The following is a 57,671-nucleotide window of genomic DNA, read 5'->3' as shown; positions in this document are numbered from 1 at the left end:
TAAGAAGGATCAGTGTGATTGTCACTTCCCACGAGATAGCCAGCGCACTTGGCCGAGTACTCAAGCCGTAGAACCTCCGCAGATGATCCCAATCGTCAGTGGTTTTAGGGAGTTTTGGAACAGCAAGGAAGGACAATTGGCGGTCACTTTCTTGCCTTTACCAGGCACTTTGATTGCAAAAGTATTAACCAAGTTGAACTTTCTTGTCCGCCCAGGAGCCGGGAAAGCGGTTGTTGAGATTGTCGGTGATGTGAAAGACGCGAAAGTGTTGTTTGATGAACTTCGTGGTGCGAACACCGCCACTCAAGTGGCACCCGGTGTGTTTACTGCAAAACCTTACACTGGTCCTGGAACTCTTACATTCAGAGCCACTTCACAATCTGGTCCCCCTACAGTAGACGTTCACGGTATGGGAGACTGGGCAAAGATCAAATTTGTTCCTAAATAGCCATTCCATAGTCGTAGTTTGATAAGGGAGATATATGCTGACAAAGGCTACTGATATCGCAAAAATGAGGGAAGCTTTCTATGCCTCCTTTTGCTCGCGGAATCCTTTTGAACCTTCTGGCAATCTCGATATGCCTCATCGAATAATTCTATATCCGACTTATGGTTATCATCTTGCAGAAAATCAGTTTCAAGCAGTAGTTGAGGCCTCATTAGCTTGCGGTGAGGAAAGCTTTTTGATCTCAGAGGTAGAATATCAACCCGATCCTTTTGTAACGGGGCAGCACTGGGTGTGCAAAGGTCTAACATTTGATGAGTACTTAAATCTGCCTCTGAGCGTAGAAAATGCGCTTTACTCGCTTAATGGGGAATGGGGGATTTTAGTTTCTCACGAAGATCATGCGCTACTTGTCTCTCGTTTCTCGTTTTGGGAACACTTTCAGAGAAAGTATCCTCAGTGGAAAGATGATCACGAAAAATTTATAGAGTTTTGGCGGCAAAACGTGAGGGAATATGGATCGGACGTTGGTTGGTTAAAAATTTTTCTTGCCCATCTTTCTGCATAGCTGGGAAACTCAAAGTTTCTGTCAACAAGGAAACGGAAACGGGAGGCCCAGTTGACAACCACCCATTTTGACCGGCTTTCAGACCAAGCCGACGATAGTCAAAATGGGCTTATAGCTATACTGTTTTTACCTTCCGAAGCCAGCGGAACAATGCTTGAATCAAGCTAACAAGAAGTGATCTGTCACGGAATTTTCTCGCGCGACAGCCCGCATTGCTGCTGCGCCGGGGCATAGTGTGTCCAAACTACGGAGAGTAAACCAATGAAGACCAATTCCAGCTTTCACTTTCGCGCCATTATTCATTGCCTAAAGGCGCGCCAGTTGTTTTGGACGCTGCCTGTACTGGTTGGCGTGTTGCTGGCGGCAATGTTGATTTCTGCCCGGCGCACCAAGGCGAGCCCGTCGCCAGCAATAACCCCAGCGCAAAGCAAACTCACGCCCTGGGTGCTGGCAAACACTGACAACAGCCAAACTGCCGAGTTTTTCGTCTTGCTTGCCGATCAAGCCGACCTGTCAGAATTATCCACCGTGCTCGACCGCGACACGCGCGCCAAAGCCGTCGCCACGCGTTTGCGCGAGCATGCCCAACGCACACAAGCGCCGCTGCTCGCGTGGTTGCGCGCCAATGGCTTGTCACATCAAACGTTCTATCTGGTCAACGCCGTGCTGGTGACGGGCACGCGCGCTGTGGCCGAAGCGCTGGCCGCGCGCGCCGATGTCGCCCGCATCGAAGGCAATCCCGCCATCCACAATCCAGCCATTGCCCGCCCATCGGCTGAGGAGTTGGCGCAACTGGCCGAACGCGCCGCCGCGCCGCAAGCCATCGAACCGGGCCTCACGGTGATACACGCGCCCGAAGTCTGGAATCTGGGTTACAAGGGCAACGGCATTGTGATTGGCAGCGTGGATTCGGGCGTGGAATGGACGCATCCTGCGTTGCGGAACCGGTATCGCGGCACGGTGGAAGGCTTCGACTATAACTGGTGTGATACGACTGGCGGCGTGACATGCAAGGCGAACTCCGAACCGATTGACGACCACGGGCACGGCACGCACACCATCGGCACGGCGCTGGGCTATGACGGCGGCAGCAATCAAATCGGCGTCGCGCCCGAAGCGAAATTCATGGCTTGCCGCGCGATGGACGCCAACCTGATCGGCACGCCGAATTCCTACCTTAAATGCCTGGAATGGATGCTCAAACCTTATCCCATTGGCGGTGACCCGGTGACGCAGGGTGACATCAACAAACGGCCCGACATTGTGTTGGCAGCCTGGACGTGCCCGCCCAGCGAAGGTTGCGCGTTCGGCGCGTTATCAACGGCGGTGTCGAATTTGCGCAATGCAGGCATCCCGGTGGTGACGATGGCGGGCAGCAATGGGCCGGCGTGTTCAACGGTGTTCGATCCGCCGGGGATTTACAGCACGGCCTATACGGTGGGCGCGGTCAATTCGCTCAGCCCCACCACTATCGTCCCTGCCACCTTTAGCAGTCGCGGGCCGGTGACGGTAGATGGCAGCAATCGGATGAAGCCGGACTTGGCTGCGCCGGGTGTGGGCGTGCGTTCGGCGCGTGCGGGAAGCGGATATGTGGAATACAGCGGGACTTCGATGGCGGCGGCGCACGTGGCAGGGGCCATCGCGTTGCTGTGGTCGGCGCGGCCCGTGTTGCGCGGGAATCTCACGCAGACCCAAAACTATCTCAGTTCCGGCGCGGTGAGCATGCCTACGACCGAATGCAACGGCAACAATACCGCGCCAAATAATGTGACGGGCTTCGGGTTGTTGAACATTAAGCAGACAGTTGATAACGCGGTGAATGCAGGCACTCTACGGGCGGTCAAGGCCGATTTTGACGGTGATCGCCGAACCGATCTGAGTGTTTTTAGGCCCAGTGTAGTGGCCCCTACGCCAAACTGGTTTGTGATCAATAGTGGCAATAACGCGACGATTACAATGCAATGGGGCGCGGGCTATGCGCCTTACAATGATGTGATCGTACCTGGTGATTACGATGGCGATGGCAAGGCCGATCACGCCATCTGGCGCGGCGCGGATTCGCTCTGGTATATCCGGCCCAGCGCAACGCCCAATAGTCCGATAGTGCAACTGTGGGGTGCAAACTATGCGCCATACTTCGATATTCCGACGCCGGGTGATTATGACGGCGATGGCAAGACCGACGTCGCCGTCTTCCGGCGCAGTGGTACCTGGTTCGTCAAACGCAGTTCGGATGGCATGTCCCTGATCCAGACGCACGGGCAGCAGGACGACATTCCGGTGCCCGCCGATTACGACGGCGATGGCAAGACAGACCTTGCAGTGTTTCGTCCCTTGGCGGTGGCACCGGCGCCAAACTGGCTGATCTTACAAAGCACAACGAATACAGTAATCAGCATTCAATGGGGCGCGGGCTATGCGCCATACAACGACCAACCTGTTCCGGCGGATTATGACGGCGATGGCAAGACGGACTTGGCGATTTGGCGCGGGGCGGATGAAATCTGGTACATCCGTAAGAGCAGTGATGGACAATTCATACTGCAATTGTGGGGGACGAGCAATTCGCCGTACTTTGATATTCCAACACCAGGCGACTATGACGGTGACGGCAAGGCGGACATTGCGGTGTGGCGACCTTCGACAGCGGAGTGGTACATCAAACGCAGTAGCAATGGCTCAAACTTGATACAGGCACACGGGCAATCCGGAGATGTTCCCTGTCCATCAACCGGTATCCGCTGACAACTCAAGGGCGTTGAAAGCCGCGCTCGATCTCGCGCATCGTCATCGCAAAATGATCGGGCGGACAGGCGGCGGGGTACTGCGCGCCTTGAACAGGTGTCGCTGTGGTATTTGTGGCTTTGTTGAAGCCGGGCCGAAATGGCGTCGGTTGAGTGCCTATTCTTTAGGGCTGTAAAACTGTTGCAACTTGCCCGTGCTGTTGCGCACGGCGATTTCGATGTTGAGCGTGCGCAGGTCGAGCATGAAGCGGCGCACTTCGGCCAGCGCGAAGGCGATGAATTCGTCCTCGCTGGCAAAGCGCTGGCGTTCATTCAACAAACACTTCATCAGTTCGCCGGGGCCAGTTGGTTGTTCGCTTGTCGCACTCATGGACTTTCCCTTTTGACGTTGCTTCGCCCAAGCAAAATGGGTGTCAAGCAGCACCTGCCACCTGACACCCAATCGCTGTGAAACGTGAGTTCCCACTACACCAGGAAAAGCATCTCGCGGTATTTGGGCAAGGGCCATAGACCGTCATCCACGACGCCTTCCAGTTTGTCGCAAACCTCGCGCACGGCCAGCATCGCCTCGGAAACGGCGCTTGCAAAGGCCACGGCTTTTTTCTCGACGTTGTCGTGCTCGGCTTTTTCGACCGTGTGATCGAGCGCGGCCACGGCGCCGTTAAGATCGGCGATCAATTGCGCCAGGGCCGCGACATCAGCCTTTTGGCTGGCCAGCGCTGCTTCCGCCACACCGACGGCGGCGAGGGCGGCGACAGAACCGGCGACCTGCGCTTGGTAGGTATAGGCCGCTGGCAAGACCGCCGTCAGCGCCAGTTCGCGCAAGGCGGCGACTTCGATTTCGAGGTCTTTGATGTAACGCTCGATTTCGAGGTGATAGCGCGATTCGAGTTCGTCGGGTTTGTAAACGCCCGAATTTTTGAAGAGCGCTTTGACCTCTTTGGTCTTGAGTTGCAGCAAGGCTTCGGGCGTCTTGGCCAGATTGAGCAACCCGCGCTTGGCTGCTTCGTCGCGCCATTCGTCGGCGTAGTTGTTGCCCTCGAAACGAATCGCCTTGGTCTCGGCCACGAATTCCTTGATGACATCAATCACAGCCTTGTCGAAATCCTTCGTCTTCTTCAACGAAGCTTCCAGCCGCGCGGCCATCTCGGCCAACGCCTCGCCCACCGCCGAATTCAGCGTCGCCATCGGCGTGGCCGTCGAGGAGGAAGACGCCACCGCGCGGAACTCGAATTTGTTGCCCGTGAAAGCGAACGGCGAAGTACGGTTGCGGTCGGTGTTGTCCTTGGCGATTTCGGGCAGCTTGGATATGCCTAGCGCGATGACCTGTTTTTCCGAAGTCGCGCCTTTTAGCTTGCCGGCTTCGATAGCGTCCAGAATCTTGGTCAGCGCGTCGCCCAGGAAGACCGAAATGATCGCGGGCGGCGCTTCATTCGCGCCCAGCCGGTGATCATTGCCCGAACTGGCGATGGCCGCGCGCAAGGCGCCTTGATGTTTGTAAACGCCCTTCATGGTGGCCAGCAGGAAGCAGAGAAATTGCAGGTTCTTTTCCGGCGTATCGCCCGGTTCCAACAGGTTCTCACCGTTGTCGGTCGCCATTGACCAGTTGTTGTGCTTGCCGCTGCCGTTGATCCCGGCAAAGGGTTTCTCGTGAATGAGGAAGGCCAGATTGTGGCGTTTGGCGACCTGGCGCAGCATTTCCATCGTCAACTGGTTGTGATCGGTGGCGACGCTGACCGACTCAAACAGCGGCGCGCTCTCGTATTGGGACGGCGCGACTTCGTTGTGGCGCGTCTTGACCGGAATGCCCAGCTTAAAGAGTTCGTGCTCGAATTCCTGCATAAACGCCAGAATGCGCGCCTTGATCGAACCGAAGTATTGATCTTCCAGTTCCTGCCCTTTGGGCGGCTTCGCGCCGATCAACGTGCGGCCGGTGGCGACCAGGTCGGGACGCAGCGCGTAAAAGGCCTCGTCAATCAAGAAGTATTCCTGCTCAGGCCCCAGCGTCGAAAAGACGCGCGTGGCTTTGCTGTTGAAGAGCTTCAGCACTTTTTGCGCGTTCATGTTCAGGTATTCGTCCGAACGCAAGAGCGGCGTTTTCTTATCCAGGATTTGGCCGTGATAGGAGATGAAGACGGACGGAATGCAAAGTGTCTTGCCGTTCGTGCTGTCCATAATGAAGATCGGCGTCGAGGGGTCCCAAGCCGTGTAACCGCGCGCTTCAAACGTCGCGCGCAAGCCGCCCGACGGAAAGCTGGAGGCGTCCGGCTCGCTCTGAATCAACTGCGAAGCGTCAAAACGTTCGATGGCTTGGCCCTCGCCATCAATGGTCAAGAAGGTATCGTGCTTCTCGGCGGTGATGCCGGTGTTGGGCTGGAACCAGTGTGTGTAATGCGTCGCGCCTTTTTCAATCGCCCACTCCTTGACCGCATGCGCGACTGCCGGCGCGATGGATTGATCCAGCTTGTGCCCGCCTTTGACGGTTTGCAGCAGCGATTTGTAAACGGCCTTGGGCAGCTTCTCGACCATGACTTTGGCATTGAAGGTGTTGCTGCCAAACAGATCGGACGCTTTGGCACCGTTGGCGATCACCCGCGGGGTGCGTTTGCTGACTTCGTTAATCGCCCAGAGGCGACCCTGATTTCCTGTTGTGCTCATACTGTGTTTGGTCTCTCCGATGTAGTTGGGATGTGTGGCGCGCCGTGCAGTGTCAAACGCGACCCCGCAACTGCTGCGTCCGGTAATGCATCATGCCGTGGGAGTTGGTGTGGGCTGTCTGACCAGCCGATTCCCGACGATCTTGTAGCAATTGGCTTGCCAGCACTGAGTGACAGCGGATAACCAAGGTAAACGTTGATTATGCAAGCAAAAGACATGTTTCGAGTGATGAGAGAAGAATGTAGAGAGTTGCAAAATTGTCGTGAAGAGTCGGTAATACAACAATTTTGTCTGTCGGCGCAATCTCTGGCTGTACAAAGTTAGGATAGTGGCTCAAAAAGGAGGGGTCATGCCGCAGATGAACGCAGAAAAACGCAGAGCAAGCTGCATAGACAATGGAATTGGTCTGCGTTGGTCTGCGTTGGTCTGCGTTGATCTGCGGCTTAGCTCTCCCCATTGACCCACCACCAAAGTTAGTAACCTGCTGGGCTTTGCTAAAGCCCGGTTGCCGCATACCTAACAAGATTCAGGTGTGGCCTTGTTTAACCTCTGAACCGCTTACAATCAATTCCGTACTTTTTCACTTTGTAGCCCAAAATCCGCTCGGTCGTATCCAGCATGCGCGCCGCCCGCGCCCGGTTGCCGCGCGCGGTTTTGAGCACGTCCTGAATCATCTCTTTCTCGAAGGCGCCGACGGCCTGATCCAAGCCCAGGCGCGTGCCGGTGTCGGAGCCTTCGGCGGTTTGCAGCGTGGGCGGCAGGTGATAGCCGTGAATGACGTTGCCATCTGAAACCAGCGTCGCGCGTTCGATGACGTTTTCCAATTCGCGCACATTGCCGGGCCAGTGGTAGCTGTTAAGCATGTCAATCGCAGGCGTCGAGATGCGCTTGATGCTCTTGCCGTTCTGCCGTCCGTATTTTTCCAGGAAGTGATCGGCCAGCAACAGCACGTCGGTCTTGCGTTCGCGCAGCGGCGGCAGGTAAATCGAAAAGACATTCAGCCGGTAATACAAATCCGAACGGAACTTGCCGTCCTGCACCGCCGCTTCCAAATCCACGTTGGTCGCGGTGATCACGCGCACGTTGACCTTGATGGTTTCCATCCCGCCGACGCGCTCGAATTCGCGCTCTTGCAAAACGCGCAGCAGTTTGACCTGCATCGCGGGCGAGAGGTCGCCGATCTCATCCAGAAAAAGCGTGCCGCCTTCGGCTAATTCAAAGCGCCCGCGTTTGCGTTGAATCGCGCCGGTGAACGCGCCTTTCTCGTGGCCGAAAAGCTCGGCTTCGATCAGGCTTTCGGGCAGCGCCGCGCAGTTCACTTTGACGAAGGGCTTGGCCGAACGCGGGCTGTTGTAGTGAATGGCGTGCGCGACTAATTCCTTGCCGGTGCCCGATTCGCCGCGAATCAAAACCGTGGTGTTGGAATGGGCGACCTGCGCGACTTGTTCGTAAACATCGCGCATTTCCTTGCTGGTGCCGACGATGTTGCGGAAGTCGTATTTCTGCTGCAATTCGCGTTTGAGCAGCGTGTTCTCTTCGGTCAGTTGGGCCTTTTCCTGTTCGACCATCTGGGCCAGCCGCAAGCTTTGCGCAATCATCGAAGCGATGATCGTCAGCAGCTTGACCGAATCGTCATAGCTGCGATTTTGCTTGTACGGGAAGAGAATCGAAAGCGCGCCGATAGTTTTGCGGCGGTCTTTGATCGGGACGCAGATGAAGGAATCTTCCTGGCCGCCGCCCGTGCGTTTGGTGCGGTTCAGAAAGAGCGGCTCTTTGCTGATTTGCGGCACGATCACGGGCTTGCCAGTCGTGACCACACGTCCGGTGATGCCTTCGTCCAGGCGGTACTTGCCGCGCTGAATCTCTTTCTCGCTCATGCCGTGGGCGTATTTGATCGAAAGTTCGCCGCTTTCGCCGGCCTTTTCGTTGAGCAGGGCAATCGCGCCCTGCCGCATCCCCAGTTCACGGTCTAAAATCTCCAGCGCTTTTTCCAACGCTTCGCGCAGATCAAGCGTGGAGCCTAAGGCCTGGCTTACATCGAGCAAGGCCGTCAACCGCCGAATCTGCATTGCTTGTTCATCCATAAAAATTCGACTGCCGGAAAAAATCTTCCAGTCGCTTGCCGCTCCCGTTTATCCTGTTACAAAAATGTTTGAATGATGCCGATAAGATAACATTTTTGTCGTTCAAGCCCCAGGCGGTAATTTCATGTCTCGGGTGTCACAGGCCGTTGTAACCGCTTGGCGCACTGCGAATTCATACGTGGACAGCCCGCCGGAAAATTCGTAAGATGCGGCCCGCCACTCAAGGCACCCCACACAAGTTGCAAACATCAGACCAGCAGTCCCCGCGTTCCCCACAACGCCATTCTCCCCCATCTGTCTCATCAATTTTTAACAGCGCCTATTTCTCAACGCTCGTTGGTTAGCAACTTTTGCGACCGGCTTGCGTCTTGCGCCCAAACCCGGAGGAGCACGAATGATTCGCAAAATGAACTTACTGGCAGCGTTATGTCTGTTGCTGTGTGGCGTGTGCCTGAGCATTCAGGCCGATACCCTGACGCTCAAGAATGGCGACCGCGTCAGCGGCCAGATCGTCAAATCAGACGGCAAGAAAATCACGGTCAAAACCGAATTCATGGGGACGGTTGAAATCGCCTGGGAGGCCGTAGACGTGCTGGCCAGCACCGAACCGGTTTACCTCACGCTCACCGACAACCAAACCGTCGTCGGCAAGGTCAGCGCCAGCGGCGACCAATACGAAGTCGAAACCAAAGAGACCGGCAAGGTCAAAGTCGCCAAGGCTGCGATTGCCGCGGTGCGCAACGCCGCCGAATTCAACGCCTGGAAAGCCGAAGTTGACCGGCTGAAAAATCCCGGCCTGCTTGATCTGTGGGCGGGCGCGGTGGATGTGGGCTTGAGCTTGGCGCGTGGCAACGCTGAGACGAATACCTTCACGCTGGCGGCCAACGCCGTGCGCGCCACGCCGCGCGACAAAATCACCGTCTATGCGACTTCGTTGCGGGCCAGTTCACGTCGGCGCACCGAAAAAGATTTCGCGCAGGTGGCCAATGCCATTCGCGGCGGCGGGCGTTATGACGTGAATCTGTCGTCGCGCAGCTTCGTCTTTGGCACCGGCGATCTGGAATTCGATGAGTTTCAGAATCTGGATTTGCGTATGTCGCTGGGCGGCGGCTTCGGTTATAAGCCGATCAAGAATGACCGTACCGCGCTGGATGTATTCGGCGGCGGCGCTTATACCAAGGAGTATTTTGCGGCTGGCTCGCCGCTCAAGCGCAGCCGTGGCGAAGTGTTGCTAGGCGAAGAGCTAACGCACAAACTGGCGGCCCGTTCCCTGTTGCGTGAACGGCTCGTCTTTTTCCCGAACATGAGCCAGCGCGGCGAATACCGCATGCAATTCGACACCGCGCTCTCGACCAATCTGAATCGCTGGCTGGCGTGGCAGGTCACGTACAGCAACCGCTACCTGAGCAATCCGCCGGTCATCGTGCCCGCGCTGAAAAAGAGCGATTCGCTGTTGACGACGGGGCTGCGGTTTACGTTTGCGAAATAACTGTGATGGGAGCAATGGGAGCAATTGAGAGACGCGACGATTTACACAGTTTTCCCGTCCCCTTGTTCCCCTCACCTCTCCCATCGTTCCCATCCTCACCCAGGCCGCCCCGAATAATACTCGCTCGCCACTTCGACCAGCGTCACCGCCAAGAGTGTTACGACCGGCCCCAGCACAAACCCCAAAAAACCGAAGACCGCCAAGCCGCCCATCGCGCTGAAAAAGACCAGCAGCGTGTGCAGCCGCACCTCGCCCTGCGCCAAGTACGGATAAAGAATGTTGTCAATAAAGCTCAGCACCGTCACGCCCCAAACGGCCAGAATCAGCGCCTTGATGGCCGAGCCTTTGATCCACAACAACAGCGCCGCCGGTACCCAAACCAGCGCAATGCCGATCACCGGGATCAACGAAGCCACCGCGCCCACCGCGCCCCACAACGCGGGCGAGGGTACGCCCAGCAGCCAGAACGCCAGCCCCGCCAGCAAGCCTTTGATCAAACTGATGACCACGACGCCGTTGATCGAAGCGCGCACGACATCGGCAATCATCGCGCCGATTTCATCTGCCGTCTCAGCCTCGATGGGCAAGGCGCGTTTCAAATACTCAACGATTTTTGCGCCATCGCGGAAGAAGAAAAAGAGCGTGAAGGCCACCATCACGACGTTGAACAGGAACGCAGAGATATTGGTCAGCGCGCCGCTGAAGACGCTGACCGCCACCGCGCCCGCGCGCTGCGCGGCATTGCTCAACATCTCATTAGCATCGCCCTCGAAGTCTTTGAAATGCACCTGCACCCATTGCCAGGCCGGGCCGACGTAGCGCGTCTGTGTCAACGCGGCTTCCCAGTCTTTGATATTTGCCGCGCTGGTTTTGATTTGCCCGACGCCCAGCGCCACTTCGCGCGAAATCGCCAGCACCAGCAACAGTAATGGCAACACCGCCACCAGCGTCGTCAACAACGTGCTGGCCAAGGCGCGCAGATCAGGATTTTTGATGAACTTGCCCAGCCGCGTATGCAGCGGCGCAAAAACAATCGCCAGAATGCCGGCCCAGGCGATGGCTTCCAGAAACGGCTGCGCGATCTGAAAACAGAGATACGCCAGTAGCACCGCGACAATGGCCAAAAACGTCGTGGTGGCAGTGTTGCGGCGAAGCTTGAGCTGACCCGTGTTCATCATCGGTGCGGCCTCCTGTTGAATTGTTGCTATGCGGGAAAGACTGCTTCTCTAAATGCGGCGGGATTGTAGGCGTGGCAGGCTGAACTTGGCAATTCCGAGCCAAACGGTGCAGGGAGCACGCACGCTCCCTGCACCGTACCGGTGCGTTTGTATGCACCGAAGCAAATCGAACGCAGAGGGCCGCTTACCAACCCATACGTTCACGCAACCGGGTGATATGCGCAACGTGATGCTGCCCGTGCCACTCGTACATTTGCAAGGCGACATCCAGCGACATTACGCCCGCTTCGGGATGCCGCAACTCGCGCGCAAACGCTTCCGCTGGTTGCGCGCGCAAACAGATCGTCCAACGCTCGTGAATCGCTTCCAGCAAGCGCAGCGAGGGTTCCAGGTTGGCGTTGCGCCCGTCCTCCAACTCGGCCCAACGCTTTTCATCGTAAGGCTTGACGGTAGGCACATCTTCGGTCAGCCCAAGCTTGAATCGCACGTAGGCGTTGGCGTGACTATCAGCCGTGTGGTGCACGGTTTGACGCACCGTCCAGCCCTCAGGGCGATAGGGCGTTTCGAGTTGTTCGTGCGACAGCCCGGCAATGGCGGCCCGCATACGGGCAGGCGTTTGATCCAGGCTGGTGATGAGTTCCTGTCGTTGGGCGGCGGTGATGACGGGTTGGGCGACAAAATCGCCGATGGGGTAGCTCAGATCGGACATTCTCATTTCTCCTTATGCGTTGACTTCCAAAAGAAAGACTTTCACCACGAGTAGCATTCCAGTTAGAGACAAAAGAGAGATTACGGAACAAACGGAAATAACGGAACACACGGAAGAAACCGTTAAGCCAGCCAGGCTTTTCCGTCTATTCCGTTATTTCCGTTTGTTCCGTAATCTCTCTTTCCTCGTTGATCAACTACCCGTTGTAAAGAGACGAAACAGTCGAACAGGGAAGTCTTCCTCCGTGCTCTTCGTCGCTTTGTGGTTACATTTGTTTGACGCACCCACATCATACGCAGAAATATCGAATGCAGAAAACTCATTGTTTTCATCCTTTCGATGAATTACTTTCACTCACCGAAAGCGAGACCGCCCAAATGCAACTGGACATCCGCCACCTCAAACTCATCATTGCCGTCACCGAAGAGAAAAGCGTGACCCGCGCGGGCGAACGCCTGCACCTGACGCAATCGGCGCTGAGCCATCAATTGCGCGACATCGAAGCGCGGCTCGGCACGCCGTTGTTTTTGCGCTTGAGCAAAAAGATGGTGCTGACCCAGGCGGGCGAACGCTTGTTGTATTCAGCCCGTCAGGTGCTGGAAGAACTTCGGCGGGCGGAAGATGACCTCAAACAGATGGCCGCCAGCGACCGTGGCGCGTTGCGGCTGAGCACCGAGTGTTACACCTGCTATCACTGGCTGCCGGAACTGTTGCGCGAATTCGGCGGCAAGTACCCCAATGTCGAGATGAAGATCATGGTCGAATTCACCCACGACCCGTTCCCCGCGCTGCTCAACGGCAAGCTTGATTTGGCGATTGTGTCATCCCGCTCGCGCGACAAACGGGTGCATTACAAACCGCTCTTCCGCGACGAACTCGTCGCCGTGATGGCCCCCGAACACCCGCTGGCCGCGCGCGATTATTTGCGCGCGCGCGATTTTGCCGACCAGCATTTGATCCTGTACGTCCCGCCCAAAGACAGCGATTTGTTCAACAACGTCCTGGTTCCGGCGGGCGTCAAGCCTGCGCGGTTGACGGTTATGCAACTGACCGAAGCGATCATCGAACTGGTCAAAGCCGATCTCGGCATCAGCGTGCTGGCGCGTTGGGCCGTGCAAGAACAACTCAAGGCGGGGAATCTCATCGCCCGCCCCGTCACCAAAAAGGGCCTGCACCGCCAATGGAGCGCCGCCCTCCTGCGCCACGATTTCGTGCCCGCCTATGTGAATGACTTTGTCGAATTGCTATCGCGCCCGGCCATGCCGCTCGCCAAACCCGGCATCGTCAAACTGGTTTCGGCGTAGCAGCGGAACGGTGTTCAATCCTGGGTACGCACCGCTTCCAGCGTGCGGTCTTGGCAGTGAATAGCTTGATGCGGAAGGGGGAGCCTACCGGCCTGATATGGTCTGACGCCACGTCTGCACGCTGGAAGCGGTGCGTACCCAGGTCAGCCCAACCCTTCCAGCAACAACTGCAACTCCACCACATCCCAGAAACTTAACGCCGGATCAGCCGCGAGCGCCGGGTCGCGTTCGCCACGCAAGACCGCTTGCAGCTTGTCGAGCAGCGCCGTGAACGACGCGGTAATGGCGGCTTGCGCACCTTCGGCGAGTTGCGCGGCGGCGGCGGTCAGCGCGTCCGGTGTGCCTGCCCCCAGTGCCTGCGCCACCAGCGCGTAAAGTGGTGCGGTAGGGGCCTGGCTCTCCCCGTCCGCGCGCCGGTAAGCTAGATAGGTTGTCACGGCCTGTCCGCGCGCCTCGGCGGCAGCCTGCGCGTGGCTGGTGGCTTGTTCCAGGTCGTGCAGGAACTCCCAGGTCTTCCAGGGTTTGGCGGCGTGGCCGAGAGTCTTCGAGCATTCAATCGCGCGGTGCAATTCGCGGCGGGCTTCGTCGTAGCGTTGCAGCTTGATCAGCGTATAGGCCAAATTGCTGCGGGCTGATCCTTCATGCCATTGATCTTGTAGACTAGCGTGAATTTCCACTGCCTGCCGACAGAATTTTACTGCCTCTTCCAACAATCCCATTTCAGAATAAAGAATGCCAAGTTGGCCTAAGTTAATGGCCTCATCCGCAACAAACTTATGTCGCACATTGATTGCTAGTGCTTGCCGGTAGGCATACTCCGCTTGTTCAAAATGCTCGGTTTTACTGTGGATCATACCGATTCTGTGCCATGAACGAGCAACAGTGCCCGGCTCGCCCAATCGTTCAAAAATTCCGCGTGCTTCGGAATGAGCTTCAAGTGCCTCGGTATAACGATTCTGGATCAGGCGGACTGTTCCTATTCGCTCTTTGTTGTTTGCTAGTAATCTTTGATTACCAAGTTTGGTGGCCCGTTCGCTGCAATCCTGATAACCTGCAAGTGCTTCATCTAATCGTCCTAAATCTCTCAAACAATCTGCGATATGGATGATAGCAACTGCCGTCATCTGTATAGCACTGGGTTCACCTGTATCGGCGAGGGTCTGAAAACGGCGTTGGCCTTCAGCTAGTTGCACTAGCGCCTCTTCGGCGGCCCCGCCTGTCTGCAGCACCTCCCCTATCAGGAAATACGCCATCGCGCTGTCATACGCCGCTTCGGGGTAAGCGTCGGCTCCGGCGGATTGGCAACGCGCGAGCAGTTGTTGCGCCGCCGCGAAAGCCTCGGGCATTGCGCCCTGCTCCAACAGCCGGTTAATGTTATTGCTCGCGTTCTGAACTTGGGCGTGGCTCCACGCCCCCAAACGCCGCGCCGCTGTCGCGCGCACGCTGACCGCCTGTGCCAGTGCCTGCGGACGACCCAAGGGAGTGAGCAGGTCTTCTATCCTGCCTGCCAAATCCACCACCCTTTCTGGCGGCAGCGTGTCAACCGCCACGGTGAGCAGCGCCAGCAGATTGGGCAGTTCCAGCAGCGTCAGTTGCTGCGCGAGTTGGGCATCTTGAGATCGTTGCTGATACAGAAACCCGGTCAGCGCCCGCATGCTTTCCGCCCAGCGCGCGGTCAGCGATGGCAGTTTCGCCGCGTCCATCTGCGCCAGCAGATAGTTGGGCAGCGCCGGATCAAGCCGCAAGTGGCTGTAGTCCATCATTTCGGCCAAGCCCACTTCGATCAATGCTGTCGCCAACAGATCCACAGCTTCCAGCGGTACTCCCAGCATCACCCACAACACGCCAAGGTGCGCGCCGCCGTGAAAGACGGCCAGTGCCTTCACCTGCTGGCCCAGATCGAGCGGCAGGCGACGCAGCGAGAGGGCTACGCTGGCGTAAAGCGAGTTTTCGCGCTCGCCGGGATGATCTTTTTCCAGCCGAATCATCAACCGGCGCAGATTGTCTGTGGTGGAGCGCACGCCGCTGGCCTTCACTTCGTGCGCCAGCAGGGTCAGCGCGCGGGCGTGGCGGTTGACGGCTTCGACCAGTTCGGCGATGTCGGTGGGTGTGTTGCCTTGTTCGTCGTATTCGCGCCGTTTCATGACGCGGCTGACCAGTTCGACGGCGTATTCGCGGCTCAGCCGGTCGAGCGGGATCACGCGATCCCGCCTGGCAAAGGGACGAGGCAGAAGTTCGCGGCTGGTGAACACAATCCGTGTCGCCGGATGTGCGTCGAGCAAGGCTTGGCAGAAAAGAAAAACTTCTCCCACGAAGTCACACGAAGGATCACGAAGACTGGAAGAGGGTTCAGTTGCTTTCGTTGATTCTGCGGAGGAGCCTGACGTTTCACCCGAATCATTCTCATCCCTTCGTGCCTCTTCGTGTGTCTTCGTGGGAGAAAAAAGACTCTCCACATTATCCACCACGATGATCGTCGGTTTGTCTTTTAGCTCGCGTTTGATCGGCAGCATGGCTGCGCGCCAGTCGCTGTGCCCGCCAGCCGAGTAACCAGCGCCGACCAGTTGGCGGCCAATCGTGTCCGCCATGCCTTTGGCGTCGCTGTACTGTTCCAAGCTGACGAAAGCCGTCCGGCGAAAGCGATTTGTCCGCACCAGCCACCGCGCCAGTTCCACGGCCAGCGTCGTTTTACCTTCGCCGCCTACGCCGCGAATGACGGCGTAAGGTTCGGTCAGCAGCAAGCGTTCCAGCGCCAGCAGTTCGCGGCTGCGCCCGATGAAGCGGTGTTCTGGCGCGTCAGGCAATTCGCCCAGATTGAATTTGCGACGGACGGCGACGTCTTCCAGCGCGGCTGCCGACAAACGCTGACGAACCAGCGACGGGTCCTGGCGTTCCTGATACAGCACAGGCACAAACCAGTCCTGCAAATGGAATTCGCCCGCGCCAGCGATGGCGCCTCGGCGCGTGTCGGCGTGCAGCGCCTGTTGCCCGGCCAGCATCGCGGCTCCGATGCGTGCGCCCTCGGCCAATTCGCGGTAAAACTCTTTGACGAAACGTCGAGCCGTTTCGACCAGCACGGAATGCGTCATTGCCACAACGGAAACTACGCCCTGTTCCAACAGCTTGGCCGCCACCGAAGCCGTCGGGTCATCGTCGGTTTTGGCGCTTTGGCAGGCTTCCAGAAACACCAGCGGAATGCGGTGATCGCGCATGACTGCGGCCAACCGTTCGGCGTCAATCAATTCGCTTTTGCGGTTGTGCAATTGGTCGTCCTGGTCGGGAGCTTCAAAACAGAGCTTGCCCAAACCTACGCGCGGATCGAAAACGCCGTGCCCGTCGAAATGGACTACGTCGAACTGTGCGCGCCGCAGCGCCTGCTGCAAAGCGGGAAAGGTCGGCGTCTGCAAAATCGTCAGGCTGACCGTTTCGCCCAACGTTTCGATGGCTTCGACCAGCGGTTGAGAGCTGACGCGGTGGTCAATGTATGCGGCGCTGTCGTCTTCGGGGCGAGGGCTGACCAGCAACACGCGGATCGGCAATTTGCGCTCGAAGTCTTCGAATTTGACGTTGTTCGGCAGACGGCGGCGGACACGGACAGCGTGCTTGCCATGAAATAAAAATCCGCGCTCGTCGTGCAGCAATTCCCACGGCAGCGACAGCAACAAGGTGGCGGCTTCTTTGGCAGAAGTGATGGCTTCGGGCGGCGAACCGGACGGCAGCTTGTCTGAAACTTCGACCGAAAAACGGCGCTCGGCTTTGCTGGCGCTGTCCAGCCAACCGCGCAACGCTTCCTGGGCGGATTCGGTTTCGAGCGCAGCCTGGTAAAGCAGCCGTCCCCAGTCGGGCAATTGTTTGGCGATTCGTTCGCCGCGCTCTTTGAACTGGCCAATCGGCCATTGATAAAACTTTTCCAGATACCAGCGCAGATCGTCACTTTCGATTGGCCCCAACGGCGAAGTGAAAAAGAACGGCTCGCTTTTTACCTCGCGCGCTCCGGCTTCCGGCGGCTGGAACGTCAGCGTCGCTTCAGCTTTTGCCCGCGTCTTGCCGTCGTCGGTCTCGACCTTCAGATTTCTGAGTTCCAGCAACAATTCGGCGACGGGATTTTCCGCGACGGCAGCAGGTGGCGCGGCATCCGCCGGAAGTTCTTTGCCCAGCGCGGCCAGGATTTGCGGCATGGCATCGGCGAGTCCATTCGGGCCGGGCGCGATGCTGATGCCGAGCCGTTCGTCAGGGAAGACCTTCAGCCGTTTGAGCATCGCCGCTTTGAAATCGGGCAACAGCAGCGGGATGACGTTGTAGCCTTCAGCCTTACGCGCCTGTTCGACGGCCAGCGCCTGGTTGATTTCGTCAAAGACCCAATCTGATTCAATCGCGTTTTGGCTAAGCACGACGATGAACTTGCGTGCGGTCTCGATGGCCGCACTGACTTCCGGTTTGAGTCGGTCTCCGCCGCGCAACTTGTGTGCGTCGTCCCAAACCGTGAGTTTGTGCGCGGCGAGTTTCTCGCGCAATTCCTTGACGAAGGCGTCGTCCTTGCTCGTGTGCGAAATAAAGATGTGAGCTGCCATGCGATCTCCTAAAAGCCAAAGTTGTGGTGGCGCGGGGCGGCGCGGCTGTGTCGTTGGCGTCTCTGCCGAGTTACTGCGGCGGCATCTTAGCGCAGGCTTCAAACCCGCGCGAGGAATCGTGAGCGAAAGGGAAGTGAGACGACGCGGCCAAAGTAGCGCAACCCTGCCGAGGTTGCGCGGCTTCAGCATGGACGGCATTCAGTTCGTCCATGACCTTCACGGTTTCACGGATAACGCCGCGCAACCTCGGCAGGGTTGCGCTACTGTGCTGCAAAGCTGCAAAAGGCTGGCTTGTCTTTCGCGCGGTGATTCATACAATGCCGTTTCATTTTTTGGAGCGGTTTCTTTTTATGCTTCGACAATACATGCATCGCCTCGAGCACAAGTTGCACGCGCGCGATTTCGATCAACGTGTGGTGCGGCCTTTTGAATGGGGCTTGGAATTCTTGGGTGCGCCCGGCAATGGGCATTCGCCTGTGCGCCCGCTGGATTACCTGCGGCAATTCAATGCGCAGGTGTTAGAGGCCAACGCCGAGTTTTTTGCACCTGCGCCCAGTCGCGCCGAAGACTTTCGCTTCGACGGCTTTCGGCTGAGCTTTCCCAGCAGCATCACCACGCCGTATGCCAAGAACGACACGGTGCACGCGCGCTTCTTTCCGGCGGAAACCCCCGCTGGCAAGCAAGCCCGCGCGGTGATCGTTTCGCCGCAATGGAATGCCGATGAACAGTCGCACGTGGCGTTGTGCCGGGCGCTCAATCGGCTGGGCATTGCGGCGTTGCGCTTGAGCCTGCCCTTTCACGATTGGCGGCGTCCGCCTGAATTGCAGCGCGCCGATTATCTGATTAGTTCCAACATCGGGCGCACGATTCATGCGGTGCGCCAGGCCGTGCACGACATACGGCGCGCGGCGGATTGGCTGTTTTTGCAAGGCTATCAGCACGTAGGTCTGTCGGGCACCAGCATCGGTTCCTGCGTGTCGTGGCTGGCATTCATTCACGACGAACGGCTGGAGGCGGGCGTGTTCAACCTGGTGTCGAGCTATTTTGGCGACGTGGTTTGGCGCGGCGTGACCACTGGGCACATCCGGCAAAGCCTGGAGCAGGAGTTGTCGCTCGAAACCACGCGCGAGGCTTGGTTGAGTTTGAGTCCGAGCTTTTACGCCGACAAACAGTTTCATCAGGTGCGGCGGCGGGCGCTGCTGATTTCGGCGCGCTACGATCTGACGATGGTGCCCGATTTGACCGACATCTTTGTGCGCGATTGCCGCCGTCACGCTATCCCGGTTGAAACGGTCTTTTTGCCGTGCGGGCATTACACGGTGGGCCGGTCGCCGTTTAAGTATCTGGATGCCTTTCACATCATCAATTTCTTTCGGCGCGTGTGGAAGTAGCGGTCAGGCCGTGCTGATACGCCCGGCCTTGCCTTGCCCTGACGATTATCAAGCCGTTGTTTGACCCGCTCTCACACCGCGCATAGAATCGCCGCCGTATTACCGCACTACATCAACGTGACAACACAGACATCATTTATCACCAGCGAGGAAGTGTAATGAAGAAGCAATCCCGTCGTGCGGCAGCCCGCCGCGACTTTTTGATTGGCGCAGCGCAAACCGGCGCCGCGCTGGGCTTGAGCCAGCTTTTGCCCGGCGCAGCCTTCGCGCAAGGCGCTACGTTCAAAGGCAAAGACAGCCGCTTGATCGTGCGTTCGGCGCGTCCCGAAGACTTGGAGACGCCGGTCAGTCTGCTCAACTCTTATCTCACGCCGAATGAATTGTTTTACGTGCGCCATCACGCCTATGCGGCGACCGTTAGCGAAAAGGATTGGAAGCTGACGATTGATGGCGAAGTGGACAAGCCCTACACGCTGACGCTGGATGAGTTGAAGAAATTCCCGCGCGCCACTGTCACCGTCACGCTGGAATGCGCCGGCAATGGCCGCGCCTTTTACGAGCCGCCGGTCGCGGGGATTCAATGGGAACGCGGCGCAGTTGGCACGGCGCGCTGGACAGGTGTGCGGCTGGCCGATGTGTTGAAACGCGCGGGCGTCAAGACAACCGGCAAATATGTCGCGCTGGACGGTGCGGACAAAGCCGTGGGCAAGCAACCCGAATTCATCCGCAACCTGCCGCTCGAAAAAGCCATGCACGTGGATACGATCTTGGCTTATGAAATGAACGGCCAGCCCTTGCCCGTGCTGCACGGCTTTCCGTTGCGCGCCGTGGCGTCCGGTTGGGAAGGCGCTTACGCCGTCAAATGGCTGCAACACATCGCGGTCATTCCGCAAGAGCACGAAGGCTTCTTTGTCAAGACGGCCTATCGTTATCCCAACCGGCGCGTCGCCCCTGGTGAAGCCGTCGCGCCGCAAGACATGGAGCCGGTGAAAGGTCTCTTCGTGAAATCGTTTTTGAACGCACCGCTCGATGGGACCAAACAAAAAGCTGGCCCTGTGCGCGTCAGCGGTTTTGCCTGGGCGGGCGAATCCTTCATCACCAAAGTCGAAGTCTCAATGGATAACGGCTCGACCTGGCAACTGGCCAAGCTGGGCAAGGAGCGCGAAAAGTACGCTTGGCAATCGTTCGAGCATACCTTCAACATCACCAAACCCGGTTCGTATCTGCTGATGGCACGCGCCACCGATGACAAAGGCAACATGCAACCCGTCGCCCCGCAATGGAACCCGTCCGGCTATCTCTGGAACGTGATTGATAAAGTGAGGATCAATGTCGAAGCCTAACTTATTCAAAATTGCGCTTGTGTTTCTGGCATTGGTTGCCGCCACGGGTCTGCGTTCCGTCACTGCCAAGCAAGACTTGCCTGACGGCAAAGGCGCAGACATCGCCCGCAACCGCTGCCTGCTGTGCCACGAAGCCGATGTTATCGTCGCCCAAAAACTCGCGCGCCCAGGTTGGGTGCGCGAGGTCGAGAAGATGGTGCGTTGGGGCGCAGTGGTCAGAGACGAAGAGAAAGACACGCTGGTGGATTACTTCGCCGCACGCTTTGCCCCGCGCCCGGTGGCGGCCCCGGCAGCGGCAGCATCGAATGAAGCGCGTGGCAAAGAGCTTTACGAAGCGCGCTGCTTGCTCTGCCACGAAGCTGATTTGATCGTTGTGCAACGTTTGGCGCGTCCCGGCTGGGTACGCGAAGTCGAAAAAATGGTGCGTTGGGGTGCAGTGGTCAAAGACGATGACAAAGACCCGTTGGTGGATTACCTCTTCAAAAACTATCCGGTGCGGCCTTTGAAATAGCCTGAGAGCGCGCTTGGCCCGAGCACAAAATATAACAAAGCGCGGAGCTTCCTTTTCCTGATTCACAGAAGCGTATTGCGAAAAAGGAAGCTTCGCGCTTTTATTTCCTGTATGTGGAACGCACACTCTCTCGGCGACGGGCAATGCGTTACCTGTTTCTATGAATATCCTTTCGCTCGAAAACGTCAGCAAAACCTTTGGCATCAAGCCGCTCTTTTCCGCCATCACCTTCGGCCTCGACGAAGCCGACAAGATCGGCGTGATCGGCGCGAATGGCAGCGGCAAGAGCACGCTGTTGCGCGTCATCGCGGGCGAAGAGGCCACCGACACGGGCCGCGTCGTGCTGTCGAACGAGCGGGTCATCGCCTACCTGTCGCAAAATCCGCCGTATGATCCGGCGCAAACGGTGAGCGAGGCGGTCTTCAGCGGCAACAATGCGGCCTTGCGCGAGAAGCTGGATTTGTTGCGCGATTACGAGACGGCGTGCGGCGCGTTGGCCGAAGCGGGAGGGCCAGAAAAAAGTGAGGATGAAAAGCTGCTGGCGCGCGTGTCCGAACTGGCGCACAAGCTGGACACCAGCGGCGCGTGGCAGTTGGAAACCGAGGCCAAGACGATTCTGGCGCAACTGGGCATCAGCCAGCTCAACGCTAAGATGAACACGCTGTCGGGCGGGCAGCGCAAACGTGTCGCCATCGCGCACAGCCTGATCATCAAACCCGACCTGCTGATTCTGGACGAGCCGACCAATCATCTGGATGCCGAGACGGTCGAATGGCTGGAACGGTATCTGCGTGATTTCAAAGGCGCGTTGCTGCTGGTCACGCACGACCGTTACTTTTTAGATCGCGTCACCAATCGCATTTTGGAAATCGAGCGCGGGCGCGTGCAATCGTTCTCTGGTGGTTATGCCTACTACCTGGAAAAGAAGCAGGAGCAGGAGGAACGCCAGGTCGTAGAGACGCAACGCCTGAAACAAATGGCGCGGCGCGAATTGGAATGGTTGCGGCGCGGGGCCAAGGCGCGCACGCGCAAATCGCAAGCCCGCATAGACAACGCCAACGAGGTCATTCAAAAGTCCCGCGAAGCTGCTAGTGCCATCGCCGAAAAGAAAAGCTTGGACATCGCGTTTGATGCGCAACGGCTGGGCGGCAAGATTCTGACGCTGGATGGCATCAGCAAACGTTTTGGCGACAAACAGATCGTCAGTAATTTCAGCTATCAGTTCAAACGCGGCGACCGCATCGGCGTGATCGGCGCGAATGGTTCGGGCAAGACGACGTTGCTTGAAATCATCGCGGGCCGTTTGCAACCCGACACGGGCAAGGTCGAGAAAGGCCAGACGGTGGTGATTGGCTATTACGATCAAGAGAGCCGCGATTTGCCCGGCGAGCAGCGCTTGATTGATTACGTTAAAGAAGTGGCCGAACGCATTCAGACTAGCGATGGCGATTGGATCACGGCCAGCCAGATGCTGGAACGCTTTCTGTTTGCGCCCGCGATGCAATATCAGCCGATTGCCACGCTGTCGGGCGGCGAGCGGCGGCGCTTGTATTTGCTGCGGCTGTTGATGAGAGCGCCGAACATCTTGCTGCTGGATGAAATCACCAACGATCTGGACATCGCCACGCTCATCGCGCTGGAAGATTATCTGGAAACGTTCCCCGGCTGTCTGGTCGTCGTCAGCCACGACCGTTATTTTCTGGATCGCACGATTGAGTATCTGTTTCGGTTTGAGGGAGAAGGCCGGATTCGCGAATACCCAGGCGATTATTCGACGTTTATCGAAATCCGCGACCGCGAACGTGCCGAGGCTGCATTGCAAGCCGGTGCTGTCAAAGCCGCTGCCGCCGCTGCCAAAGCGCCGGTCGAAAAGCCCGCCGCTGATGCTTCCGGCAAACGCAAGCTGACCTTCAAAGAGAGACGAGAGTTGGAAGAATTGGAAGCCCGCATCCCTGCGCAGGAAGCGCGCAAGGCCGAGATTGAACAACTTCTTGACGCCCACGCCAGCGATCACGTGCTGGTCGCGCAACTTTACGAAGAGTTGCAAACGCTGAACACCGCGTTGGATGCGGATGTAGAGCGCTGGGCGGCGTTGGCGGAGTTGGTCTAATCGTCACGGATAATTTTTCCTACAGCCTGTCATATACGCGCGCCCGCCAAACGACTAATTGCGCGACGAACACATTGCGAAACCGGACGTACTGAAGTTGATGGACAGCGCCGAATTGCGAGCCAATCTGGAACGGTACCACAGCGAATGTTACGGCTGGGCGCTGAGTTGTTGCGCGCACAAGCATGGTGAAGCCGAGAGCGTGTTGCAGGCGGTTTACTTGAAAGTGCTCGAAGGCAAGGCGCGCTATGACGGCCGGGCCGCGTTCAAGACCTGGCTGTTTGCCGTGATTCGCCGCACGGCGGCGGATGAGCGGCGGCGGCACTGGCTGCGCGGATTTGGCTTGTTGAAATACGGCGAGCGCGCGGCTCCGGTGAAATTGGCAGACAGTCCTGACGACGCGTTGTTGCGCGCGGAACAACAAACGCAGTTGCGCCATGCATTGACCGTGCTGCCGCGACGGCAGCACGAAGTCTTGCACTTGGTTTTTTATCACGAACTCAGTTTGGCCGAGGCCGCTGTGGTGATGCGCGTCTCGCTGGGCGCGGCGCGCACACATTACGAGCGCGGCAAAAAGCGGCTGCGCCAACTTTTACAGGAAGAGCAGGTCAGCGATGGAGCAACCAGACCGGCAGTTCAATGAACTGTTTCAAGCACTCAAGCAGGAAGACACGCGGCGCACGCCGTCGTTCACGCGCACGTGGGCGACCGCTGCGGCGCATAGCGCAGACAACGCCAACCAGCGGCCTGTGTGGCGCTGGGCCGTCGTGGCGCTGGCGTTGCTGGCTTGCGCTGGTGTGTGGTTCGCGCTTTTCAGACGCGCGCCGGTTGAGCGGATTGCGTTGCCGGTGACACCGCCTGCCGAGCACGCCGTACCTGCGCCGTTGCGCGAACCGCAGGAGCAGGCCATCGCCGCATCAAGCGGCAAGTCTGTCAGGCAAGCGAAACAACGGCGACACAGGCTCTCCCCGCCGTTGCCGCTGGAAACATTGGTTTCGCAATGGCGTTCACCGACGGATTTTTTACTGAAACCCCCCGGCGAGCGTTGGTTGAAAGAAGTGCCACGTTTGGGCGTGCCGCGCCTGGAAATCAAGCCGTTCGTGATTGAGCAGAACAACGAAATGGAGGAGCTATGAGTACCCCTTTGCGAAATTCAGTTAACGCCCTGAAAGGGCGCAATTTAATAGCCGGGGGCAACGCCCCCGGTGGCGGCGCGGTGAACCACGGCCCTGAAGGGGCCGCATTCAACATCAAATGCGGCCCCTTCAGGGCCGAATGTATCGGCGCTATTCCGGGGGCGTTGCCCCCGGCTATTAAATTGCGCCCTTTCAGGGCAGCGGAGCAACGTTCGAATGCGCCAGTAAGGACAACAACGCTGCTTGTATGCATGTTGCTATTACTGGCTGTGCCGGTTGCGCGGGCAGAAGATACCGACCTTTCTGAAAACCTGTTCCCGCCGGAATTGATTATGCAGAATCAGCAAGCACTCGGCTTGAGTGAAGAGCAGAAGAGTTACATCAAAGCCGAAGTCCGTAAAACACAAACCGTGCTGACCGAGTTGCAATGGAAGCTGGAGGACGGCGTCGAAAAGATTGCGGCGTTGCTCAAAGCCGATCAGATGAGCGAACAGACGATCATCGCGCAGTTGGATAAAGTGCTCGGCCTTGAGCAAGACATCAAACGCACCCAAATGGTCTTGCTCATTCGGCTCAAAAACAAACTCACGCCGGAACAGCAAACGCGGTTGCGCGAACTCAAAACCAAAGCGCAGGCCAGGTAACCATTCACGATTCGACCAGGAGGAGTTATGCAACGCTCACAAAGCGTGAAGGAATTTGTGTGTCTATTCGCCGTACTGGCGCTGGCCGTCAGCGGCCTTGGCATTGCGTCGCACGCAACCGCATTCGGGAAAACACTGGCGCAACAAATTGCCCCGGCGCGCAGTCAATGGCTGGCCGACCAGCGGTTGACCTTCGATCCGGCGGCCTCGCAACTGAGTTACAACTTCGCGTGGAGCATTGCCGCCGATGAAGCCGGGCGCGTGCACGTGGTTTGGTACGACCAGCGCGACGGCAATGCGCAGGTCTATTACAAACGTTCGACCGATGGCGGGCTGACGTGGGGGCCGGATGTGCGGTTGAGCAATGACCCGTCGCCGCGCGAACACCCGGCGATTGCGGCGGCGGGCGATCACGTTTATGTCGTGTGGCACGACGCGCGCAGCGGCGAAGGGCTGAATCTCTATCTCAAAGCTTCGCACGACGGCGGCGCGACGTGGGGTGAAGATTGGCAACTGACCTACGACAACACTTCGGCCTTCGCCTCCATCGCGGCGCAGGGCGAGCAAGTGCATGTCGTTTGGGTCAGTCATCAGGATGGACCCCAAGCCGAGATTTACACCGCGCATTCGCCCGACGCGGGCTTGTCGTGGTCAACGCCGCAGCGCCTGTCAGACTTGCCCGATGATTCGTGGGTGCCGACCATTGCCGTGGCCGGGCGACAAATCTATGCCGCCTGGGTGGACACGCGCGACGGCAACGAAGAGGAGTATTTCCGCCGTTCTACCGATGGCGGCGCGACGTGGGAACCGGCGTTGCGGCTGACTAATAACCCGGCCAATTCGTGGGCGCCTTCGTTAGCCGCCAACGGCAATGAAGTGCATCTGGTTTGGTTCGATCAGCAGGACAGCCCCTTTCAACCGCGCGAGGCCGAGGCGAAGTTGGATGAAGCCATGCGCCTGGTGGGCTTAGCCGTAGATCCCGCGCCCGCTGGCGTGACCGTTGTGCATCCCGAACTCGCCGCGCAACGCCGCACGCAAGAGAAATATCAATTGCTTCAGGCGGAAGTGCTGCGCTGGATTGCCCAAGGTGGCGATGTGCTCAAACTGCAAACCATCCTGCGCGAGTTGGAAGCATTGGGGCAGCAAAACGCTTCGTATCTCGAAAAAGAACGCAAGATTGATGAAGCCGTCAGACTGATGGGGTTGAGTTATACGCCGGGGCCGGCGGACGATTTGCCCCGCGTAGATCAATGGCAGGCGCTGCAAATCCGCGTGCAGGACAAAGTGAAACAGATTCAAACCGCCGCGCCCGCCTGGGTGCAACGCGGCGGCGACCTGGCGCAATTAGAAGCCTTGCTGCAAGAGTTTCAACGGCGGCTGGCGCTGGCTGGCAGCGAATGGGACATCTATTACCGGCGCTCGACCGATGGCGGGCGCACGTGGGAAGCGGCGCAACGCCTGACCGCTGCGCCCAGCGTTTCGGCACGGCCCAGCTTGGCGGCGGTGGGCCAGGACTTGCATCTGGTTTGGTATGACGGGCGCGCTGGCAATACCGAGGTGTATTACAAACACTCGCCGGACGCCGGCGCGAGTTGGACGCCGGATGCGCGCTTGACCGCCGCGCCGGGCGATTCGCTGCATCCGACGGTGGCGGCGACCAGTGCGGCTGTCTATGTGGTCTGGTTCGATCAGCGCGACGGCAACGCCGAGATTTATTTCAAACGCACCAAGCCCGGCGTGTTTGCGCGCGGGTTGCCGCAACGTTGAGGCGGGTTAAGTAAGGCGCAGAAAGTACGTTGACAAGGCCTTTTAACCACGAAGAAACGAAGGACACGAAGGAGGAAAGAAGAAAAGCCAAGCGAAACCTACTGCTTCTCTTTCTTCCTTCTTCGTGCTCTTCGGTTCTTCGTGGTTGTCAAAGAATTTTTGCGGCAGCACTGACTATGCCTTCAGGTTTGATACTGCGCCAGCGCCGCCCGCAACTCTTCCGGCAATTCCACTGCGCGCAGCTCGGCATAATCTACCCAGGCGTTGACGCTGCGGGCCACCGCCGCCAGCTCATCCGTGCCCGCAAAGAACATCGCGTATTGCATCGCGAAGCTGCGCCGCGTGAGAGCTTCGACACGCACGCCGACATCGAGTTGTGCCGGGTATTTGACCTCGCGTTTGAAATCGCAGGAAGTCGTGACCAGCGTCGGCCCGTGCTGGCTGCCTTCGGCGCGTCCGGTGATATTCAGGCGGCGCAGCAAGGCGATGCGCGCCGATTCGCAATAGCGGAAGTAAATCGAATTGTTGACGTGGCCCATCGCATCCATGTCGCCCCAACGGACTTCGATGGGGAACCAGAAAGGGAATTGGGCGCGGGTGATGATTGGTTTGGTCATGAGTCAGCAATCTTTTTCCACGAGGTGACGCGAAGGAGACACGAAGAAAGAGAATTCCTTTCGTGTTTCCTTCGTGTCACTTCATGGAAGAGGTGTCGAGTTCTTGTTCGTGTTGTTCGCGCAGCTTGAATTTTTGAATCTTGCCCGACGCCGTCTGCGGGAAGTCGTTGACGAAGCGCCAGTGTTTCGGAATTTTGAAGCGCGCCAGTTTATCGTGGCAAAAGGCTTTCAATTCGTCCGCCGTCACCGTTAGGCCAGGTTTCAGCCGCACCGCCGCCGCGACCTCTTCGCCAAAGAATGCGCTCTTGATGGCGTAGACATACACGTCAGACACAGCGTCGTGCTGGCGTAGGAAATCTTCGATCTCTTTGGGCGCGATGTTTTCGCCGCCGCGAATGATGATGTCTTTGATGCGCCCGGTGATGCGCACATAACCGTCCGCATCCAGCGTCGCTTGATCGCCGGTGCGCAACCAGCCATCGGTATCGAGCGCCGCCGCCGTTGCTTCGGCGTTGTTGTAATAGCCGAGCATCACGTTGTAGCCGCGCACGCACAATTCGCCGGGTTGATTCAGGCCGACACTTGCACGCGTGACGGGATCAACGATGCGCACTTCCATTTCGGGCAAGACCTGACCGACGGTTTGGGTGCGGTGTTCGAGCGTGTCGTCGCGCCGGGTTTGTGTGATGCCGGGCGAGGCTTCGGTCAGGCCGTAAATGATCGTGATCTCGCGCAGGTTCATTTCGGCGATGGCGCGCTTCATCAAGGCCTCAGGGCAGAGCGCCCCAGCCATCACGCCGGTGCGCAGCGAACTGAGATTGAACCGGGCGAATTCCGGGTCCTCCATCTCCGCCAGAAACATCGTGGGCACGCCGTAAAGCGAAGTGCAGCGTTCGCGTTCGACCGTTTCAAGCACCTTGCGCGCGTCAAACGCTTCGAGCGGGCATAAACACGCGCCGTGCGTATACGCGCCCAGCACGCCGATGACGCAACCGAAGCAATGAAAGAGCGGCACGCACAGACACAGGCGATCTTGCGGCGTGTAGCCCAAACCTTCGCCCATCCAATACCCGTTATTGACGATGTTGCGGCTCGACAGCATCACACCTTTGGGGAAGCCGGTCGTGCCCGACGTGTATTGCATGTTGATGACATCGTCCAACCCGACCTGACCTTCGCGCGCGTCGAGTTCGGCTTCGCTGACCTGCGCGGCCAGTTCGCGCAAGCTGTCATACGGCGTCAGATCCGCCGGGCACGCTTCGCCCCGGCTGAGATAAAACGCGCGCTTCAACGCGGGCAAGCGCACGTCGCCAACGGCGCCGATTTCCCGCAGTGCTGCGACGTAATCCACATCGCGGAAGCCGCCGATGGTGATGACGCTGGCGGCTTCGCTCTGGCGCAGCAGGTAATCCATTTCTTGCGCGCGCAACGAAGTATTGACCGTCACCAGCACCGCGCCGATTTTGGCCAGCGCGAATTGCAGCACGACCCATTCGGGCACGTTGGTCGCCCACAACGCCACACGTTCGCCACGCTCGACGCCGCTCGCCAGCAAGCCGCGCGCGATCAGCCGCGCTTCGGCTTCCAGTTGCGCGAAAGTCAAACGCAAGTTGCGGTCGGTGTAAACCAGCGCTTCGTTGTCAGGGATAGATGCGGCCAAACGCGTGAGCAGCGCGCCGACAGTGACATCGCGGAAGGGTGGGAATTGAGAACTCATCGGATTGTCTCGTGTGGCTTTAGCCAATGCCAATCATAAGTTGCTGAGTTGTTTGCTATTACTGACCTCGATTACGATCGCGTTGACCATTCCAGGTGCAATACTGCCGAATAGATACTTAAACTGATTGGGGTTGAGCAGTACTTTGGTTCCATCCGCTCCTGAAATACCCTCCTCGCAACGTAAAGTGAGAAGCTTTTCTTCAGCTTGATCATAAAGCTCAATTACCCTGCCAACTAAATAACTGCCATACGGCACAAATGCTCGGCCTTTGGTACCGCTCTTTTGGTATTTTACTTGGATAATTTCGCCAACTGGTTGGAACGGTGCCTCACGATCCTTGGATTTGCGCCGTAACTCTCGAACTGAAGGCACTTTCTCAATAGCTTTTTGTAATCGTTCTGTCCGTTGCTGGAGGGTTTCTTGCTGGCTGGCAGGAGGTCTGTCTGGCAACATTTCACTGAATTTCTCCACGAGAGCAGTATCAGTGAAAGGATAAAGCCCTTGGTTTTTCTTTACCCAATCAACTGCGCCAGCACGCGCGAAATCTTTAGCGAAAATCTCATTTAGTAGTTCTTCATGGGTGACTTGCTTATTTTTTACGGCCACCTCTAATTGCTTGCCGAAGAAGTTGATTTTTACATTCTCTGCATTAGGGTAGAGAAAGCGCACGGCCACCAAAGCTGTCAGCGCACCAATAGTAGTCCACACTAAGGGCTGAAATATTTTTGAAGCCAAGCTTTTACGCGAATCTGAGATTGGTTGGTTACTGGACATAGTTCCTCCATCATAGTGGTTTGGAGATCAATAACGTAATTGGCTGTAGTCGGAAGCGGGTAAAATAAATTCTTACGCTAGACTTGCCAAGTTCTTGCGATAGCTTATCCAAATTCTTCTCATGAAATTATACGAAACGTCAGATTGATGCGCGCCACAACGGGTTTGGCCGTCTTCGGAATCTGGTGTTGCCAGAAATACTGTGTCGGCCCGGCCATTACCAGCAAACTGCCGTGCGGCAAATCCAGTTCGAGCTTGGGTACGTCTTTGCGGAATTTGTGGCGCAGTTGAAAGCGCCGCACTGCGCCCAAACTGAGCGACGCGATGACGGGATTGTGCCCCAACTCCGGCTCGTTGTCCTGGTGCCAGCCGTTGCTGTCGCGTCCATCACGATAAAGATTGAGTAGGACGCTGTTGAAGTTGACGCCTGCCACCGCGTCAATTCGTGTTTTGATTTGCAAGAGCGTGGGCGTCCACGGCAACGGTTCGAGCGTCAGGCTGGAATAGCTGTAGCCTTTGCCCCCATCGCCATACCACGCGGTCAAGCGCGGTTCGGGATGAAGCTGGCCGTAGACTTTGACGTGACGTTGTGCCCAAGGCGTTTGGGAAAGGAGCTCGTCGAACAGCGCGGTAGCCGTGGCGCTGTCATAGAAGTTCGCAAAAAGTCGGACGTCGGCGTCAGGCAGCGAATCAAGCAGTGGTGCGCGCGGTGTGGCTGTTTCGACCGAAAATCCGAATCCAAGTTGTTCGCCGCTTGAGTTCGACACAAGGTTTAACTGAGCAGGCGCGCTGTTATAACTCTTCCAGCACCATTTCAAATTCTTGCGCCATGCCTGGATGGCCGTGGCGGTTGGCGGCGGCAATGCCTTGTTGATAGGTGGCGCGCGCTTCTGCGGTGCGGCCCAACCGCTCCAACGCTTGCGCCAGCTTGCCATACGCATTGCCTTGATCGTCAGTTTGGCCCAGGTACGTTTGCAATTCCTGCGCGGCTTCATCCCAACGTTCCAGCTTCAACAATTCATTGGCGAGGCCAAAGCGCACAGTCGTGTTATGCGGTTCGGCGGCGAGCATTTTGCGAAAGACTTCGATGCGGGCTTCTGACATTCGTCTGGTTACTCCTCAGGTGGATGTGATGTGTTGCGAACGCTGAGCAAATGTAACCCTACGCCAACCACTGCCGCAACCATTGCACTCAGCACGCCAAGTCGCGCTTCGCCGACTTTCGGTTCAAAGAAAAATGCCGCAATGGTCACCACTGTCGCCAGCAACAAGAAACTCGATCCGGCCAGTTGCAGCCGCTGCTGGTACCATCTCTCACTGACACGCCAATACGCGCCCAGACAAAGATGCAATAGGCCGAATAGCAAAATGTAAATGTGATTGGCGCGGATCGAATAACGCAAGACCGGGTCGGCCACCATTGCCGGGTGAATGACGTGGCGCATGTATTGGCCGGTCAGCACAAAGATCAACACAAAGAGCCAACCGGCGTAAAGATGAATTGAGCGGAATTTGGCAAGCATGATGTTCAGCTTGGTTTAGACGCGCGGCGTCCCGCGTAGATATGCATCCATGCCGCCCGGCTCTCGATCAGGGCGAATGTAAAAGTCGCCGTAACAAAGCTGGCGGAGAATGGCATCCGGGCGCAAATACCAACTGGCCCAACCGAGCGGCGAATCGCCATTCATATCCTTGGCGTCAACAATGGCGCCAGCGTCCAGCAACATTTGGATGGTGCGTGCCGAACCGAACGCCGCCGCGCGATGTAATGGCGTTTCCCCTTTGGTGCGGCAGTCACGCATAAAGCCGCCCGTTTCGACGTTTGGTTTGGTGACGCAATTTGGATCGGCCCCTTTGGCGAGCAATACCTGAATGACCAGTTCGTGCGCCGGACTGTTGGCTTTGCACAAAGCGGCGTGCAGCACCGCTTCGCCCGTGTCCGGCAACGGCTGATTCACGTCCGCGCCGTTTTCGAGCAGGAATAAGCAGAGCCGCCAGTGCCCATGAAACGCCGCGCCGTTGAGATCGAGGTTGTCGCCCAGCGCCGCCAGCGTTGCGCCTTGGGTGAGCAAGTAACGCATGGCGCTGACATCGCCGTAATACGCGCACCATTGCAGCAGCGATACGCCAGCGGCATCGGTGGCGGCGGCAGCATTGCCCGCCGCTAAATAATCAAAGACCAGATCGGTGCGTCCAGCGGTAATTTGTTCAAGCATATTGCTCCTTTGCCAAAGCTTCACACGAGTTTTGTCTGCTGTTCATCCCAACGCCACAAATGGCCCGTGGTCAGATGTACGCCGCCTAGCCACTGATCAATGCCGTTGAGGCTGACGAAATCGGCTTGGCCCGCGCGGACTTGCTGGCCGATTGCGGTGAGGTCGCACGTGACGTTGCGCCAGCCGTTTGCCTCAGCCAAGCCGGTCAATTGCAGCAACGGCGGCGGCGCAGCGGCCATGTGTTTGAGGTCGCTTTGAATTTGCGTATCGCCCAGCCCGTAAGCCGGTTCGGCGTTAAAGAACGCCGGGCATAGTTTCATGTAAGCGGTGCTACCTGCGGCGATGAGCGCGAGCAAGGTGTTTTCAGCATGGCTCAGGCCGTTGCGAACGGCAGGGAAGCGCGCCAGATGTTGCAACAATGCGCCGCGCAAAAACGGCAGCGCCGAAGTGTCTTCGTCAAGCAAAGTGATAATGGCTTGCGGATCAGGCGAGCAAAAGGCTTGCCACACCCGCTGTGCCAACTGCAATTCCATCGCGTTGACTTCGTGCCGCGAGTCAAAGAGAGATGCCATTTCCTCCGCAGTCAATTCGCCAAGCCCGTGAAAGTTGGGCTTGCCAGGAAATGCGCCAATGCAAATCAAACTGAGACGCGCGGGCGCAACGGGATGCTGGGCGAAATGATCGAGCAGGTAAATCAGATGAATCTGGCAAAACAGATCGTGCTCGAACCAGAGGATGATTTCGTCGTGTTGGTTCGCGCTGGCAAGCGTGGCAGCTTGTGCCAGCAATTCCTGTTGAATGCTCGCCACCTCTTGCGCAGCCATGCCAGCGAGGTGTTTGGCGCGCACGGCAAACCATTCGTCTTTGCTCAAGCCTTGCGGCGTCGGCCCGGTTGCTAAAGCCTCACGAAAGGCGAAATGCGTGCCCGGGAAACCCGCTTCACGTAGCGTGCTGGCAGTCGAATCGCCATTGTGAATGTGCAGCATGGTTTAGCCCTCAAAGAGAATAGTCTCTCATTCGCCGCTTTCGGCAGCTTTGCGCAAGGTTAGGAAGACTTCCTTGAGTGTTTGGCTCACGGCGGAGTCCGGTTCATTCAAAACCAGCGTTTGATAAGCATTCAGGTAATTTGCGCGTAGCCGATGAAAGAGATGCAGGAAGTGCCTCAAGAAGCCAATGCAATCAAGAATCGCAATCTCAACGCCGTCGAGCTTCTCATAAAAAGTCGCGGCGTATTCGGCTACGGACGGGTCAATGACGTCAGTTGTCACGAAAAGGTAGTTATGAATACGCGGTAGCGCGGTGGCGATCTTCGTTACGGCAGCGTCAATGTCATCGCGTGTGACACGTTTCATCTTCATCTCGTAGGCCGTCACTACTGCATCATCATCCAATAAGCAAACTTCTACGTCGCCCAACGATCCGGTTTGCAGATCGGCAGCATTGTGGGCATTCAACGGCAACGGCCTTTCTGCTAGTTGCGCGCTTGCTGCTTTATACGCCGCCGTAACAATCAGCACTGGCAAGCGGCTCGCGTTTTTGCAAGCGAGATGCTGGCTTATCAGCGTCAAGATGGCTTCTGAGGATAAAGGTAAGGCCCCTTCGGCGCGTTTGAACGTATTGAGCAGTGAATCCATGCGCGCGAGCGTCTCATCACGCATTTCCAGCAATACACGCACTGTCTCAACGAAGAGCGCCTCGGCTGTAATGCGGTTCTCGGCTACGTCTTCCAACAGTTCCAACGTCTTTTGATAGAGTTCGCGCGGTCTGCCGACCAACTGGCGGTCAGTGGTTAGCGCATGATTGATGTTGCGCAGCGTAGGCGTGAGAAAGGCCGTCGTCCGATTGATGGGTAAACGATTTTCGTTGATGAACTTGGTCAGATAGCGCTCGTCATACGTGCGTCCCGAAAAGCTGTCGTCACTGCCAATCTCAGTGTAAGGCTTGCGCGGATCTACGGCTGGCTGATGCAGCTTGCCGAGCAGACAAGCCATCAGCAAGCGCACGCCAGCGCGGTTGCTCAGACAACGACAGACGTAGTCAACGCGCTCCCGTATGGCCGCGTCAGCGACGACGGACACCTTTAACGTAGCCAGCGCACGCGCTTGAATGCCTCGCAGGATTTCATCGGGCGTCATCCAAAAAGTCCTTTTTGAATGTGCGGATCGTAATTCGTCCACAGCACTTCCTGGCGTGTGTCTTTCGTCGAGTGAATGGTTTTGTCTGAACCCAGGGTCTTGAACCAGCGCTCCGGCTTGAACCATTCGTTCATCAGCGGATGGTCGTAGCCGGACACGGCAACCATGCCAACGCAGCAATTGGCGGCTTCGGCAAATTCACGATGCTGGTTTTCGTCCATCTCGAAACCATAGGCTTTGGCATCGCCGCGCGTCACGTGCAAATAAGGCGGGTCGCAATAAAACAACGTCTGGGGGCCATCATAAAGGCGCAGTATGTCTGTGGCAGGGCGGTTTTCGATTTGTACGCGCAACAAACGCTGCGCGATTTCGTCGAGGGCTTCAACGCCACCCAGCCAGCGTGAAACAACGCCTGACATTCCGGCGCGGCTAGTGTCTTTGCAATTCGCCCAACGCCCCAACGAGGCAGTTTGCGCCAGCCCCGTGCGGGTTTGGCGCGCTTTGATATAAAAGCGACGAGCGCGCTCTACGTCGCTAACGTCTTCGGTCGCGCCATAAATGGCCCGGTGATATTCCTCACGGGAAAAAGGCGTCAGGGCGATGACGCGGATCAACTCTTCGTGGCGCTCACGCAGCATGCGAAAGAAATTCACGACCTCGCCATCAATGTCGTTATAAGTCTCAACAGGTGATGACTCCCGATTGAGCAACACCGCGCCCGAACCTGAGAACGGTTCGCAATAATGGTGACAGCGCGGCAACAATGGCAGCAGCCAATCCAGGTGCGAGAACTTGCCGCCATACCAACCGAACACGATGCGGCGGCGACCGCGCACGCGTAACTGAACGGCGCTGGTTCGCTCTACTTCAAATTGTTCATCCAGAAAGATTTGGGAAAGCGCTTTAGCTTTTTTCAACATGCAATGGTTACTCCCCACCACTGATTCTTAGCTACCTAACCGTTTTGCTGCAACCCGAACTCAAAACTTTCTACCAACGCCTCCCACGAAGCCGCAATGATGTTTTCGGCCACGCCCACCGTATTCCACGACTTCTCGCCGTTGCTGGTTTCGATGTGGACGCGGGTGCGGGCGGCGGTGGCATTTTCGCCATCGAGGATGCGCACTTTGTAATCAATCAGGTGGAAGCTTTCGATGGCCGGGTAATGCGGCAACAGGGCTTTGCGCAGCGCTTGATCAAGCGCGTGCACGGGGCCGTCACCGAGGCTGGCGGAATGCTCCTGATTGTCGCCGATTTGCATGCGCACGACGGCTTCGGGGCTGCCGGAGGAACTGACCCAGATGCGGTATTCAATCGGTTCAAAGTAACGATGCCGTTTACCCAAGGCGGATAGCGCGCGCAAATGGAACGAAGCATCGGCCTCTTCAAACGAATAGCCTTCGTGCTCGAGCTTTTTGAGTTCGCTGAGCAGGCGGCGCGCGGCTTCAGGGTTCTTGTTGAACTCTTCGCTGAGGCCATCGGCTTTGAAGCGAATGTTGCTGACGCCGGATTGGTCACTGACCAGCACGCGGGTTTCATTGCCGACGTCTTCGGGGTGAATGTGTTCGTAGGTTTCTTTGGCTTTCATCACCGCCGAAACGTGGATGCCGCCTTTGTGCGCGAAGGCCGAGCGGCCTACGAAAGCGGCGCGCTCATTGGGAACGAGGTTGGCGACTTCGTTGATATAGCGGCTGGTGTGCGTCAACAGCTTGAGCTTGCCATCGGGCAGCGTGCGGCGATTCATTTTGAGTTCGAGATTGGGGATCACCGAGCAGAGATTGGCGTTACCGCAGCGTTCGCCGTAGCCGTTCATCACGCCTTGCACGTGCGTTGCGCCCGCTTCGACGGCGGCGAGTGAATTGGCGACGGCCAGTTCGCTGTCGTTGTGGCAATGGATGCCGATGCGCACTTGCGGCAGGCGGGCTTTGACCAGCGCCACGACTTCGGCAATGCGTTCGGGCAGCGTGCCGCCATTGGTGTCGCACAAGATGATCGTTTCGGCTCCGGCCTTGGCGGCGCTGACCAGCGTGTCGAGCGCGTATTCGGCATTAGCGCGGAAGCCGTCAAAGAAATGTTCGGCGTCATAAAACACGCGGCGTCCGCAGGCTTTCAGATGGCTGACGGTGTCGGCAATCATGCGCAGGTTTTCTTCGAGCGTCGTTTTGAGCGCAATGTCTACGTGAAAGTCCCACGACTTGCCGAAGATGGTGACGATGGGCGTTTGCGCGGCCAGCAAACCTTGCACGACGGTGTCATCGCTGGCGTGACCGTTAGCGCGGCGCGTGCTGCCAAAGGCAGCGAACAGGGCGCTGTTCAAGCCGAGCGATTTGGCGCGTTCAAAAAACTCTACATCTTTGGGGTTGGCGCCGGGCCAGCCGCCTTCGATGTAGGTGACGCCGAGTTCGTCGAGCACGCGCGCGATCTTGATCTTGTCTTCAACGGTGTAGGCCAGCCCTTCGCCTTGCGCGCCATCGCGCAGTGTCGTGTCGTAAATTTCTACCCAGTTGTCTTTCATCTTCACCTTTCCTCTGCTGGTGGTTCGTGCGTTAGCCGGTTGGCATAGATCATCACGTAAGTGTTGCCAGGCTCCATCGGCAATAAGCGCATTTGCTGTTTCTGTAAATCCAGTTCAAGGCCGAGATCTTCCATCGGGATGACACCAAGCAACGGATGTTCGCCGCCTGGTAGCTCGACACATTGAAAGATTCCTTCACGCCCTTGGATAGAAACTTTCGCATCCTGGTACACGGTCGTCTTTTGATAGCCAGCCGCTGTTGAAGTCAAAACCTGTTTCAACGGAGACAAGCCAAGCTGCTGGATGATTTCTGCGGGCAAGCATAGATGCGTCGCCCCCGTATCCGCCAGCACGTTGTCGAGCGTGATGCGGCGGACTTGATCGGCAGGCAGCACACCGCGCTCAGCCATACCTTCGTCTAAACGGTTAGTAATCGTAATTTGCGTTTTAACTTGTCCCATAAGTAGTTCATCGCGTTGCCGCGCCATGCCTCCGTTTTCGGTTGGCCGCCAAGAAGTCTCAGGTGGCTTTCTTCCCAACCAGTATAAGCACTGGGTAGGCAAAATGAAAATCAGCGCCGCTGAACTGTGCGTTCAATCCCAAGCGATCTTGGCCGACATCAGCGCGGAAAAGCTGGCGAATCTTTTCGTCATCGCCGGGGTTGGGGAACGAACCTTTCAACGCCAATTCCAAATCCACCTCGAAATAGTAATGCGCAGTTTTAATTTCTTGCAGCCCAAGCGTCGCAGCCATCTGCAAAAACTCTGCTTCATTCAGCGCTCGCGTGTGCGATGGGTCGCGCAGCTTTTCGACGTGGTTGTAAGCGTTCTGCTTTTCCGGCGGCGGCGCGGCGTCCACGACCATTACGGTGCCGCCCGGCTGGCAAACGCGCAGCATCTCGGCGTAAACGGCTTGGGGATTCAGGAAGTGATGGAACGAATAGCGCGTGACGACAGTCGAAAAGGAGGCGTCGGCAAACGGCAGTGGCAAGACATCGCCAACTTGCCAGGTCAGGTTGTCGAGTTGCTGTTCGCGCTGGCGTTTCTGCGCCTGTTCGATCATCGCGGGCGTCAGGTCAATGCCGGTGACGTGTTTGGCGCGAGTAGCAAAAGCGCAGGCGACGATGCCGGGGCCACACGCGAGGTCGAGCACGGTGTCTGCGCCCGTCACGCCAGACATTTCCAACAGCAGTTCTTCGGATTGCGCGGCAATGCGGGAAAAGGGAACGGCCTGCCGGGTGAATTGATCTACGATGGACTCGTTGTGTTGCGCTTGCGCGGTGGAGTGCATGTCAGATTCCTTTCCTGGCAGGCCGTTCGCATTGCAATGGCGGCTGCCTCAGTTCTTGGCTTTGTCTACGATCTTGTTCGACGCCAGCCACGGCATTAAACCGCGCAGCTTGGCGCCAACGTCTTCGATCTGGTGTTTCTTCTCAGCTTCGACCAGCCGCGTGAAATTGGGCTTGCCGGATTCGGCCTCAGCCATCCATTCGTCAGCGAATTGGCCGGATTGAATCTCGCCGAGAATTTCCTTCATGCGCTCTTTGACTTCCGGGCCAATGACGCGTTTGCCGCGCGTCAGATCGCCGTATTCAGCCGTGTTCGAGATCGAATAGCGCATCGTCGAAATGCCGCCTTCATACATCAGGTCAACGATCAGCTTCATCTCGTGCAGGCATTCAAAATAGGCCATTTCGGGCGCGTAGCCCGCTTCAACCAGCGTTTCAAAACCGGCTTGAATCAACGCCGTCACGCCGCCGCACAGCACGGACTGTTCGCCAAACAGATCAGTTTCAGTTTCTTCTTTGAAGGTCGTTTCGATCACGCCCGCGCGCGCGCCGCCGATGGCACTGGCATACGCGAGCGCCACCTGCTTGGAATCGCCACTGGGGTCCTGGGCAACCGCGATCAAACAAGGTACGCCGCCGCCCTTTTCATATTCGCGCCGCACCAGGTGGCCGGGGCCTTTGGGCGCAACCATGAAGACATTGACGTCAGCGGGCGGCACAATCTTTTTGAAGTGAATCGAGAAACCGTGCGCGACAGCCAGGTACTTGCCCGCTTTCAAATGCGGTTCGATGTCGCGTTTATAAATGCCGGGCGTCAATTCGTCGGGCGTGAGCAGCATGATGATGTCCGCGCGTTCGGCGGCATCGGCGACAGGCAGGACTTCAAGGCCCGCGCTTTGGGCTTTCGCCACCGAGGGGCTGTCCGCGCGTAAGCCAACGATCACATCCGCGCCGCTATCTTTCAGATTGTTTGAGTGCCCGAAGCCTTGCGAGCCGTAGCCGATGATGGCGATGCGTTTGCCTTTGAGGGCGTTCGGGTCAGCGTCTTTGTCGTAATAAATGTTCATTGCAGTTGAGTGCTCCTTAGGGAAGTTCCAGGTTCCAGGTTCTGTGTTCCAGGTTCTAGGTTCTAGGTTCTAGGTTCTGGGTTTTATGGTTGAAGTTCATACCAACAAGTAGGGAGCAACCTAGAACCTGGAACACAGAACCTAGAACACAGAACTCGATTTAGACTTTTTCGTTCAGCGACAATTCCGAAAACTCTTCGTCATCGTCTTTCAGTTTTTGCGCTTTGATGTAGGCGACGCGCGTCAGCGCGACGGTGCCGGTGCGGACCATGTCGTGAACGCCGATGGGCCGCAGCAGTTCAATAAAGGCGTTGACCTTTTCGGCATTGCCGGTCAACTCGACGATAAACGTATCGTTCGAGACATCCACCACGCGGGCGCGGAAGATTTCGACGAGGCTTAAGACTTCTTGCCGTTCTTCGCCCTGATGCGCGCTGACCGTGAGCATGACCATCTCGCGTTCGACGTGCGGGTTGGCGGTCATGTCTACGACATCGAGGATGCGCACCATCTTGCGCGTCTGTTCGACGATCTGTTCGATGACGTGGTCGTTGCCGTGCGTCGTCAGCGTCAAGCGCGAGACCCCATCCTCCAACGTCGGGGCGACACTGAGCGTGTCAATCTGGTAGCCGCGTGCACTGAAGAGACCAGCCACGCGCGAGAGCATGCCGTATTCATTTTCAAGCAGAATAGAAATTGTATGTCGCATAGTCATTTAGTTGTTGCTTGGATGTCAGCGGCGTGAACTCACACCTGCCTGCTCCTTAAGCTAAGATCATGTCCTTCAACGCCGCGCCTGCCGGCACAATCGGAAACACGTTTTCCTCGCGCGCCACCTTCATCTCGATCAACACCGGGCCGGGGATGTTCAAGCCTTTTTCGAGTGTATGAGCGACCTCGCTGGCCTTGGTCGCGCGCAGAGCGGGCACGCCATAAGCTTCGGCCAGTTTGACGAAATCGGGCGAGACTTCCAGATTGACGTGCGCATAGCGGTGTTCATAGAACTGCTCTTGCCACTGGCGCACCATACCCAAATAGCCATTATTGATGATCAGAATCTTGACCGGGATGTTGTACTGCTTGACCGTCGCCAATTCGTTCATAGACATCTGGAAGCCGCCATCGCCCACGACCGCGACACAAAGTTTGTCGGGGTAAGCCACCGCCGGGCCCATTGCCGAGGGGAAGCCATAACCCATCGCGCCCAAGCCGCCGGAATTCAGCCACTGACGCGGCGAATCGAAGCCGTAAAGTTGCGCCGTCCACATCTGGTGCTGGCCCACGTCAGAAGAGACGATGGCTTGGCCCTTGGTGATGCGATGCAATTCGTGGATGACAAATTGCGGCTTGATGACATCACCTTCTTCTTTGAACCAGAATGGATGTTGTTTGCGCCATGCGGCGATCTGGGCGTGCCAGGAATCCTTCGAGGCCAGTTTTGCGCCACCTGCCAATTGCTCTTCGACCTCGGCCAGGAAGGCTTTAGTCGCGGCGCGGGCATCGCCTACGACCGGATAATCACAAGGCACATTCTTGCTGATGCAGGATGGGTCAATGTCTACGTGGATGAACTTGGCACCGCTGGCGAACTCGCTAATCTTGCCGGTCACACGGTCGTCGAAACGCGCGCCAATCGAGATCAACAGATCACAATTGTTCACGGCCATGTTCGTCCAGTAACCACCGTGCATGCCCAGCATCCCCAAACTCAGTGGATGGCTGGCCGGGAACGCGCCTAGGCCCATCAGCGTGCAGGTCGTCGGTAGGTTCAGCCGTTCAGCCAACCGGCGTACTTCTTCATACGCACCTGCCGCAACTGCGCCGCCACCCAGATACAGCACCGGGCGTTCGGCTTTGAGCATGGCTTCGACAGCTTTGCGGACTTGTTTTTGACTGGGTTGAACTTGCGGGTTGTAGCTGCGCAGTTGAATCGTTTCGGGGTAGCTGAACTCGATCTCTTGCGCGGTCATGTCCTTGGGCATGTCAATCAGTACCGGGCCGGGCCGCCCGTTGGCCGCAACGTGAAAGGCCTCTTTGATCGTCGGCGCCAGGTCTTCGACTTTTTTGACCAGGTAATTGTGCTTCGTGCATGAACGCGTGATGCCCGTCAAATCGGCTTCCTGAAAAGCGTCGTTGCCGATCAAATGCGTCGGCACTTGGCCAGTGAAAACAACCATTGGGATCGAATCCATGAACGCATTGGCGATGCCCGTGACGGCATTGGTGCCGCCAGGGCCGGAAGTGACGAGCGCTACGCCTACCTGGCCAGTCGCTTGGGCGTAACCGGCGGCGGCAAACAACGCGCCCTGTTCGTGCCGTACCAGATAATGTTTGATGCCGAGTTCCTGCTCGTGCTTGTTGAGTTCGTCATAGATGTGCAGCACTGCGCCGCCCGGATAGCCGAACACATGCTTCACGTTTTCGCATCGCAACGATTCAAGCAGAATTTGTGCGCCACGCATTTTCATATAAGTTCTCCCTCAATCCTGGGCATAACAGTACCCGTTGCTTTTGCTCCCGATACCGTGCCCGCATTTCAAAGTAAAAAACCCCGGCGAGTCGTTTGGCTCGCCGGGGTTGCTGTGCATCTTGATTGCCTGTGTTTCAGGCGGCCCAGCCGACGAGTGGTACGCGTACGAGTAGTACGCCCCCTACTACGATAATGTTAATAATCGCGACAACCAGCGCGTTCAGGCCGCGAAGTCGCACATCAGTGCCGACCGGGCTAAGCAACGTGTTTGATTGAAGGCGATCAGACATAACTGAAACTCTCGGCGAATTGGGTTGATATAAGTGCGAATGCTTGAAAAAGCAGGCGCATTATAGTCAGCACGCTAGATTCAGTCTAGTAAATAATCTCTGCCAAATGATAAATATCCGTTATGTCCGTTCAGAGACAACAAAGGACAGGCATTTCACCTGTCCTTTGGTTGGCTTAGTTGGCCGCCGCGACCTTTTGGCGAATGAGCGCGCCCATTTCACTCGTCTTGATCTGCTTGGCCTGACTCTTCAAATCCGGTGTGCCGTAGCCTTCGGCCAGCGTGTCACTGATGGCTTTTTCAACGGCAGCGGCGGCGGCTTCGAGTTTGAAGCTGTAACGCAACATCAGCGCAATCGAGGCAATCATCCCCAACGGATTGGCGATGCCTTTGCCCGCAATGTCGGGCGCGCTGCCATGCACGGGTTCGTACAGCCCGACTTTGCCGCCGATGCTGGCGGAAGGCAACATACCCAAACTGCCGGTCAAAACGGAGGCTTCATCGCTCAAGATGTCGCCGAACAGGTTCTCGGTCACGATCACGTCATACGCTGTTGGGCGCATCACCAGCGCCATCGCGCACGAATCCACGTAGCCGTGTTCGAGTGTGACATCGGGATAATCCTGCGCCACGCGAATGACGACCTTGCGCCAGAGTTGTGAGCTTTCCAGCACGTTGGCCTTGTCAATCGAATGCAGCTTCTTTTTGCGTCCACGTGCCAACTCGAATGCCACGCGCGCAATGCGTTCAACTTCGGGCGCGGTGTACGCCATCGTGTTCCAGCCACGTTCGTCATCCACGCCGCGCGGTTGGCCGAAATACGCGCCGCCCAGCAATTCACGCACGATGATCATATCGGTGCCGCGCACGATTTCCGGTTTCAGCGGCGAAGCGTCAATCAACGGATCGTGCAACAACGCGGGTCGCAGATTGGCGAAGACGCCCAAGCCATTGCGCAATGCCAGCAAGCCCGTTTCCGGTTTCAGCTTGGGCGGATTGTTGTCGTATTGCGGGCCACCGACGGCGCCGAGCAATACGGCATCGCTGGCCTGGCAATCGCGCAACGTCTCGTCGGGCAAGGGCACGCCCACGGCATCGAGCGCTGCGCCGCCGATCAGGCGCGTTTGAAATTCAAATTCCTGCCCGAAGGTTTGAGCGACGGTTTTGAGCAGTTCGACTGCTTCGTGCGCGACTTCCACGCCGATGCCGTCGCCAGGGAGCACGGTGATTCGGTAATTCATAAAGCTCTCTTCACAAAAAAATGCCTAGCGGTTTAGGGCATCCGGTAGATGAAAATCGAATTGCCGACGCGCGCTTCAGGAGCCAGCAACTTGAGTTTTTGCATGAAGCTTCCGGCGCCTGGCGCAATCTGGTCATTGAGCAAGACGCCTTGCAGCATGGTGGCACTGACGGCGACCGTCGCGCCGGATGGGACTTCATTGAAGCGCGCGGTCTTTTCCGGCTCCGCCAAAGCAATCGGGTTGAAGCCGGGCAGATACTTGGCCTGGATGCCATAGATCGCCGGATCGGCGGAACCGAAGTAGGAAAAATAAAACGGCTCTGCGGGGTGCGCCTGGCGGTATTTGGCGAGTTCCTTCAGCCCTTGCCCCCAATCCAGATTGGAATCCACCAGCCAGTTATAACCGCCCGCCGAGCCGCCCGCGATTTGATTGAAATATGTCAGAAAATGCGGATAGACGCGCACCGTTTCCACCAGGTTCCAACCTAATAGCAACAATAATGCGGCTTTCAAAAAGCGTTGTTGCGGTTCGGCGAAAGCGCGCGCGGCTTTGGCCGCAAAGACAATCAGAAAGGGATAGATCGGCAACAGGTGGCGGTTGCCGATGTTGATCTTGCTGCCCAAGGTGACAGCCCAATAAATCGCGACCGGCAATAACAAGCTTGTCTCAAGCCACCAGCCCGCGCCATAACGCCGGATGAACACCGCGCCTAAGCCAATGAGTATGAGCAGGGGCAGCGGTGTTTTGACCAAGAACGTCACTAAAAAGTAATACCACCAGCCGGTATTGGAATGCTGGCCCAGCAGGAACGCCTGGCGGCCCTTAATGGATTCCAGCATTTCGAGAAAGCCGAACAGATAACCTTCGGGCAACAATTGCGCATTTTGCGCGCTATGCATGGCTTCTCGCAGCAATCCGCCTTGTGCCCAGTGCCGATTCCAATCAAGGCGCATGGAAACGAACGGGTCAGGTGAAAGGCGATAACGAAATCCGTAATCGGCCCAGATCACCAACGTGCTAATGGCGACAATCACTGCCAGCAAGCCAGCACAGGCCCAAAGCTTTTCGCGTGGGCTGGTCAATACTTGCTCCGCGCGCCGGGGCAGCTTGAGCACTAACTTTTCCGGCGCGAATGCGAACACCAGCGCCAGCAACGCCAGCATCGGAAACACAAGCACGGCAGAAAACTTGGTCACCAGTGCCAATCCCACCAGCCCGCCGCACAGCAAAACGTTTTGCCAGTTGGCTCGCGCCAACAAGCGCACAAAAGCGTAGACGCTGAAAAAGAGAAAACAACTCACGCCCAGATCGGTGGTCACCAATTGTCCGTGCGCCAGCAAGTCAGGCAAGAGCAGGTATAAGAGCAGCGCGGTGACACCGGCTTGCCAGCCATAAAGCTGCCAAGCCCACCACCCCACGCCACAACCCAGCAAGAGCGCCAGCAAAATGATCGGGATTCTGGCCCAAAAGACCAGCCGGTCGCCCGCATTTTGCTGATACAGAAATTCGTAGCCGAAAAGCAGTTCGTCAGAATGGCGCGGCCCGATCAGTCCCTTGCCCATTTCCATCCAATAAGGAGCCACCTTGCTCATTTCCGGATTGAGCCAAAGCAAGGGCAACGCGGCGAATTGCTTGATGAAGGGCGGATGCTCCGGATTGGCGCGAAAATCCCCCCACTTCAAATAACTATATCCAGCGGGCACATGATTCGTCTCATCCGAAGTCACGCTTTGTCGCCGCGCGCTCAAAATCGAGACTGTCAGCAAAAGCAGGGCAAAGGTTGCAAAGAACGGAGCCTTCCTCATGTTGCGCCTCCTTGATTGGCTGATTACCGAGAGCCTGAGCAGGTTTCAGCTAGTACGTATTACGCCACTGCCGTCAGGCCGCACCTGCCGCTTTCTTCTGGATGTGCGGCAGCAAGCCGCCGTCCTCAATCAATTCGCGTGCAAAATCGCTGATCGGCACGAAGGTCTTTTCTGTCCCGCGTGTCAGGTTGCGCAAGCGCCCGGCCAGCAGGTCGAGTTCGACTTCATCGCCCGTCTGCGTGCCCTCACAGACATCCGCGCATTCGATGGCGAGAAAGCCGTTGTTGATCGCATTGCGGAAGAAGATGCGCGCGAAGCTGTTCGCCACGACGACCTTGATGCCCGCGCCACGTAAGGCCCAGACAGCGTGTTCGCGCGAAGAGCCGCAGCCGAAATCGTCGCCCGCGATAATGAAATCGCCCGGTTTGACGCGCTTGACGAAGTCCGGGTCAATGTCTTCCATCGCGGATTTGGCCAGCACGGCTTCCTGATGTTCGTTCAGGTAGCGTGCCGGAATGATCTCGTCGGTGTTGATGTGCGCGCGTTCGTAAACGTGCGCGGTGCCTTTCAGATTGGTTGGTAATTCAGGCATATATTTATAGCTTCCTCTTTGTTTGTATCCTAAAAGGCCTCACTGGTTTTGTAACCTCATCAAGGTCAAGCTCTTTTCTCAGCTCGTTACGTAAACTCAACAATAACAAATCAAGCGATGCTCCTTCACCTTTTGAAGCGGCTTCAGCAAATTGATGTGCCAGATCAACCTGTTCTACTGACCCAAATAACTGAACGTCCGTGATAGCTGTTTCAAAGTCTTCTTGTTTGTATGCCTTTGCTTCCGGAATCGAACCTCGTTCAATTTTTCTAAACGCTTCTATTAGGTAACTGACCCGTATCTCTCGGCGTTTATTTTGAAGATCACGAGCAGCGTTTAACCTATGTGCGATCACCCAGCCAACCACCACAGTAATGGTTGTTATGAGTAATGGCACTAAGTTTGACCAGTTGAGCATAACTAACTCGGCTAATCCAAAAACTCGCGCGGATCAGTAATCACGCCCGTGATCGCCGTCGCCGCTGCCGTTGCCGGACTCGCCAAATAAACCTTCGATTGCGGGCTGCCCATGCGTCCGACGAAATTGCGGTTAGTCGTCGAGAGACAGGTCTCATCCGCACCCAGCACACCCATGTGACCGCCCAGGCACGCGCCGCAGGTGGCTGTTGAAACGACACAACCCGCGTCGGCGAAGATTTCTAACAAGCCTTCACGCATCGCCATCTTCCAGACTTCGGTTGTCGCCGGGACGACGATGGCGCGCGTGCCGTCGGCCACCTTCTGACCTTTCAAAATCCCCGCCGCGATGCGCAGGTCTTCGATGCGCCCATTGGTGCAGGAACCGATGTAAACCTGATCCATCTTGACCTTGCCGACTTCGCCGATAAAGCGGCCATTCGAGGGTAATGAAGGCAGCGCGACGATGGGTTCAAGCTCCGAAAGATTGATCGTGTAGCGATCCGAATAGACGGCGTCATCGTCCGAACCATAAATCGTATAGGGTTCGCTCGTGCGGGCCTTGACGTATTCTTCAGCAATCTCGTCGGCGGGCATGATGCCGCTCTTGCCACCGGCTTCGATGGCCATGTTGGTGATGGTGAAACGTGCTTCCATCGTCAGCGATTTCAGCCCGTCGCCGCGATATTCCATTGCCCGGTAGCGCGCGCCGTCCACGCCGATCTTCGAGATGATGTAGAGAATGATGTCTTTGGAATAAACACCGCGCGGCAACGTGCCTTTCAATTCAAAGAGCATTGATTCGGGCACCTTGAACCACAACTCGCCCGTCGCCAGCGCCGCCGCCAAATCAGTCGAACCGACACCGGACGCAAACGTGCCGAGCGCGCCCATCGTCGTCGTGTGCGAATCGCCGCAGACGATGGTTTGCCCGGGCAGCACGTGCCCTTGTTCGGGCGCGATGGCGTGGCAGATGCCGTGGTTGCCGATTTCGTAGTAACGCTCAATGCCTTGTTCGATGCGCCATTCGCGCAGGTATTTGGAAAGCTCGGCAGACTTGATGTCCTTGTTCGGCACGAAGTGATCTGGCGTAACCAGAATCTTCGATGGGTCTTTGACCTTGTTGATGCCGAGCTTGCGCAGCATTTGCACGGCGGGCGGCGTCGTCACGTCGTGGCAAACGATCAGATCGAGCGTGGCATTGACGATCTCGCCCGGCACGACCGAATCGCGTCCGCTGTGTGCGGCGAGGATTTTTTCGGTGATTGTCATTCCCATAATCAGTCTCCAGTAAGCAGACAAGCGTGCGCAGTTGGCAGCGACCAGGCAGCTTTAACTGCCGATTGCCAACTGTTCACTACTAACTGTCTTCCTTCTTTCCTTTGCGTAAAGTGCTTTATTGACGGCGTTCAGATAAGCGCGCGCGCTGGCGTCAATGACGTCCGTGCTGGCGGCCTTGCCCGTATAAGAAGTGCCGCCGAATTCGACGTGAACAAATACTTCGCCGACTGCATCGGTGCCGCGCGTGATCGAACGCACGGTGTAATCGAGCAGCGTGCCATCTATGCCAATGACTTTGTCTATGGCCGAGTAGACGGCGTTGACCGGTCCATCGCCTGCGGCGGTCTGCGTGCGGTCTTCATCCGCCGTTGTATCGTTAAGCGTGACTAGCGCGGTGGACAGCGTTGAAGTGCCGGCGGTCGCTTGCAGGTTGCGCAGCTTGTAACGTTCGGGGATCGAGGCGATGCCGTCTTGCAAGATCGCCATCAAGTCTTCCTCGAAAATATCTTTCTTCTGATCGGCCAGCTTGGTGAACAGCTTATACGCCTTGTCGAGTTCAGGCCGCGCCAGGTTGTAACCCATCTCTTCGTATTTCGCCTTCAACGCATGACGGCCTGAATGTTTGCCTAGCACCAGGCTGTTGGTTTTCACGCCGATGGATTCGGGCGTCATGATTTCGTAGGTGGTGCGGTTTTTGAGCATGCCGTGCTGGTGAATGCCCGCTTCGTGTGCGAAAGCGTTCTTGCCGACGACGGCTTTGTTCGGCTGTACGTGCACACCTGTAATGTTCGATAGCGTCTGGCTCGAACGGTATAGCTCTTCGGTGACGACGCTGTTTTCATACGGCATCAAATCTTTGCGCACGCGCAGCGCCATCACGATTTCTTCCAGCGAAGCGTTCCCGGCGCGTTCCCCGATGCCATTAATTGTGCATTCGATTTGGCGCGCGCCGGCTGAAATCGCAGCCAGTGAATTGGCTACGCCCAAACCGAGATCGTTGTGGCAATGGACGCTGATGACGGCGCGGTCAATGTTACGCACGCGCTGTTTGAGCGCTGAGATGATGTGGCGATATTCGCTGGGAATCGTATAGCCGACCGTATCTGGAATGTTGACGACCGTTGCGCCTTCATCAATCACAGCTTCGATTACCTCGCACAAATAATCGAGATCGGTGCGCGTCGCGTCTTCGGCGGAATACTCGACATCGTCGGTAAAGCTTTTGGCCAACCGCACCGCCGCGCGCGACATTTCTAAGACTTCTTCACGAGTTTTCTGCAACTTGTATTGCAGATGAATGTCGGACGTCGCCACAAATGTATGAATGCGCGGATGCGCGGCATCCGCCAGTGCTTCCCACGCACGTTCGATGTCTTCTGGCGTCGTGCGGCAAAGCGAAGCGATGATCGGACGCCGGCATTGCTTGGCGACTTCGCGAATGGCGGCGAAATCATCGTCCGAAGCAATCGCAAAGCCGGCTTCAATGACATCCACGCCGAGCGCATCCAGTTGGCGCGCCATGCGCAATTTCTCTTCCAAATTCATGCTGCAACCGGGCGATTGCTCACCGTCGCGCAAGGTCGTATCGAAGATTGCTATTCGTTCGCTCATATAAATTTTCTCCAAAAGCGCCCGACGAGGGGCGCAGCATAGCACCGTTGATCGCGAGTGGATAATTTATTCTTTTTCCAGTTTTATAAATGATATTTATGGATGTGGCAAGCAGATTATTGTAGGATGCGAGGCGGAATTCGTATTACCTCCCACGAAGACACACGAAGAAGCACGAAGAAAAGGGTTGATCTTCGTGCTTCTTCGTGTGTCTTCGTGGGAGAGTTTTTGGAGGACGCGAGATTTGGATTTATCGCAACTGGAAATCTTCTTGAGCATCGCCGAAGAGAAAAGCTTTTCGCGTGCGGCGGAGCGTATGCACCGCACGCAGCCGGCCATCAGCATTGCCCTCAAACGGCTGGAAGAGGAATTGGGCGAATCGTTGTTTGACCGCAGCAGCAAATCGGGCACGTTGACCGAAGCGGGTCGGATTCTGTTTTCTTATGCGCAACGCATGATCAATCTGCGTGACGAAGCGCGCGAAGCCGTTGGCGAATTGCGCGGCATGTATCGGGGGCGGTTGACCATTGGCGCGAATGAGAGCACGTCGCTGTATCTGTTGCCGCCGCTCTTGCTCGAATACCGCAAGCAGAACCCGAACATCAAGATCGAGGTTTACCGCAACGTCTCTGAGCGCATTCCCAACGAAGTGCTGGAACGCAATCTGGACTTCGGCTTTCTCTCTTACGATCCGCTGAATCCGTCGCTACAATCCTTTGAGATTTACCGTGATGAATTGGTTCTGGTCGTGCCGCCGAAACATGCGCTGGCCAAACGCAAAGGCGTGACGGTGCGCGATCTGGCGGGTGAGCAATTCGTCGCCCACAACGTCAAAACGCCCGCGCGCACACGCATCTTTGAACTCTTTGCCCAAAACCGCACGCCGCTCAATATCTGTGTCGAACTCGCCACGCTCGACACGATCAAAGATTTCGTCTTGCGTGGGGTTGGTTTGGCAATTCTGCCGCGCATGTCCGTTCAGGCTGAATTAGAGGCGGGAACCCTGGTCGAAGTACCGGTCAATGGAATGAAGATCGAGAAGCCCTTGCGGTTGGTTTACCGCCGTGAGCAGAGTCTGTCGCACGCGGCGAAATCGTTTTTGGAGATCGTGAAGAATCGCAAGTAAGCCGCACCGGCCATTAAATAAACGCGGCTGGCGAGAGCTTGAAAAACTCTCCTAGTTTCTTGGCCTGCTCTTTGCTGATAGCGCGTTTGCCGTTGATAACTTCCGAGGCGATCCCTTTCGAGCCAAAGATGGGCAGCAAATCTTTCTGCTTCAGGTTGCGATTTTCCATCAATGTTTGCAGCACGCGATGGCTCGGCGCTTCCGGTATGGCGTAATGCTGTTCTTCAAAACGCTCGATTAACTGGATAAGCAGTTCCAGCAACACGCCTTCTTCCGCTGTCAGTTTGTCTTCGCCCTTGGACATCAGCCTGTCCACCACTTTTAATGCGCGTTCGTTCTCGGCCTCGCTCTGAATCGGGCGCGGCAACACTTCAGACAGCAGTGCCGCATACTTGGCTTTGTTGATTCTTTTAGCTGGCGCAGTCATTGGCGTAACCTCCCCGGTCATATTCTGCGTGCGTTAGCACGAAACGAATATAGACCATCTTCCAACGGAAATTGATTTTCGTAATGAGCCGGTATTTGTTCCCGCCGATGTTGAAGATAGTGCAATTCCCCGCCAGATCAGCGTGCGCAAAATTGCCGCGTGTTTCCGCCAGATTCGACCAGTTCGCATTTTTGGTGATGCGATACCAGTCTTCCAACGGCTGGCGAGCATCCGGCTGGCGTTCCCAAAATGCGCGCAACATCTTCCGGCTGACGATTCGCATTCAGTTACTCTCTTCAAACGGTTCCGGCGGTCAGCCAGGAGGTTCTCATTACGAGTACCTTGACGCAAGCGGTTAAGTGAACAATAGCTTTGCGCCCGCAATCAACAGCACAATCGCCAGCAGCTTTTTGATGAAGTCCGCCGAAAAATGGCGGCTACCCAAATATGCGCCGCCCGCTCCGCCTGCCAATGCCGCAATTACCAATGGCAGAGTGAACAGCGGCAATTGCCGCGTGCTGGCGATGTTGCCGAGCAATCCGGCAACGGAGTTGAGCAGGATGAACAGCGCTGAAGTCGCCGCCGCTGTTTTGGTGCGCGTCCAGCGCATAAAGATCAACACTGGCGAAAGAAAAATGCCGCCGCCCGTGCCGGTCAATCCCGATAACAAACCGATGCCCGCGCCAACCGCCAGCGCTGCCGGTTTGGCCGGTGGGTGCAAGCGCGCTTCATCATCCGCTTGCGGTTTCACCAGGAAGCGCGCGGCGGTAAAGAGCAGCACCAATCCGACCAGGATTTTGAAAAGGTGTGCGGGCAGGTTGAGGTATCCACCCAGAAACGCGCACGGCACCGCCAGCATGGCGAATGGCCAGAACAGCGGCCATTCAAAATGCCCCGCGCGCCAGAATTGCCAGGCCGCCAGACAGGCCACCAGGATGTTCAGCACGAGGGCGGCGGGCTTGATCACGCCTGCCGTCAGCCCGAACAAGGTCATCACCGCGATGTACCCCGAGGCACCCGCGTGACCGACCGAGGAATACAAGAAGGCCACCAGCGCAATCGCCAGACTGAGCAGCAACAACGTTTCAAAAGCCAGCGTCATTACAGGTAAACCAGCCGGTGATCGTGCGAGGCTAGATCAACTTCCTCATACAACCGGTCAATCAACTCGTAACCATAGCGTGCCAGGAAGTAGGTGAAATTGAGTTCGCGTTCCTGCAAGCCTTTGTTCGGATAGAGCACGGCGAAGAGGCGTTCAAGCTGTTGCAGCGCCGTTTCATCGCGTTTGCCGCGATTGTTGATGAAGCGTGTGCGTAGGTTTTGCAGTTGATAAAGAATCTTGTCGTGGCCGCCTTTCAAGGCATCGGCCAGTGTTGGATCAACCGCGACGAGCGCGGCGCGCAGCTTTTCCAATTGCGTTTCAAACAGCCGCTCGGTTTCGGCAAAGACGTCGGCAGTCGTGGCGTCCATGCCTTCTTCGATGACGCGGCGGCGCACTTCTTCCAGGCCGCTGAACAGGTCGGTGAAATTGAGGTGATATTTGTTCAGCGTCTTGGCGTGGCGTTTCTCGATCAGCGTGAAGCTGGCGCGGGGCAGCACGACGGGCGGGACGCGGCCCAGCAGCGTGTAATTCGGACGCAGTTGCGCGAAGTAGGCGATCTCCGCCGGGCCGCCGATGTAAGCAACCGTGGGCAAAAGATAATCCTGCACAATCGGGCGCAGCGTGACATTGGGGCTGAAACAGTTCGGACAGCGCGTGACGGTATCAAGCAACTCATCCGCCGCAAAACTCTTCTCGCCGTTTTTGAGATGAAAGCGCCCGTCATCGCGGCGCACCAACGCGGTGCGGCGGCCATCGTCGAGCATAAACAGCGGCACGGCTTCGCGGCTGGTGAACACCTGGGCGTGATAGCCGGCGGCTTCGAGCGCGGCACTCTCATTGACCAATTGCGCGGCGAATTCGGGTGAGCGGGCAAAGGCATTGGTGTAAATCTCGCCCGCGACATGTTTCAGCCGGTCATCCAGCGGATTGATGAGCACCACGCCGAACTTATTCAACCAGCGCATCATCAGCTTGCCAAACGCGGCGGCGAAGTTGTCTCCGGCTTGATACGACGCGCGCAAGTCAGCGGCGATTTGCGGGATGAATTCCGATTCGGGCAGCGCAGCCAACAATTGCTCGATGTTTTCGCTGATGCCTGCGGCCAGTTTGACGTGGCCGACCGGCTTACCTTCTTTGGGTGAACAGGCGGTGTAAGTGATCGTAGTCAGGTGGCCTTCGCGATTGACTAACCGCGTGTGATTGACCTCTTCAAAGTCGTGATCTTCGGCGGCAATCCAGAACATCGGCACCGCGTTGACGCCTTCCGCGCGCAGCTTTTCGGCCAGCTTGATGGCGGTCAGCGCTTTGAACACGGTGTAAAGCGGCCCGGCGAAGAGGCCCGCCTGTTGTCCGGTGATGACGACGACGGAATCGGCTTGGCGCAGCCGTTCGATGTTGGCGAAGGTCGCCGCGCCTGCGCCTGCCGCGCGATTCTGTTCGGCCAGCACGTCGGCGACGGTGTCGCGCGCAAAGGGTTGTGCCGCCACACGCGCGGCCCGTGCCACCAGCGAGGCCACATCGCGGCCTTCTTCTTCATAAAAGTGCGCAACGCGGTCGAAGTCGTAGAGATAGTCTTTGTAAAGCTGCGAGATTTTCGGAATGGCGCCAAAGCTGATGGCAGTGTCGGTCATTGATGCTCCCTCTCCTGTTGGTGGCGCGTGTCAGAAGCCTGACCGTGAGAGAGGGCAGCCTTGGCCGGGAACGGTCTAAAGGCCAACCTTGCCCTCTCTCACGGTCGGGCTTCTGACACACTCTATCAGTCTGTATATTCTGGATAGATGCTTGGTGTTTGCTCAATCCAGAGGCTATCGTCCTGGCTCTTTTCAAAAAAACCGCATTCGGCCAGGGCGTTTTCGATGTCCGCCTTGTCTTCGTCGCTGGGTGGCGGCAAAGGCGAACGCGGCATGTAGCCGTAATAACCCGCGCGATCCAGGGCCGCTTTCAAGCCGCCGACGCCGCCTGCCGTCGTGCGCCGCGCCAGCATCGCCAGCTTGCCTTGCAATTCCTTGGCGCGTTCGGGATAGCCGTAACGATACGCCTGTTCGACCGCCGCCGCCGCGCGCGGGGCCAGCGAGGCCACAGCCAGCATGCCGCCTGTCGCGCCCGCTTCCAACCCTTCGGTCAAAATTGCAGGCGCGCCGATCATCACATTGAACTCGCGCCCGTTCAGTTCGCGGAAAACGTCCTTGATCGCCTGCAAATCACCGGAGCTTTCTTTCATGCCGATGATGTTCGGATGTTCGGCCAGCCGCGCGACCGTTTCGGGCATCAGGTAAACACCGGCGAATTGCGGGATCAGATAGATCATCACGGGAATCGGCGCGTGATCGGCGATGCGTTGGTAATGCGCTTCGTGATGTTCGTCCTGCAAAACCTTTTTGTAGTAGAACGGCGTGACGACCAGCGCCACGTCCGCGCCCAATTCGTGCGCCTTGTTCGTCATCCACAATGTTTGCCGCGTCGAAAGTTCGCTGGTGCCGACAAACAGCAACTTGTCCGAAGACATCGCGCCGCGCACGGTTTCAATCACGGCCAGCTTTTCGTCCGTCGTCAAATGCGGAAACTCGCCCGTCGAACCGAGCGCCAGATAGCCGCGCAAATCGGTCTGGTTCCATTGCTCGATATTGTTCTTGAGCTGTTCATGATCTACGTCGCCCGTCGCGTTAAACGGCGTGGGCAGTGCGGCGATGATACCTTGTAAGTTGAGTGACATAGGTTACGTTCGGCTTTACGTTCGGGTTATTTGATGAATTGCAGAAGCTGTTGCGGATGCTCGAATAGCTCGGCAGGCTGCGCGTCAGCCAATGCTTCACGCGTTCCCGCGCCCCACAACACACCTGCTGTTTTCGCGCCCGCCGCGCGCCCGGCTTGCACATCCAGCGGCGAATCACCGATGAAAAGGGTTGTTTGCGGTTCGACTTCAAACTGACGGAGCAACCGTTGCAAGCCTTCGGGGTGCGGTTTGTAATTCGTGACTTGATCGCCGCCGATCACCGCTTCAAAAAAATCGAGCAGTCCGGCATGGCGCAAGCGGATCAGCGCCGCCGCGGTCACGCCGCTGGTGAAGACGCCCAGGCGCACGTCTAGCGCCCGCAACCTGGTCAGCACTTCGGCGATGCCCGCGAAGGCTTGGAATTCAGCGCCGTGGACTTCGCTCAAGCGGTAATACTCGGCGAGCATCGTCGCGCTCAGGGTTTTGTCATTGGTGATGCGCTCGAAAATGATGTCTTCCGGCGGGCCGAAGTATTGCAGCAGTTCCGCCAATGTCCACTGGCGGCCCGTGTGTTGGTGCAACACCTGGCTATAAAGACGCGCCACCGTGGGAATCGTATTGGCCAGTGTGCCGTCGAGATCAAAGACGACGGCCGTGTATGGGGATTGAGCGGATTGTTTTTGCATGCTTGGTGACCGCGCGGGATTATAGCGGGGCGAAAAATATACGGCAAACTGCCGGTTTGGCGTGGGCCGCGGGCAGCTTTTCGGCAAACAAATCCGGTGTGCTAGGATGCCTCGTCAAGCAATCACACAACATTTATGGAACTGCCGATTTTCAACGACAACCTCAAATCGTCGGCGACCTGGAACCAACGACTCGCCCAGGCCCAAGCCGCGCGGACTTCGTCAGCCGCCGCTGTCCGTGCTGAACAGGTCGCGCAATTGGGGCGGCGCGCAGGCTGGGCGAGTGACAAGGCGGCGCTTGCGCGGTTGTATGCGGGAGTTGAATTAGTTTCAGGCTGGGCGGCAGAATCTGCCCCAACCTTCGGTATGGAGGGGTTGCTGCTGTTGCACCGAACATTGACCGGTGCAACAACCAGCGCGAATGTGTTGCGCCAAACCGCGCCGCTGCCGCTGAATGCCTTGCACGATCCGACACCAGCCGTGCTGTTGCCGCGCTTGCTCGACAACGCCTTTGACTGGTTTTCGACGGATGGCTTCAACGAGTTACATGCGGTCGAACAGGCCGCCGTCGTGTTTCTGCGGTTGCTTGATCTGCACCCATTCTCGCAATACACCGAAATCACTGCGCTGCTGGCCGCCAGCTATTATATTGAGCGCGCCGGGTTGCCGCCGCTCTTTGTCTTCAACGACGAAGTCACGTTGCAACGCTACGCCGTCGTGACCGAGACGGCCTTTCGTATGCTGACGCAGCCGTTGGTCGAATTCTTTGCCGAACAACTGATGCGGGTGTTGCAACTAGGCGGACAAACGGGTGAAGCGGCATGAAGCGCGTCCGCTTTGCGCTGCCGCCGGAAGCGGTGCACGTCTTGCAGCCCTTCTTTCCCGGCTACGATGTGCGGCGCGTGCGCGTGCGCGAAGGCATCCCGCGTTATGTCATCGGCGACCCGCTGGGTTATGCCGACCGCGATAACATCTATTTGCAAAAGGGCGCTTACCAGCCCGAAACGATTGCGGGCTTGGCCTTGCTGGCGCACGAGATCGCGCATTGCCAGCAATACGACCGTTACGGCACGTGGCAATTTCGCGCGCGTTATTTGCGGGCCTATTTCCAAAACCGGCGGCGCGGCCTGAACCACGCCACGGCCTATTGGCACGTCCCGTTCGAGATTCAGGCGCGCGCTGTCGAAGACCTGGTGTTTGAGACCTTGCAGGAACAGGCCGAGTTTTCCGCGCAACAAATGGCGCTCAATGTCAGTGTACTCAAGCTGTTTGAGCCATAAGATTCATAAAATCATGCCCGATCAATCTTTTCACCAAGCACCCGCGCATTCCGCGTTGCTGGAGTTATTGCCCGACACGCTCCAGCAATTCGCCGCCTGGCAGGCTAGCCGCTGGCACGCTTACGACCTGGACGAAACGCTGCACGTGCCGGAAGACAAGGCGCGCGCCGTGCTGGCCGAATTGCTCGCGCGACTGGATGACAATTATCCCTTCTTTCATCCCAGCTACGCCGGGCAGATGCTGAAACCGCCGCACGCCATTGCCACCATTGCTTATATGCTGGCGATGCAGATCAATCCGAACAACCACGCATTGGATGGCGGCCCCGCGACAGCCAAAATGGAGATCGAAGCCGTGGCCGAACTGGCGCGCATGTTCGGCTATCCGCAGCATCTGGGGCATCTCACCTCGAGCGGGACAATCGCCAATCTGGAAGCGCTCTGGGTCGCGCGTTCGTTGCATCCTGACAAAGCCATCGCCTTTTCCGCCGAGGCGCATTACACGCACGGGCGCATGTGCGAAGTGCTCGGCGCGCGCAACGTCAAACTGCGCAGCGATGCGCGCGGGCGGCTCGATCTGGACGATCTGCGCACCTATTTGAAAACCGGGCGCATCGGCACTGTCGTCGTGACCACCGGCACGACAGCGCTGGGCGCGGTTGATCCGTTGCACGAAGTCATCGCCTTGCAACGCGCTTATGATTTCCGCATCCACGTGGATGGCGCGTATGGCGGCTTTTTCAAACTGCTGGCGGATGTGCCGGATGCCTTGCGCGCCGAAGACGCGGCGGCTTTTCGTGCCATTGCCAAGGCCGACAGCGTCGTGGTTGATCCGCACAAACACGGCTTGCAACCGTATGGCTGCGGCGCGGTACTCTTTCGCGATCCGGCGGTCGGGCGCTTTTACAAACACGATTCGCCGTATACCTATTTCACCTCGCACGAATTGCATCTGGGCGAGATCAGTCTGGAATGCTCGCGCGCGGGCGCGGCGGCGGCGGCGTTGTGGGCAACCTTGCAATGCTTCCCGTTGCAAGCAGCGACCGGCTTGGGCGCGGTGCTCGGCAAGACGCGGCAGGCGGCCTTGCGCTGGGCCGAATTGATTACGGCTTCCGAACAGTTGCGGCTGGTCGTCGAGCCGTCGCTCGACATTGTCAATTTCTTTGCGCTGACGGAGGGTTGGCAGGTGTCGCGCATCAACGCGCTGACCGAGCGTGTGTTTGGCGCGTTGATGAATGACAAGCAACATCCGGTCTACCTGGCCAAGCTCAACCTGAAACCACAACTGGCCGCGCGCCATCCCGAACTGGTTTGGGATGCGCCGACGTTGACCGTGTTGCGCAGCGTGTTGATGAAGCCGGAGCATTTGGATTATGTGCCGGTGTTGCACGCGCGGGTGCTGGCGACACTGGCAGTTTGAGAATACGGGACACACACGGAAATAACGGAACACACGAAATGAAAAACGAAAAGCTTGGACCGAACGAAGAGCAGGAATATCCATACTGGAACCGCGTTTATCTCACCGTCATCGTCTACACCATCGCACTGATTGCTGTGTTGTGGTTCATCTCCAAGCAGTTTCAATGAATCTTCTGGCAGGGCGAAGCCTTTGGAGTGCGTGCGGCACAGGCCGCCGCTTTGGTA

50 protein-coding genes (1 of these 50 running past the window's edge) are annotated in these 57,671 nt (G+C 57.3%); 17 read left to right on the top strand and 33 right to left on the bottom strand.

The window, feature by feature from the left end; translation table 11 throughout:
- The 3 genes from HY011_22960 to HY011_22950 form a co-directional block, all read left to right on the top strand.
- Nucleotides 1–448: the end of an RHS repeat-associated core domain-containing protein gene (locus HY011_22960; protein MBI3425798.1), read on the top strand. Its footprint begins 953 nt before the window's first position; the window shows 448 of its 1,401 coding nt (coding positions 954–1,401); its start codon lies off the left edge, out of view; it ends in the stop codon at nucleotides 446–448.
- A gap of 34 nt (nucleotides 449–482) precedes the next feature.
- Entirely contained in the window at nucleotides 483–1,013 is a 531-nt protein-coding gene (locus HY011_22955; protein ID MBI3425797.1) for a hypothetical protein, read from the top strand.
- A gap of 261 nt (nucleotides 1,014–1,274) precedes the next feature.
- A complete protein-coding gene (locus tag HY011_22950) occupies nucleotides 1,275–3,758 on the top strand; it encodes a S8 family serine peptidase (protein ID MBI3425796.1) in 2,484 nt (827 codons plus the stop codon).
- Between the two features lie 156 nt (nucleotides 3,759–3,914).
- Here HY011_22950 and HY011_22945 read toward each other — a convergent pair whose 3' ends face one another.
- The 3 genes from HY011_22945 to nifA form a co-directional block, all read right to left on the bottom strand.
- On the bottom strand, nucleotides 3,915–4,127 hold the full coding sequence (locus HY011_22945; GenBank protein ID MBI3425795.1) for a hypothetical protein: 213 nt from the start codon (nucleotides 4,125–4,127) through the stop codon (nucleotides 3,915–3,917).
- 95 nt (nucleotides 4,128–4,222) lie between these two features.
- Nucleotides 4,223–6,415, bottom strand: coding sequence for a glutamine synthetase III (locus HY011_22940; GenBank protein ID MBI3425794.1), 2,193 nt, complete (start codon nucleotides 6,413–6,415; stop codon nucleotides 4,223–4,225).
- A 542-nt stretch (nucleotides 6,416–6,957) separates the two neighbouring features.
- Nucleotides 6,958–8,499: a nif-specific transcriptional activator NifA gene (nifA, locus tag HY011_22935; GenBank protein MBI3425793.1), complete on the bottom strand. Its 1,542-nt coding sequence runs from the start codon at nucleotides 8,497–8,499 to the stop codon at nucleotides 6,958–6,960.
- A gap of 394 nt (nucleotides 8,500–8,893) precedes the next feature.
- Between nifA and HY011_22930 the strand changes: the two genes are divergently transcribed.
- Nucleotides 8,894–9,988 carry a DUF481 domain-containing protein gene (locus HY011_22930; GenBank protein MBI3425792.1) on the top strand — a complete coding sequence of 365 codons (1,095 nt, stop codon included), beginning with the start codon at nucleotides 8,894–8,896 and terminating at the stop codon, nucleotides 9,986–9,988.
- Between the two features lie 95 nt (nucleotides 9,989–10,083).
- Here HY011_22930 and HY011_22925 read toward each other — a convergent pair whose 3' ends face one another.
- Together HY011_22925 and HY011_22920 are read right to left on the bottom strand one after the other, a co-directional pair.
- Nucleotides 10,084–11,166, bottom strand: a complete 1,083-nt coding sequence (locus tag HY011_22925) for an AI-2E family transporter (GenBank protein ID MBI3425791.1) — start codon at nucleotides 11,164–11,166, stop codon at nucleotides 10,084–10,086.
- A gap of 184 nt (nucleotides 11,167–11,350) precedes the next feature.
- Nucleotides 11,351–11,881: a putative metal-dependent hydrolase gene (locus tag HY011_22920; GenBank protein ID MBI3425790.1), complete on the bottom strand. Its 531-nt coding sequence runs from the start codon at nucleotides 11,879–11,881 to the stop codon at nucleotides 11,351–11,353.
- A gap of 302 nt (nucleotides 11,882–12,183) precedes the next feature.
- On the opposite strand from HY011_22920, the gene HY011_22915 reads away from it, so the two are divergent.
- Complete coding sequence (locus tag HY011_22915) at nucleotides 12,184–13,179, top strand: LysR family transcriptional regulator (protein MBI3425789.1); 996 nt, start codon at nucleotides 12,184–12,186, stop codon at nucleotides 13,177–13,179.
- Nucleotides 13,180–13,322: 143 nt separating this feature from the next.
- On the opposite strand, the gene HY011_22910 is transcribed toward HY011_22915, so the two are convergent.
- A complete protein-coding gene (locus tag HY011_22910; GenBank protein ID MBI3425788.1) occupies nucleotides 13,323–17,750 on the bottom strand; it encodes a CHAT domain-containing protein in 4,428 nt (1,475 codons plus the stop codon).
- 350 nt (nucleotides 17,751–18,100) lie between these two features.
- Between HY011_22910 and HY011_22905 the strand changes: the two genes are divergently transcribed.
- The 8 genes from HY011_22905 (at nucleotide 18,101) to HY011_22870 (ending at nucleotide 26,652) form a co-directional block, all read left to right on the top strand.
- The gene (locus HY011_22905; protein ID MBI3425787.1) at nucleotides 18,101–19,141 is read left to right on the top strand and encodes an abhydrolase domain-containing 18; all 1,041 of its coding nucleotides are present in this window, start codon (nucleotides 18,101–18,103) and stop codon (nucleotides 19,139–19,141) included.
- Nucleotides 19,142–19,299: 158 nt separating this feature from the next.
- Nucleotides 19,300–20,484: a sulfite oxidase gene (locus tag HY011_22900; protein ID MBI3425786.1), complete on the top strand. Its 1,185-nt coding sequence runs from the start codon at nucleotides 19,300–19,302 to the stop codon at nucleotides 20,482–20,484.
- Complete coding sequence (locus HY011_22895; protein MBI3425785.1) at nucleotides 20,471–20,995, top strand: hypothetical protein; 525 nt, start codon at nucleotides 20,471–20,473, stop codon at nucleotides 20,993–20,995. The genes HY011_22900 and HY011_22895 overlap by 14 nt, the downstream gene beginning before the upstream one ends.
- Before the next feature lie 160 nt (nucleotides 20,996–21,155).
- Nucleotides 21,156–23,105: an ABC-F family ATP-binding cassette domain-containing protein gene (locus tag HY011_22890; GenBank protein ID MBI3425784.1), complete on the top strand. Its 1,950-nt coding sequence runs from the start codon at nucleotides 21,156–21,158 to the stop codon at nucleotides 23,103–23,105.
- Nucleotides 23,106–23,163: 58 nt separating this feature from the next.
- Nucleotides 23,164–23,748 carry an RNA polymerase sigma factor gene (locus HY011_22885; protein MBI3425783.1) on the top strand — a complete coding sequence of 195 codons (585 nt, stop codon included), beginning with the start codon at nucleotides 23,164–23,166 and terminating at the stop codon, nucleotides 23,746–23,748.
- Nucleotides 23,720–24,241 (top strand): hypothetical protein, encoded by a 522-nt coding sequence (locus HY011_22880; protein ID MBI3425782.1) that lies wholly within the window; start codon nucleotides 23,720–23,722, stop codon nucleotides 24,239–24,241. The genes HY011_22885 and HY011_22880 overlap by 29 nt, the downstream gene beginning before the upstream one ends.
- 251 nt (nucleotides 24,242–24,492) lie before the next feature.
- Nucleotides 24,493–24,885, top strand: a complete 393-nt coding sequence (locus HY011_22875) for a hypothetical protein (GenBank protein MBI3425781.1) — start codon at nucleotides 24,493–24,495, stop codon at nucleotides 24,883–24,885.
- A 27-nt stretch (nucleotides 24,886–24,912) separates the two neighbouring features.
- Nucleotides 24,913–26,652, top strand: coding sequence for a hypothetical protein (locus tag HY011_22870; GenBank protein ID MBI3425780.1), 1,740 nt, complete (start codon nucleotides 24,913–24,915; stop codon nucleotides 26,650–26,652).
- Nucleotides 26,653–26,834: 182 nt separating this feature from the next.
- On the opposite strand, the gene HY011_22865 is transcribed toward HY011_22870, so the two are convergent.
- The 21 genes from HY011_22865 to HY011_22765 all read right to left on the bottom strand — a co-directional run bounded on the left by HY011_22865 (nucleotide 26,835) and on the right by HY011_22765 (nucleotide 48,690).
- Nucleotides 26,835–27,269 (bottom strand): acyl-CoA thioesterase, encoded by a 435-nt coding sequence (locus HY011_22865; protein ID MBI3425779.1) that lies wholly within the window; start codon nucleotides 27,267–27,269, stop codon nucleotides 26,835–26,837.
- A 76-nt stretch (nucleotides 27,270–27,345) separates the two neighbouring features.
- The gene (locus HY011_22860) at nucleotides 27,346–28,986 is read right to left on the bottom strand and encodes an AMP-binding protein (GenBank protein MBI3425778.1); all 1,641 of its coding nucleotides are present in this window, start codon (nucleotides 28,984–28,986) and stop codon (nucleotides 27,346–27,348) included.
- 33 nt (nucleotides 28,987–29,019) lie between these two features.
- Complete coding sequence (locus HY011_22855) at nucleotides 29,020–29,763, bottom strand: hypothetical protein (GenBank protein MBI3425777.1); 744 nt, start codon at nucleotides 29,761–29,763, stop codon at nucleotides 29,020–29,022.
- Nucleotides 29,764–29,882: 119 nt separating this feature from the next.
- Nucleotides 29,883–30,698 (bottom strand): alpha-ketoglutarate-dependent dioxygenase AlkB, encoded by an 816-nt coding sequence (locus tag HY011_22850; GenBank protein ID MBI3425776.1) that lies wholly within the window; start codon nucleotides 30,696–30,698, stop codon nucleotides 29,883–29,885.
- Nucleotides 30,699–30,875: 177 nt separating this feature from the next.
- Nucleotides 30,876–31,286 (bottom strand): hypothetical protein, encoded by a 411-nt coding sequence (locus HY011_22845; GenBank protein ID MBI3425775.1) that lies wholly within the window; start codon nucleotides 31,284–31,286, stop codon nucleotides 30,876–30,878.
- Between the two features lie 15 nt (nucleotides 31,287–31,301).
- The gene (locus HY011_22840; protein MBI3425774.1) at nucleotides 31,302–31,979 is read right to left on the bottom strand and encodes an ankyrin repeat domain-containing protein; all 678 of its coding nucleotides are present in this window, start codon (nucleotides 31,977–31,979) and stop codon (nucleotides 31,302–31,304) included.
- A 20-nt stretch (nucleotides 31,980–31,999) separates the two neighbouring features.
- On the bottom strand, nucleotides 32,000–32,965 hold the full coding sequence (locus tag HY011_22835; GenBank protein ID MBI3425773.1) for a DUF1835 domain-containing protein: 966 nt from the start codon (nucleotides 32,963–32,965) through the stop codon (nucleotides 32,000–32,002).
- 27 nt (nucleotides 32,966–32,992) lie between these two features.
- Nucleotides 32,993–34,114 (bottom strand): restriction endonuclease, SacI family, encoded by a 1,122-nt coding sequence (locus HY011_22830; GenBank protein MBI3425772.1) that lies wholly within the window; start codon nucleotides 34,112–34,114, stop codon nucleotides 32,993–32,995.
- Nucleotides 34,111–35,034 carry a DNA adenine methylase gene (locus tag HY011_22825; GenBank protein MBI3425771.1) on the bottom strand — a complete coding sequence of 308 codons (924 nt, stop codon included), beginning with the start codon at nucleotides 35,032–35,034 and terminating at the stop codon, nucleotides 34,111–34,113. Before HY011_22825 ends, HY011_22830 begins: the two co-directional genes overlap by 4 nt.
- A 35-nt stretch (nucleotides 35,035–35,069) precedes the next feature.
- The gene (locus HY011_22820) at nucleotides 35,070–36,629 is read right to left on the bottom strand and encodes a citramalate synthase (protein MBI3425770.1); all 1,560 of its coding nucleotides are present in this window, start codon (nucleotides 36,627–36,629) and stop codon (nucleotides 35,070–35,072) included.
- A gap of 2 nt (nucleotides 36,630–36,631) precedes the next feature.
- Nucleotides 36,632–37,090, bottom strand: a complete 459-nt coding sequence (locus HY011_22815) for an aspartyl protease family protein (GenBank protein ID MBI3425769.1) — start codon at nucleotides 37,088–37,090, stop codon at nucleotides 36,632–36,634.
- Nucleotides 37,091–37,148: 58 nt separating this feature from the next.
- On the bottom strand, nucleotides 37,149–37,919 hold the full coding sequence (locus tag HY011_22810) for a class I SAM-dependent methyltransferase (protein MBI3425768.1): 771 nt from the start codon (nucleotides 37,917–37,919) through the stop codon (nucleotides 37,149–37,151).
- A 48-nt stretch (nucleotides 37,920–37,967) separates the two neighbouring features.
- Nucleotides 37,968–38,984 carry a ketol-acid reductoisomerase gene (gene ilvC, locus HY011_22805; protein ID MBI3425767.1) on the bottom strand — a complete coding sequence of 339 codons (1,017 nt, stop codon included), beginning with the start codon at nucleotides 38,982–38,984 and terminating at the stop codon, nucleotides 37,968–37,970.
- Nucleotides 38,985–39,144: 160 nt separating this feature from the next.
- Nucleotides 39,145–39,693, bottom strand: coding sequence for an acetolactate synthase small subunit (gene ilvN / locus HY011_22800; GenBank protein MBI3425766.1), 549 nt, complete (start codon nucleotides 39,691–39,693; stop codon nucleotides 39,145–39,147).
- A 55-nt stretch (nucleotides 39,694–39,748) separates the two neighbouring features.
- Nucleotides 39,749–41,452, bottom strand: a complete 1,704-nt coding sequence (gene ilvB, locus HY011_22795) for a biosynthetic-type acetolactate synthase large subunit (GenBank protein ID MBI3425765.1) — start codon at nucleotides 41,450–41,452, stop codon at nucleotides 39,749–39,751.
- A 467-nt stretch (nucleotides 41,453–41,919) separates the two neighbouring features.
- A complete protein-coding gene (gene leuB, locus HY011_22790; protein ID MBI3425764.1) occupies nucleotides 41,920–42,984 on the bottom strand; it encodes a 3-isopropylmalate dehydrogenase in 1,065 nt (354 codons plus the stop codon).
- A gap of 32 nt (nucleotides 42,985–43,016) precedes the next feature.
- Entirely contained in the window at nucleotides 43,017–44,789 is a 1,773-nt protein-coding gene (locus HY011_22785) for a glycosyltransferase family 39 protein (GenBank protein ID MBI3425763.1), read from the bottom strand.
- A gap of 73 nt (nucleotides 44,790–44,862) precedes the next feature.
- Nucleotides 44,863–45,381, bottom strand: coding sequence for a 3-isopropylmalate dehydratase small subunit (locus tag HY011_22780; protein ID MBI3425762.1), 519 nt, complete (start codon nucleotides 45,379–45,381; stop codon nucleotides 44,863–44,865).
- Between the two features lie 4 nt (nucleotides 45,382–45,385).
- Nucleotides 45,386–45,799 carry a hypothetical protein gene (locus tag HY011_22775; GenBank protein MBI3425761.1) on the bottom strand — a complete coding sequence of 138 codons (414 nt, stop codon included), beginning with the start codon at nucleotides 45,797–45,799 and terminating at the stop codon, nucleotides 45,386–45,388.
- A gap of 11 nt (nucleotides 45,800–45,810) precedes the next feature.
- On the bottom strand, nucleotides 45,811–47,076 hold the full coding sequence (locus HY011_22770) for a 3-isopropylmalate dehydratase large subunit (protein MBI3425760.1): 1,266 nt from the start codon (nucleotides 47,074–47,076) through the stop codon (nucleotides 45,811–45,813).
- 54 nt (nucleotides 47,077–47,130) lie between these two features.
- Nucleotides 47,131–48,690 (bottom strand): 2-isopropylmalate synthase, encoded by a 1,560-nt coding sequence (locus HY011_22765; protein MBI3425759.1) that lies wholly within the window; start codon nucleotides 48,688–48,690, stop codon nucleotides 47,131–47,133.
- Nucleotides 48,691–48,934: 244 nt separating this feature from the next.
- On the opposite strand from HY011_22765, the gene HY011_22760 reads away from it, so the two are divergent.
- Nucleotides 48,935–49,816, top strand: coding sequence for a LysR family transcriptional regulator (locus HY011_22760; protein ID MBI3425758.1), 882 nt, complete (start codon nucleotides 48,935–48,937; stop codon nucleotides 49,814–49,816).
- Between the two features lie 13 nt (nucleotides 49,817–49,829).
- On the opposite strand, the gene HY011_22755 is transcribed toward HY011_22760, so the two are convergent.
- From HY011_22755 to HY011_22730, 6 genes are all read right to left on the bottom strand, one after another.
- Nucleotides 49,830–50,243, bottom strand: coding sequence for a transcriptional regulator (locus HY011_22755; protein MBI3425757.1), 414 nt, complete (start codon nucleotides 50,241–50,243; stop codon nucleotides 49,830–49,832).
- The gene (locus HY011_22750) at nucleotides 50,227–50,526 is read right to left on the bottom strand and encodes a type II toxin-antitoxin system HigB family toxin (protein MBI3425756.1); all 300 of its coding nucleotides are present in this window, start codon (nucleotides 50,524–50,526) and stop codon (nucleotides 50,227–50,229) included. Before HY011_22750 ends, HY011_22755 begins: the two co-directional genes overlap by 17 nt.
- A 72-nt stretch (nucleotides 50,527–50,598) precedes the next feature.
- A complete protein-coding gene (locus HY011_22745; protein MBI3425755.1) occupies nucleotides 50,599–51,345 on the bottom strand; it encodes a sulfite exporter TauE/SafE family protein in 747 nt (248 codons plus the stop codon).
- Nucleotides 51,345–52,976: a bacillithiol biosynthesis cysteine-adding enzyme BshC gene (gene bshC, locus HY011_22740; protein MBI3425754.1), complete on the bottom strand. Its 1,632-nt coding sequence runs from the start codon at nucleotides 52,974–52,976 to the stop codon at nucleotides 51,345–51,347. The genes HY011_22745 and bshC overlap by 1 nt, the downstream gene beginning before the upstream one ends.
- A 125-nt stretch (nucleotides 52,977–53,101) precedes the next feature.
- A complete protein-coding gene (locus HY011_22735; protein ID MBI3425753.1) occupies nucleotides 53,102–54,058 on the bottom strand; it encodes a dihydrodipicolinate synthase family protein in 957 nt (318 codons plus the stop codon).
- A 26-nt stretch (nucleotides 54,059–54,084) separates the two neighbouring features.
- The gene (locus HY011_22730) at nucleotides 54,085–54,744 is read right to left on the bottom strand and encodes an HAD-IA family hydrolase (protein MBI3425752.1); all 660 of its coding nucleotides are present in this window, start codon (nucleotides 54,742–54,744) and stop codon (nucleotides 54,085–54,087) included.
- 135 nt (nucleotides 54,745–54,879) lie between these two features.
- Between HY011_22730 and HY011_22725 the strand changes: the two genes are divergently transcribed.
- The 3 genes from HY011_22725 to HY011_22715 are packed head-to-tail and all read left to right on the top strand — an operon-like array spanning nucleotide 54,880 to nucleotide 57,444.
- Nucleotides 54,880–55,569, top strand: coding sequence for a Fic family protein (locus HY011_22725; protein ID MBI3425751.1), 690 nt, complete (start codon nucleotides 54,880–54,882; stop codon nucleotides 55,567–55,569).
- Nucleotides 55,566–56,024 carry a DUF4157 domain-containing protein gene (locus HY011_22720; GenBank protein ID MBI3425750.1) on the top strand — a complete coding sequence of 153 codons (459 nt, stop codon included), beginning with the start codon at nucleotides 55,566–55,568 and terminating at the stop codon, nucleotides 56,022–56,024. The genes HY011_22725 and HY011_22720 overlap by 4 nt, the downstream gene beginning before the upstream one ends.
- A 13-nt stretch (nucleotides 56,025–56,037) precedes the next feature.
- Entirely contained in the window at nucleotides 56,038–57,444 is a 1,407-nt protein-coding gene (locus HY011_22715; GenBank protein MBI3425749.1) for an aminotransferase class V-fold PLP-dependent enzyme, read from the top strand.
- Nucleotides 57,445–57,671 lie beyond the last annotated feature (227 nt).

The organism is Acidobacteriota bacterium, from assembly GCA_016196035.1.
Taxonomy (GTDB): domain Bacteria; phylum Acidobacteriota; class Blastocatellia; order RBC074; family RBC074; genus JACPYM01.
This window is presented reverse-complemented; position numbering and strand designations above follow the sequence as displayed.

Excerpts from the sequence above, each read along its gene's own strand:
- HY011_22725 (MBI3425751.1), top strand. The coding sequence starts at position 54,880 with ATGGAACTGCCGATTTTCAACGACAACCTCAAATCGTCGGCGACCTGG.
- HY011_22950 (MBI3425796.1), top strand. The coding sequence starts at position 1,275 with ATGAAGACCAATTCCAGCTTTCACTTTCGCGCCATTATTCATTGCCTA.
- HY011_22910 (MBI3425788.1), bottom strand. The coding sequence starts at position 17,750 with ATGGCAGCTCACATCTTTATTTCGCACACGAGCAAGGACGACGCCTTC.
- HY011_22870 (MBI3425780.1), top strand. The coding sequence starts at position 24,913 with ATGCAACGCTCACAAAGCGTGAAGGAATTTGTGTGTCTATTCGCCGTA.
- HY011_22775 (MBI3425761.1), bottom strand. The coding sequence starts at position 45,799 with ATGCTCAACTGGTCAAACTTAGTGCCATTACTCATAACAACCATTACT.
- HY011_22785 (MBI3425763.1), bottom strand. The coding sequence starts at position 44,789 with ATGAGGAAGGCTCCGTTCTTTGCAACCTTTGCCCTGCTTTTGCTGACA.
- HY011_22925 (MBI3425791.1), bottom strand. The coding sequence starts at position 11,166 with ATGATGAACACGGGTCAGCTCAAGCTTCGCCGCAACACTGCCACCACG.
- HY011_22890 (MBI3425784.1), top strand. The coding sequence starts at position 21,156 with ATGAATATCCTTTCGCTCGAAAACGTCAGCAAAACCTTTGGCATCAAG.
- HY011_22955 (MBI3425797.1), top strand. The coding sequence starts at position 483 with ATGCTGACAAAGGCTACTGATATCGCAAAAATGAGGGAAGCTTTCTAT.
- HY011_22945 (MBI3425795.1), bottom strand. The coding sequence starts at position 4,127 with ATGAGTGCGACAAGCGAACAACCAACTGGCCCCGGCGAACTGATGAAG.
- HY011_22780 (MBI3425762.1), bottom strand. The coding sequence starts at position 45,381 with ATGCCTGAATTACCAACCAATCTGAAAGGCACCGCGCACGTTTACGAA.
- HY011_22715 (MBI3425749.1), top strand. The coding sequence starts at position 56,038 with ATGCCCGATCAATCTTTTCACCAAGCACCCGCGCATTCCGCGTTGCTG.
- HY011_22810 (MBI3425768.1), bottom strand. The coding sequence starts at position 37,919 with ATGCACTCCACCGCGCAAGCGCAACACAACGAGTCCATCGTAGATCAA.
- HY011_22735 (MBI3425753.1), bottom strand. The coding sequence starts at position 54,058 with ATGTCACTCAACTTACAAGGTATCATCGCCGCACTGCCCACGCCGTTT.
- HY011_22755 (MBI3425757.1), bottom strand. The coding sequence starts at position 50,243 with ATGACTGCGCCAGCTAAAAGAATCAACAAAGCCAAGTATGCGGCACTG.
- HY011_22855 (MBI3425777.1), bottom strand. The coding sequence starts at position 29,763 with ATGTCCAGTAACCAACCAATCTCAGATTCGCGTAAAAGCTTGGCTTCA.
- HY011_22905 (MBI3425787.1), top strand. The coding sequence starts at position 18,101 with ATGCTTCGACAATACATGCATCGCCTCGAGCACAAGTTGCACGCGCGC.
- HY011_22730 (MBI3425752.1), bottom strand. The coding sequence starts at position 54,744 with ATGCAAAAACAATCCGCTCAATCCCCATACACGGCCGTCGTCTTTGAT.
- HY011_22825 (MBI3425771.1), bottom strand. The coding sequence starts at position 35,034 with ATGTTGAAAAAAGCTAAAGCGCTTTCCCAAATCTTTCTGGATGAACAA.
- HY011_22835 (MBI3425773.1), bottom strand. The coding sequence starts at position 32,965 with ATGCTGCACATTCACAATGGCGATTCGACTGCCAGCACGCTACGTGAA.
- ilvC (MBI3425767.1), bottom strand. The coding sequence starts at position 38,984 with ATGAACATTTATTACGACAAAGACGCTGACCCGAACGCCCTCAAAGGC.
- HY011_22720 (MBI3425750.1), top strand. The coding sequence starts at position 55,566 with ATGAAGCGCGTCCGCTTTGCGCTGCCGCCGGAAGCGGTGCACGTCTTG.
- ilvB (MBI3425765.1), bottom strand. The coding sequence starts at position 41,452 with ATGAAAATGCGTGGCGCACAAATTCTGCTTGAATCGTTGCGATGCGAA.
- HY011_22830 (MBI3425772.1), bottom strand. The coding sequence starts at position 34,114 with ATGACGCCCGATGAAATCCTGCGAGGCATTCAAGCGCGTGCGCTGGCT.
- HY011_22920 (MBI3425790.1), bottom strand. The coding sequence starts at position 11,881 with ATGAGAATGTCCGATCTGAGCTACCCCATCGGCGATTTTGTCGCCCAA.
- HY011_22865 (MBI3425779.1), bottom strand. The coding sequence starts at position 27,269 with ATGACCAAACCAATCATCACCCGCGCCCAATTCCCTTTCTGGTTCCCC.
- HY011_22765 (MBI3425759.1), bottom strand. The coding sequence starts at position 48,690 with ATGAGCGAACGAATAGCAATCTTCGATACGACCTTGCGCGACGGTGAG.
- HY011_22770 (MBI3425760.1), bottom strand. The coding sequence starts at position 47,076 with ATGGGAATGACAATCACCGAAAAAATCCTCGCCGCACACAGCGGACGC.
- HY011_22900 (MBI3425786.1), top strand. The coding sequence starts at position 19,300 with ATGAAGAAGCAATCCCGTCGTGCGGCAGCCCGCCGCGACTTTTTGATT.
- ilvN (MBI3425766.1), bottom strand. The coding sequence starts at position 39,693 with ATGCGACATACAATTTCTATTCTGCTTGAAAATGAATACGGCATGCTC.
- HY011_22850 (MBI3425776.1), bottom strand. The coding sequence starts at position 30,698 with ATGGCAAGCTGGCGCAAGCGTTGGAGCGGTTGGGCCGCACCGCAGAAG.
- leuB (MBI3425764.1), bottom strand. The coding sequence starts at position 42,984 with ATGAATTACCGAATCACCGTGCTCCCTGGCGACGGCATCGGCGTGGAA.
- HY011_22840 (MBI3425774.1), bottom strand. The coding sequence starts at position 31,979 with ATGCTTGAACAAATTACCGCTGGACGCACCGATCTGGTCTTTGATTAT.
- HY011_22930 (MBI3425792.1), top strand. The coding sequence starts at position 8,894 with ATGATTCGCAAAATGAACTTACTGGCAGCGTTATGTCTGTTGCTGTGT.
- HY011_22860 (MBI3425778.1), bottom strand. The coding sequence starts at position 28,986 with ATGAGTTCTCAATTCCCACCCTTCCGCGATGTCACTGTCGGCGCGCTG.
- HY011_22815 (MBI3425769.1), bottom strand. The coding sequence starts at position 37,090 with ATGGGACAAGTTAAAACGCAAATTACGATTACTAACCGTTTAGACGAA.
- HY011_22895 (MBI3425785.1), top strand. The coding sequence starts at position 20,471 with ATGTCGAAGCCTAACTTATTCAAAATTGCGCTTGTGTTTCTGGCATTG.
- HY011_22845 (MBI3425775.1), bottom strand. The coding sequence starts at position 31,286 with ATGCTTGCCAAATTCCGCTCAATTCATCTTTACGCCGGTTGGCTCTTT.
- HY011_22915 (MBI3425789.1), top strand. The coding sequence starts at position 12,184 with ATGCAGAAAACTCATTGTTTTCATCCTTTCGATGAATTACTTTCACTC.
- bshC (MBI3425754.1), bottom strand. The coding sequence starts at position 52,976 with ATGACCGACACTGCCATCAGCTTTGGCGCCATTCCGAAAATCTCGCAG.
- HY011_22745 (MBI3425755.1), bottom strand. The coding sequence starts at position 51,345 with ATGACGCTGGCTTTTGAAACGTTGTTGCTGCTCAGTCTGGCGATTGCG.
- HY011_22875 (MBI3425781.1), top strand. The coding sequence starts at position 24,493 with ATGTTGCTATTACTGGCTGTGCCGGTTGCGCGGGCAGAAGATACCGAC.
- HY011_22820 (MBI3425770.1), bottom strand. The coding sequence starts at position 36,629 with ATGAAAGACAACTGGGTAGAAATTTACGACACGACACTGCGCGATGGC.
- HY011_22750 (MBI3425756.1), bottom strand. The coding sequence starts at position 50,526 with ATGCGAATCGTCAGCCGGAAGATGTTGCGCGCATTTTGGGAACGCCAG.
- HY011_22940 (MBI3425794.1), bottom strand. The coding sequence starts at position 6,415 with ATGAGCACAACAGGAAATCAGGGTCGCCTCTGGGCGATTAACGAAGTC.
- nifA (MBI3425793.1), bottom strand. The coding sequence starts at position 8,499 with ATGGATGAACAAGCAATGCAGATTCGGCGGTTGACGGCCTTGCTCGAT.
- HY011_22880 (MBI3425782.1), top strand. The coding sequence starts at position 23,720 with ATGGAGCAACCAGACCGGCAGTTCAATGAACTGTTTCAAGCACTCAAG.